The sequence below is a fragment of the Mogibacterium kristiansenii genome (genome assembly GCF_009695905.1).
GTDB lineage: Bacteria > Bacillota > Clostridia > Peptostreptococcales > Anaerovoracaceae > Mogibacterium_A > Mogibacterium_A kristiansenii.
This window is the reverse complement of the sequence record NZ_VUNA01000001.1, coordinates 1-57,671: the sequence shown is the minus strand read 5'-3', so window position 1 is coordinate 57,671 and position 57,671 is coordinate 1. Positions and strand designations below refer to the sequence as shown.

The window sequence follows — 57,671 nt, the reverse complement described above, 5'->3', positions numbered from 1 at the left end:
TTTTGTTTCCTTCATAATATTCAGCATTATAAACGTCTTTTGTTTTCCATAATTTAAACAATTCTTCTTCTGTCATACAAGCGTTGATTTCATCTGAACTGTACATAAAATCCCCTATTAAAACGGGAAGCAACAAACGTCACTTCCCTCATCTTGCTCACTCACGTACTAATGTATAAGTATTGTTACCACCTTGATCCACGCCGTTAAAATATGTCGTGTGATTCATATCATAATAAACAGCGTATGTTATTCCGCCACCGCCATCTCTAGTTCCAACAACTTGAACTTCTCCAACTGTAGGCACTGTGAATGTAACAGGCTTATTTTTTATCATGAATGGCTCTCCTAAAGATGTTCCATTTACAATTACTTCAACATAATCTCCATCTTCAGCTGCATAATCCCAAACATATAATGTTGTTTCATCGGCATTTGAATTATGGGTTATCGTCAAATCTCCACCCACATAATTATCATCTGATGACATAAGCTTGGTTCCTGCTGCCAATGAGGTTGACATATGAGATTCCAAGGCTACAGCGGCATCATCACTAGTATCTACTGATTTACTAGTACTCATAGTTCCATAAGCAATGATTCCTGCTATTGCAACCCCCAACAATATCCATGCACCTTTCTTTATTCGTTTGGTAAATGGAGATATGCCTGCTGTAGGATTATCATATGTTTCTTGTCCAATTTCAGGGATATATTCTCTAGTATCATCCAATGGCTTAAATTGATTTGAGTTGGCTCCCTGTGGAACACCATTAGCTTGCTGTTTTTTTTCTTCTTCACGAATTTCATTCATAATGATGTCCCTCCTACTCAACTCTGTCATATTTATGCAAAACCATCGGATTTTTCTTTAGATAAATACACATCAATACTCTACACACAATTACCTGTATAATCATAATAACAATTGCAACCACATGTCTTGGTGTACTTATAACCTCAAATCCTTTTGCCAATATAGTTTCTGCTATTGAGAGAATTCCCAAATGCATTGTAAGCATCATGCTCAACGGATACAGCCAAGGTAACTTATAATAGCATCTACGGAATGCTGGAACCCATCCTGTTATTGCAAACACAAAACCGGCGATAAATAAAAATGCAAACCCTATAGTAGATGTTGTGAATCCTGTCTTTAGCATACCTACAATATCCATAAAGAAAATCATTATATTACCAATAAACAAGAAAAGGACTGTCCATATCAATACACCAAAGAACCATAAGATTGCCAAAATGTTTGAAATTACATTTTTCATGTTCTTACGCCTCCTTTATGTCTTCTTCTGTAATGGTCACAAGAGCTTCTTTCGTATACTCTGTGAGATTACTTAATCGCAATGCCTGATTGTTCAGTGATCTTTCAAACACATTCCTTACATAACGTCCATTTCCAAACTGTTTATTGGTTTTAGCCACCTCTAACTTTTGTCTGAGCAATACTTTACCAGCTTCACTCAACACATATCCCTGTTCAGAATAGAATCCATCTGCAATCTGCATAAGCTCATCTGTACTATAATCTGGAAATTCGATGATATTGGCAAATCTTGAATGTAATCCTGCATTTTTATCAAGGAATTTATTCATGTCATCACTATAGCCAGCAAGGATAACAACTAATCGATCTCTGTTATCATCCATCATTTTTACAAGTGTATCGATTGCCTCTTGACCAAAATCATTATCTCCGCCCTGTGCTAAAGCATAGGCTTCATCGATAAATAAAACCCCGCCCAGAGCAGTTTCTATTACCTCTCTTGTCTTAATTGCTGTCTGACCAACATATCCTGCGACTAGACCAGATCTGTCTGTTTCCACCAACTTATTACTTTGAATAACATTCATGTTATACAGAACATTCGCAACCGTTCTAGCCATCATTGTCTTTCCAGTTCCTGGATTTCCAGCAAAAATCATATGCATTGTCTGCGTGCTATCGGTTTTAAGACCAGCCTTCTTTCTCTCTGCCTGTAACTTAAGCCTTGCATTAAGACTACGAATGTATTTTTTAACAGAATCAAGACCTATAACTTTTGCTAATTCAGCTTCTAAATCAAATCCTTCAACCACTGTTTCTGCTGCTCTAATATCAACTGGCAGAATCATTGTAAGTTCATTTCCGGAAATATCCTCTGTTGCAATTCTTGAACTTTGTCTTCGTATTATGCTTTCGACAAAATTTCTTACCATACGACCATTTCCAGATGATGCAGTCGCATGTCTTTTTAATTTTTGAATCTCTTCTTCTATTAGTTTATCCGAACCTTCAGCAAGACTAAAGCCTCGCCCTGTTATCATCTGCTTACAAATTTCATATAGTTCAGAAGCCGAATAATCAGGAAAATCTATTCTTAATGGAAATCTTGACTCTAAGCCAGAGTTAGCTTTCATAAAATCATTCATTTCTTTACTATATCCAGCAAGAATGACAATAAGCTCTCCCTTATGATCCTCAATCAACTTGACAAGTGTATCTATGCATTCCTGACCGAAACTACTTCCATCATTTGTGATGGAATATGCTTCATCAATGAATAGTACCCCTCCAATTGCAGACTTAAATACATCTTCCGTTTTCTTTGCCGTCTGTCCAACATATTCGGCAATCAAACCTGTCTTATCCGTTTCGATAAGCTGCCCCTTCTTCAGTATTCCCATAGACTTAAACATATCTGCTACGACTCTTGCTATGGTTGTTTTTCCTGTTCCAGGATTTCCAACAAAAATCATATTTAATGATTGTGTTGTATCTACCTTGAGATCTGCTTTTCTACGTTTTTCTGTTGCAAGGCACATCCTATATTGCGTCCTCACAAAATCTTTTACTGATGTAAGACCAATAATTCCAGAAAGCTCTTTTTCTAAATCAAAGTTCTTAAGCTTATCCTCTCCTCTGATGTCCTCTGGTTTAATCAGATTTGTTTCCTCATGTTCAACATTCTCTTCAATCACTCTTACAGATTGTTTACGAATAATTTCATCGATAAGGTTCCTTACCATACGACCATTTCCAGAATTTTCTGTTGCATACTGTTTCTGATCTGTGATTTCATTTTCAAATGCCTTTTGTCCATCCAAATCCATACGAAATCCTCTCGCATGAATCATTTTTAAACCGATCTGATAAAGCTCACCAGCGGAATAGTCTGGAAATTCTACAAACAGAGGAAATCTTGACTCTAAGCCTGAATTCGACTTCATAAATTCTTTCATTTCCTTGCTATATCCTGCAAGAATAACAACTATCTCACCACGATAATCCTCTATTAATTTCACAAGAGTATCAATACACTCTTGTCCAAAACTGCTTCCGTCATTCGTAATAGAATATGCTTCATCTATAAACAGCACTCCACCTAATGCAGACTTAAAAACTTCTTCCGTCTTTTTTGCAGTTTGTCCAACATACTGAGCCACAAGACCGCCTTTATCCACTTCAACAAGCTGACCTGACTTCAGTATATCCATAGAATGAAACATATCAGCCACAATGCGTGCCATTGTAGTTTTACCAGTTCCTGGATTACCAGCAAAAATCATATTAAGAGACTGTGTCGTATCAACATCTATATTTGCTTTTTTACGCTTTTTATTGGCCTGTAACATAGTGTACTGGGTACGGATGAATTTCTTCACCTCTTCCATTCCAATAACTTCCGCCAGGCTCTTTTCAAGATCAAATTCAACTACTTTATCAAAGCCAAAATCCGCCTTGCAAAGTAGCTCCATGTCTGCGCTTGAATCATTTACAATTCGCTGAGACTGATTCAAGACGGCTGCTTCAATAAGATTTCTAATTAATCTTCCGTTACCGCCATCGTTCTTTCCTTTTATCTGATGCTTTTCAATCTGATGTACCAGTCCCTCTTCACAATCAGCATCAATCTTGTATCCCTTCGATGCAGCTGTAACTTTTGCAATTGCAAGCATCTCATCTACGGTATAATCCTCAAAGTGGACAGTATTAGGGAATCTTGATTTTAATCCAGAATTCGCTTTAAGGAATTCTTGCATTTCATCTTCATATCCCGCAAGGATAACCACCAAATCATCCCTGTTATCTTCCATTCCCTTGACCAAAGCATCTATCGCCTCTAATCCAAAAGCATCATTCTTATCCCGACATAAAGAGTATGCTTCATCAATAAATAAGACCCCTCCTATAGCTCCATTAATAACCTCAGTAGTCTTTACAGCTGTATGTCCTGCATACTGTCCCACTAAATCAGCTCTTGTAACCTCACATAAATGTCCTGATGAAAGAACCCCAATTGCTTTCAAGTATTTCGCAACAATTCGTGCAATAGTTGTCTTTCCTGTACCAGGGTTTCCAACAAAAATCATATGCATGGAAATATCAGACTTTTTGAGTCCTTTTCCTTCACGCATTTTCTGGACTTTATAGTTTGTTTCAAGATTTAAGACATATTCCTTAACTTTTGCCAGACCAATGACCTGTTCAAGCTCTTTTCGTGCTTCTTCAAGTTCTAATGCGTTAAAATTTTTAAGATATGAAGATGTTTTAATAACTTCTCCACCCTTAAGCACAACACAGTATCCATCTTCATAAGTAAGCTTTGCGCTTTCATCATCCCAGAGAATTTCCTGAAGCTTCATTTCTGAAAGCGTTTCATACAAATGGTCATCTATATGGTCTTCAAGACCCTTTACACCTTGTGCCGGATTATATTTTCGGCTAAGAGCCTCGACAATCTGATCATCAAATTCTATATTTATATGTAAGTTCTTTTTACATTTAGCAACCAAATTTACGCAGAGAGTGTAAGCCAAATCCTTAACTTGACCTTCACCAATTGGATCTAATGTAATAATGTCTCCAAGTTCTTTGACAATTTTATTTCCTAGAACAGAAATAATTTTTGACTGAGGAAGAACTGATGTCATTGCAAAAAACTTACCATTAGTGGCAATTTCCGACACAAGTTCCGTATTTAGCACTCCTGTTGCTTCCACAAGACTGCCATTATTAACCATATATCTCTTTGAAAGTTTATATGTTCCTTCTGTGAGTAGCTGATATATAATATCCAATTGTCCCAAAGAAGATTTATCAACATTCTCAAATACTACTGTCTCTGTGTTAGTATTTAATGCCTTGAATAAATCACTTAGGAATAATGTATTTGATGAATCGGCTGTATAGTCAGACATGTCCACCGTTGCTACTGGTGCGTATCTGAATACTTTCTTTTCCTTCAAAAGTTCGGTAATACATCTGACTGCATATACTTTTCCACGACTTTCTGATCCCAAAACAAGTATTGCATTTTTGGGTTTTACATTATCAAATCCCCTAACATATGGTCTCTGGAAAGCTTTGCATAATGAATTTCTATCGTTATCAGAGCCAACCCAATATTTTTTCAATTCATTCGATAATCCATCAAATGCATCTATAGCCCTGCTTGCCGCCTTAGTTTCCTCCTTGGAAGGCGTATATGTTTTCACCGGAGTTTTTACCGACTGTACCGGCGTGGCAGTGGCAGTATTTGTTCCAGCTCCACGCTGTAACGGAGTCGAAGCTGGGGCATTTTGTTGTTGAATATTTCCCCTGTTAATTGTCTGTGTCGATTTTTGTGCATAGTTTGTACTCTGCTGATTTTTAGCTATAAATCCTCTCTCATCTACACAGGCCTTAATCTGGTACTCAGGAAAAAGCAATTGTATTAATTCCTTTGACTTTTTTGCCATGTTTGTCTCCTTTATCGTCGAACGGTTATCACTATAAGTAATTGATGATATATCTCAGCCAGTTGCTTGTTTTTTCTGCCAACTCTTCAACGGTTCCGTCCACTGTCTTTATTTTTCCACTATTCCCCATTGGATAGCTAATTGACAAATTACCATCTCTAAGACTTACAGCACCAACATTAGAACCCTTATAGTTCACCTCAATAGTCCCGTCTCCTATGCGTCTGCATTTGCAGACTGTTGGAAGCCCATTCTCAATAAGTCCATTCCAAAAAGCTTCTAATACAATTCTTTCAGACTCACTGACGTCGATTGGCATATAATCCATCATGTTGCTAGGATTCCCTGTGTTTTTAACCACATCCATATCAGAGGCTTCCGGCTTGACTTCCGAGTAACTATTGATTTCTTGGAAGTCTTCTGAATTGTCAAACTCATAGGATTCGCTTTCATGTTGTGTAAGCGCTGGCTCTTGTGCCGCAAGCAATCTTGCTTGCTGAGCTTCTTCAATCATAACTTTTACGATAGAAGAGAACTGCTGGGCATTTCCAATGTTAGAAATATATAAAATAATATCTAATCCTGTATCCGACGTAAATTCAATGCTTCCGTAATTACATTTAGGAAGCTGTCGATTATTTTTAAATCTCTTATCCGCAGTTCCATTCTTATTCACATACTGCCATGTATGTCCCACTATTTGTGCATCTTTAGGAACTGCACCGCTTTCAATGAATACTACATTACCTACACCCATATGCAATTCAGAATAGTCTACTGCTCCCCACCCCTTCTTACCTTTTATAATCAGTCTGTCAGGCAGTATAAATACATTATCTCTTAGCAACTTGATGTGATAACATGTAGCATCAGTTTTCAAAAAGAACGGTTTCTTTTTCTGGAATTTTACTATTTTACGTCCAACGCTTTGAGATGCACCTGCATTCGTTTTTCGTGAAGCATTTGCTTGAATAGTGTTGACCTGCCAAATGCTTCTATTATTTATGAGCATCCCCATAGCTTGATCCATCATTTGAATTCTTCGTTTGCCGTATTCATCAAATTCGTATTCCACAGATATCTTTTTTGTCGCAGACAGATAAATAACTCCTGCTATGCCAGCAAAGAATAGAACTATAAAAAATGGTGTTCCTGGTGTCAGCAAAAGAGAAATAATCGTTACCCATATTAGCAATGTTCTAATTCCAGAATATTTCTTTATCGCATCAAGAAAATCCTGTGTATTCTCTGTAACCAGTTGTTTGACATTGGCCTCTTCTGCTTGATATAAAAGATTGCCTGTATTCTGAACTACCGGTTGTGAAAAATTATTGTTTGCACTATTTCCAGTGGCTTTTTTCTTTCTTCCGCTACTATCATCAACCCATGACAGACCTGTCCCTGGAATAGAATAGGTTTTTCTTACTCCACCGCCAGCTTTTTTGGTAACTCTGTAACCTTTGCCACCCCAGCTGTAACCCACTCCAGATTTACTAAAATTCACTCTGAAGCCACCACCTAAATTAATGCTCTTCCTATACCTCAGGCCCATCTTTATCCACCTTCTCTTTCCTGATTTTATTTAATTCGTCCATATAACCAGCTGTAACAATACCAGCTGGTAGGGCAACTATTGCTATTCCAAATAATGTTGAGCACATTGTAATAATCTTTCCTGCCATTGATACAGGATAAATATCTCCATACCCCACGGTTGTTAATGATACTGTTGCCCAATAAACAGCATCGAAAAATGTCGGAAATGTTTCTGGCTCTACGCTTAAAACAATTAATGCTGAAATCAAGATATAACCGACAGCCAGTCCACATACAACCAATAAGGATTCTTTCTGCCTTTTGAATACATTAATAATTATCGAGATACTCTTTGAATATCTTATAACCTTGAACACCCTAAACACTTTCAATGTTCTTAGTAGCCTTAATACCTTAAGAATTCTCAAGGCTTCACTTACAGCAATTATCGACGGCAGTATTGAAAGCAAATCAATAATTGCCATTGGTGTTATCGGATATAAACAAAAGGATTTCGCTCCTTTTTTCAGTTTTAAGTCTGCCGTGACAAGTCTTAACAGGTAATCTATGATGAAAATAACTGCTGTCACATGATCTATAATTGGCGAAAAAAGTCCCACCCCTTTTGTAGCGATTGGAACTAAGCTACAGACAATCACAATCATCATAAAAACATCATAGAACTTGCTTAGATTATCCTTTTCATCAGCGACTTCTATAACTTCATAAAGCCGTTTCCTCATGTTTCTTCCTTCTCCAATTTTTATATTCACCGGATATCACTCTATTATCTGTGGGTTTTTTTGCATCAGAAGGGATAGCCCAAACACCACCAAATTTAGTAGCACCTTTGATTTTTCCCTCTGCGCACATTATTTGCACAGTACGTTCCGTTAATCTCCATTTTTCAGCAATGCTTTTTACTGTACTATATCCTTCTATCATGCGCACCTCTTTATCTAACAGCACAACATACTTCAAGGCGTAATAAGCCAATTTCTATCATACTCGTTTCTCCGAAAAATGTCAATATGAGACTTTATTGATTTAATGTGTAACTATAGTATTTCTAAAATTAAAAAGAGCCTGTAGATATCTGAAACATATCAGACAACCACAGGCTCAATAACTTTTCGTTATTCAATTAAACTCTTTCACAATACGACAAAGCAATCCACCCGGCACCGGATTTAAGTCTACCCCATCCGGCATCAGAGCCTTTACCTTCTCTGACTTCAACGATAGTGAATACACCTATTCCAGTGTACTGCCCTGTCTTAGCCGTATTAGTTCCAGCACCCTTCCTGATATTCAGATCAGAAATACTAACCTTCACCAAGAACGGGCAATCGGCATTGCTCATCCCACTTGTAGCACCTTCTGCCACCTCAGGATAAACCTGCCTTCCATTCCAATCATACACCTCATACCCCGGATGCTTATCAGCCATAGCCTTTGCATTGGCAAGCACCGTATAAGCACCAAGCTGAGATTTTGCATCCTCCCAACTCTTCCTTACACGATAATACTTCACCACATCCGAAGCCTCGCCGGCCATATCATACTGAGTCAGTTTCCATCTCTTAATAATGCTGCAGAGCTTGTCCACATAAGTAAGGCTCGTAGCATATCCACCGTCTTTGATAATCTGTACAGCCTTCTTATAATCTGTACATCCCTTCAAGCCATCATATCTAAGCTTGCTGCCATTCTTCGCTCCAAGCAGATAAGCACTGTGGTCTGCAATGGAATCCTCCACACAACCATATCTTCGGAAATCAGCAGTAATGGTCACATAGCTTCCATCCACATTCTGCTCCTGAGTCTTCTTTGTATAAACAGAGCTGCCATCCCAGGTAGAACCACCCCAGGTATTGCCTGAAAGTGATTTCTTCATTCCAAAGCAGTTATTCGCCCCCTGAGCAAGTTCACTCTTACCATAACCACTCTCCAAAATAAACTGAGCCATAGATACAGATGCCAGAATACCACTCTCCTTCTGATCAGCCGTAAACAAAGCACCAACCTTTGCAATCACCTGTTCCTCAGACAGTGAAACAAACTCTCTCGCCTGCATCCCTGAAGGAATCGCTTCTGCTTCTTCACCGCTAAGTCTCGCTGTAACCTTCGTAGCCAAATCACCCAGCCTTGCATAAAGCCAGTTCCCCGGACAGCTCTTATTGGAAAACCATCTGTGAACCGTGATGAGCATTTCATCCTCCTTCGGCTGATAGCTCAAAGACTTGTCCTTATCTCCAAACCAAAGCAGCTTCTTCTTGCCATTTCTCTGGCAGATATCCACACACAAGTCAATCAGCCTGTCATAGACCACCTCATTCATTGCATAAGGTTCCGCCTTGCCGGAAGCGCACTCAATGGTAACTGCTCTCTGATCATTCTCATTGCTGGAAGTACACCAGGAACGATTCTTTTCTTCCACATACATGCCAACCCTGCCATCCTTATCAATGCCATAATTGGAAGAGGCCTGGGTTGACGGCCTTTGAAACCAATCCCCCAAGCCTTCTGCGCTGCACTGTCCAACAACACAGTGCGGTGATATTCTGTCAATCCTCTTTGTGCGCTGTCCGGAATGATTCGGACTAAGCAGCGTAAACGCCACTAAAGGACTATTCGTAAATCCCATAATCACTCACCATCCTTATCCTCTTCACTGCGGTCATGCAGCTGCTCCAGCACTTTCTTAAGCTTCTCCGGAATCGGCAACCCCAAATGAGCCGCATTTTCCAGCAATGAAATCCCCTCATTACTGAGATAGAAAAAGATCACCGCCGTTCTTAAAATAGAACCATTTCCGATGACCTGCACATCCAACACATTTGCAATTCCTACCAGCATAAAGATAAGTACCTTTCTGCAGATTCCCTTGAATCCAACCTCCGAAGAGAGCTTCTTATCGGAAATCGCACACATAATTCCCGTGATGTAATCCGCCACCACAAATAAAAGCAATGCCAGAATCAAACCATCACACCCTCCCAGGAAGTAGCCAAGCCAGCCGCCGATTCCCGTAAACACCAACTGCACAATACTCCAAAACTCTTTCATATCCTCTCATCCTCCTTAAAATGTATATAGAAAAAGCAGCTGCCCCTCTTAGAGCAACTTCCTCATCCCAAAATTCCATCCCTATCAGCTGTCCTCTTCCGTCAGCTCATAGGTAATCTTCATCGTCTTATCCGTAGTCTTCACCACGGCAGTACTCAGATTGTTGATACTGGCCAGATACGGTGTCAACAGAAAGCACATTCTGTAATCCGAACCATAGTTACCGCCCCAGCCAAAGCAGAATTCCTTGTACTGGAAAAGCGGCGTACCCAGATTCAGAAGCCTTGTACTTCCAACCGTCTGCACTACCGTATCATCCGGCTTAATCTGATAATCCCATCCGATAATCAGGTCATTTACCATAAACAGATAATTCGCACAGGTTCCGGAACCGGTCTGAGACTTCCCGGCAGAAGTAAATCCAAAAGGAATCAATGTCACATCCGTGGAATTGTTGAGATTGATTTTATAGATTCCTGCATCATCATAAGCAGTCAGATACAGATAGCCATTCCGGATGACACCTCTCACACCACGCTGTGCATAAGTATCGACCTTGAAATACCCGATTGCCTTCAAATAACAGTTGGATAAGGTCCATACACCTTCTGTCATGGTGTAATCATCCTTCTTAATCTTCACCCAGTACATCTTGGCATCCCCTGAGGAATTTGCTTGATTAGCAAACCCATACCAGTATCCGTCATGCCCATCCAGAAAATCTCCATAAGGTGTATAGCTTCCAATAAACTTAAAAGTACTGCAGGGAATCACCTTCTCTTCCAGCAGGTCATTCGTGGTATCATTCAGTCTGTCATTCAGTCCCAGTGTAAACACCGGAAGCCTTCTCTTATGGATAATCACGGAACTATCCTGGAATCGAATATTAATCAGGATATTGTTCTCAAAATCCACCTCCACCGCACTGAACAGCTCTGCAAGCTCCTCCACGGTCTGCGTCTCAAGTCTTGTTTCCATGATCTGATAGAAGGCAGCTTTGGAATTCTCCATACTGCCATAAGCAGCCACACCGCCCTGTTTGGAAGTCAGTGCCACCGCTGCAATGGTTCCATTTCCCTGGCTTGGTGTAAACTCCCAGACAAAACGATACCCATTTTCAAGTGGCTTACTCTCCGTAAGATTCATACTTCCCCTTGCCACATCCGCAGTAGCATTGACATCATTGGAGGCATAGGCCACCGGGAGCTTTGCAGTGGATGGATAAATATTGTCCGCATCCTCTGTCAAAGCTTCCGAATAAAGCAGTATGCCCCCGATCATGTTAGGGCAGATGGGAATCAGATTATTATTCCAGAGCAGATGCGTATCATACTCCCCGGCCACAGAATAAAAAATACCCATAGGATTCAATCCCAGGATATGATTTACCGCATTCGTCACCATATTCTCTTCCTGTACTCTTTCCAACACTTCCCCAGTGGCGTCATCGATCATCTCGATGACCATATTTCCTTTCAGCTTCATCCTTACCTACCTTTCCACCGGCATCGCAAATGCGCCGATTCCAAATCTTCCAGGAACCACATCACTGTAAGTTCTCTTTACAAGCTCATCAATCTTCCAGGTGATATTCTCATCAACAGCGGTCATCTGAAGCACACCGCCGAGTTTCACCTTCTTAATTGTCTCCTCAATCCTGATCTCACCATCCCAGGCTTCCCCGGCACCCATTGACTGACCCATAATCGCGGCAAGACAATCTCCGGTATCCACCGTAACCGTTCCACCCGTTGCCCTTGCATACACATTGAAAATGTTTCTGTAATTCGCCACCAAATTCTCGATGGGATAATACAGCATGATGGAATGCATTCCGGAATGCCAGGTCTCTTCCGGCTGATGAATCTCAATGATGCTGTCATTGAATTCAAAGGTAAAATGTACCACCACCTGCCCGTCTTCCTTCCAGACCACAGGCAGTTCCACAGTTAATGTCTGTTCTTTTGTCTTGCCAATCACAACAGGCTCCTCTGCTGCAACAGCACTATCCGAACTTCCTCCGGTCTCATCTAAAACATCAGTCCCCGCAGCATCGCTATCAGTTGTTCCGCTATCTGTAGTTTCCTCATTACCTGCAGTACCCTCTGCCAAAACTTCTTCCACTTCCACCGAAGGAATCAGCACATCCCCTCTTGCAACCACAGACCTTTCCACCTGGTCTGCATTCACTCCCACAATCACAGATCCAAAGAACTGCGCCATAACCGCTTCATTCGGTGCAAACTCGATGGAAATGATCTTCACATCACTCTCACCTACCGTAAAAGAGCTGGCATTGGTAAATGTATGAATACCAATCCTGCCAGCTTCTTTGTTGTCTATAATCTGATTCAACAGACCACTAATGTTCTTATCATTTTTTGACTTGGCATGTGCCAGCCTTGGATTCTTACCAACACCCTTCAGCGTGTGCTTCCCGCCAATCTTACACTGCATGGAAGTAATGGCGGATATCCTGTTTTCATCTGCCTGTCCACCTTTGAACCGGATCACATCTCCTAAATCCAGCGCAGGATTTCCTGTTGTTTCAGAATCAAAAGGTACATAATCTACAACCGATAAATCATTCAGGATATTCATACACAACTGCTCTCTTGTTTCCTTCAGACCAAACTGCAACAGCGGATTCACACCCAGATTCATTGTCAGCCCATCATCCGGATCCAGATGATAATACTCTGCCGTTTCCGTTTTCATGTTGGTAGAAGAAACCGCTGTGTACCTTGTGATAAAATCGGAAAAGCTGCTTGTAAAGCGGTGCTTTGTTTCCAGTTCCATCACCGGCTCATTGCCATACTTCCTCAGCTCCAGCTTGCCCTCTCGGTTGATACAGAAAAACCCACCAAGAACCTGCCCCACATAGTAGAGCACATCCCGGTAGGTCTCAATATCATTCTCCGTAAAAATGGAAAGCAGTTCTGTTCCATTGGGCATCGCTTCATAATCAGCCTGACTCTGTGCCATTTCCACCTTACAGGCCTTGCAGCACAGGCTCACAAAATCATACACCGTGCCGATGGTTTCAAAGCCATTGAAGCTCTTATCAAACCGTAGCATGAAATCATAGGCTTTCAGCTCCAACGTCTTGATATTGCGGTTAGCCTCCGACACCTCAAAGATTCCCATTGGAATCTCTTCAAATGTGCCATCCGACAGTCTCAGATGATAGAACAATTCCACCAGAGCATCTTCCAAAGTATATCTGTCAATATTTGATAAAAGTGTGATCCCCATTTCCGCTGCATACACCGTACCAAGCTCGATCTCAGTAGAACCACAGCACTGACTGGAAATATAACCGCTTCCCTTTACGATATCATCAGCACCAAACTCATATGTGACACCCTCCGTTGTCGTAATTCTTCCCGTCCAATAATATCTTCTTGTGTTCTCCTGCACCGCCTGCAGGAATGCTTCGCTCACCGGATACACGAAAACACCCTCTTTCTTATAATTCCTTCAAAGTAAATGAAACAATCCACAACCCCTTATAACTTGTATCCTTCTTAAGCTTTGCCTTGAACCCTTCCACATACATTTCCGTCTGTCTCACACTTGCAGTCTCCGGGTCAAAGAATCCAACTCTTATCTTCTCCTGCTGTTTATACCCAGTAAGTAACCTTAGCCACTTCTGGGTAACAGAAAAGGAAACAGAAATAGTCACAACACCAGTTCTCACCACATCCCTCTGCACGGTTCCTGCCTCTGTCTCTCCACCACTGTCTGCTTCCTTATCTGCCATATCCACTTCATAACTATCCGGCAGAGGAAGATCCACGCCATCAAAATTCAGATATTGAAAAAATGCCACCACTTTATCTTCCTCCACTTCTTAGATTTGCCCTCTGCTGGGCATTTACAATCACTTCATCCAACATCGTACCGCCAAGGTACACAGGAATTACGACATCACCACCGCCGCCATTTATTCCGGATACGCCTTCACGAATCGCACTAACAAGGCTGCTTAAGTCTGCACTCGATACAGTTCCTCCGCCTGCCATTTCTATCTGACCTGAATTCACCTGAGGATTGACCACCATATCTGCCGCAAGACCACTTACCGCATCCTTGACCATTCCCTTGCTCTTCTCAATACCTTTAGCCAGTCCGGACATAAAGTCAGGCATCCAGCTCTCGTATTCCGTAAGAGGTCCTTCATCAGGAACAGAGAAATGTAGGAAAGACTTAATGGTATCAGCTACACTGCAAACCGCATCTTTCACCTTTCCTATGCAGGACTTGATACCATTCACGATTCCATTGATGATATCCGCTCCCCAGCTGAATGCCGAAGAAGCCAGATTCTTAATGAAATTCACCGCATTGGTAAATCCATTCTTGATGGTATTGTAGATTCCGGAAATGGTATTCTTAATCCCATTCCACATGCTACTAAAAGCAGTGGACACCGTCGTCTTGATGGCATTCACAACGGTAGCCACCGTATTCTTGATGCCATTCCATACCGTCGTGATGGTGTTCTTGATGCCATTTATCACTGTGGTAACCACATTTTTGATGGCATTCCAAACTGTAGAAAATACCGTCTTGATAGCATTCAGTACAGTAGTAATCGCCGTCTTGATTGTATTCCAGGATGTAGTCAGGAATGTGCTGATTGCCGTAACAACCGTAGTCACCACGGTCTTGATTCCATTCCAGATGGTCGTAAAGAAGGTGGAAATCGCATTCCAGATTGTCTCAGCCACAGACTTAATTGTATTCCACATCGTACTAAGGAAGTTACTGATTGCATTTACAACGGTAGTAAAGGTATTCTTGATTCCTTCCCAAAGCCCGGTAAAGAAAGAAGCCAAGCCATTCCAAACCGTTTCCGCTGTAGTCTTGATAAACTCCCAAGCAGCCACAAAAAATTCCTTCAAGGCTTCCCAAACTGCAACCGCAATCTCCTTGATACTTTCCCACAAATCTATCCAGAACTGCCGGAACTCATCACAGTTATTCCAAAGATAGATAAACGCTGCCACCAAGGCCGCAATGGCTGCAATAATCAGCACAATCGGATTGGCAAGCATAGTCGCATTCAGTGCCAAAAATGCTGTCTTTACTGCCTTAATCACACCCACAACCTTTGGCACAATGGTCATAATCGTACCCACTGCCGTAATGATTTTGCCAATGATAATCAGTACCGGGCCCAGCGCCGCCGCAATCAGTGCAACCGTCACAATGGTTTCCTTCACACCGTCCGGCAGACTGTTTAGTACATCAATAAATCCCTGCATCCAACCCACAATCTTCTTTACCGCCGGTAACAGAATTTCCCCAAAAGAAATGGCCAGCTCCTGCAACTGAGATTTCAGTATGGTGAGCTGACCTTCCAGGTTATTATTCATGGTGTCTGCCATACTCTGTGCAGCACCGTTACAGTTATCTATCGCTCCTGAGAGCTTCGCAATGTCCCCTTCTCCTGCATTCATAAGTGCAAGGAAACCTGACATGGCATTCTTTCCAACCAGTGATTCCGCAGCTGCTGCTTTCTCCGATTCTGACAAACCACTAAAGGCAGTTCTACAGTCAGCCAGAATATCCGACAAATCCCTCATGGAACCATCTGCATTGGTGGTGGCAACTGTCACCTCGCCAATATTTTCCCCACAAATCTTAACCTCACCGGAAAGATTTGTCATTATGGTGCGAAGGGAAGTACCTGCCTGAGTGGACTTGATACCGGCATTTGCCATAAGACCGATGGCTTCCGCTGTATCTTCCACCGAGAACCCCAAAGCACCTGCAATCGGCGCACAATACTTAAAGGTCTCACCCATCATTGATACATTGGTGTTCGCATTGCTAGATGCCGCCGCCAACACATCTGCAAAATGCCCCGAATCCTGCGCCGACAAACCAAAGGCAGTCAGTGCATCGGTTACGATATCAGAAGTCGTAGCCAGATCTTCTCCCGAAGCAGCCGCCAGGTTCATCACACCTTCAATACCGGAAAGCATGTCCTCTGTCTTCCAGCCGGCCATCGCCATGTAGTTCATAGCCTCAGCCGCTTCCGATGCAGAAAACTTCGTCTTGCTTCCCATCTCTCTGGCTTTCTTTGTAAGAGCCTCCAAATCACTTCCGGTTGCTCCCGATACTGCCGCCACCTTGCTCATGGCAGATTCAAAATCTGCTGCAGTCTTCACAGAAGCAGTGCCAAGCGCAGTCACAGTAGCCGTAACTGGAAGAAGCTTCTTTCCTGCCCCTTCAATGTTACTACCCACATCCTTTAACTTCTCACCAGTCGCAGAGATTTTCTGCAACGCCGTAGCTGACTGGTTCGCCTGCTCTTCCAGTCTCTTTAGCTCATTCTCAGTTTCAATAATCTCTCTTTGCAGAGCATCATACTGATCCTTGGAAATCGTTCCATCATTTAATGCCTTTTCTGCCTGCTCCGCAGCAGTCTTTAAGGTTTCCAGCTTTTCCTTAGTTTCCTTAACCGCATCCCCAAGCAGCTTATGCTTCTGCGCCAAAAGCTCTGTATTACCAGGATCCAGCTTAAGAAGCTTTTCCACATCTTTAAGCTGTGCCTGCGTATTCCTGATTTCGGTATTAACACCCTTTAATGCTGTTTGAAGTTTCGTGGTATCGCCGCCGATTTCAATGGTGATACCTTTAATTCTCGATGCAGCCATACCGAACCTCCCTTCTAAAACCGGTCAAAATCAGCCTGTGTAGCCAGCACACTGTAATTCTTGTCCGCATCCTGATCGTTTCCGCTCTCAACATACATATCATTCACCATTCCAATCGTAAGTAAGTCCAAATCACGAATACTAATCCCCAACTGGACGCACCTCAACAGGAACAGCGGTGTTGTCATCGGACGGTCTGTTGCACGAAGTTTTTTTTAGCCTCTGCATCTGATCTGACATTCAATCCCCAAAGCTCTATAATCTTTGGAAGCACCTGATAAATACTGAATGTATTAAAATCATCCAGCCACTCTTCCGGTGTATCGGGAATGCCCGGATCCGCATGCTTTGCCATCACATAGGCAATGTTTTCAAACATCTCCAGAGAGAACAAATCCAGATTGCTCACCTCTTCGCTGTTGCTGTCAATCGCCTTCTCCAAAGAAGCCAAATCTTTGTAGATATCCCTCTGGAATTTCATCCTGTATATTCTCGGAATCGCAGCACTGGCTCTAAAAGGCACCTGCTTTCCGTCAATTTCGATATTCTTAATCATGCTCATAAAATAATCCCTCTCTTTCCACATTAAGCAAAAGAGCCAGGACATTTCTGCCCCAGCTCACCAATTCTTACTCTTCGCTTGTATTCACGCCGGTAAGTGTAGGCATATAAACTGCCTTATACCAATCGGCATAAACCGTACTGTCTGTTTCATTACCGGTCTTAGCCTTAACCACACCGGAAGGAAGCGGTGTTGCCTTGATGGTAAGAGTTTCCGTCTGAACCTCCCTGCTCTCTTCGTTTGTCTTGCCCTCGATACCTGGTCTACTTGCAGAGCAGTTATAAAGGACATGACGGATATGCTTCACATCTCCATCAAACTCAAACAACAGAGCAAATCTGTTCAACTCCGAGTTCGCATCCTCAATCAGAACCTTGTTATCATCCAGAGTCTCATTCAAAGCAGATACCCTGAAATCCTCCGGAATCATCGCAAGCTCCAGATCACCGTCATAACCCATGTTGTTATTGATGACATAGTACGCAGTACCATCTGCATAGAAATTCTCCGGCTCACCATTGGCATCCAGAGAAATCGAAACCGCACCAGGTAATGCAACAGGAGTGCCGAAGGAAACTACACCTTCCTCACTTGTCTGAAGCATCGCATAATGCGCATTCTTAAGATTGTATTTGACCTTATTATTAGCCATTATTCAAACCCTCCATTTCAAAACTGTACATGACCTCATAAAGCTTCTCGCTCTGGATCCATGTTTCCGACTTGTTATAAAAAATCTCATGTCCATCCAGGACATCCTCTACTCTCGACTCCAAGGCAATATCCTTGAAATCGGTGTACATCTCAATCCTGACCTCATTCAATTTGAAATACACCCTGCCGTCAGCAGCAAAGTTATTACTGCCCGGAATCAGATAACAAATGAATGGCGGATCAGGACTTTCTCCCTCTGCAAAGTGATCATAGGCAAAGGGAATCTGCATTTCCTGAATAATCTGAACCAGTTCTTCCATTAACATCACCTCTGCGAATCACTTCAAAGCTTTCTCTACTTCCTTTTCCAAAAGTTCAGCTGCAGCCTCTTCTGCCGGAGCGATATGCGGAAAGGCTCTCGTTCTGCCACCACCACGCTTGGCATGTCCAAATTCAAGCAGATGTGCCAGCTGATAACGATTCTTGGAATGCACAGTGACTTCCATCGCATTTGCATTTTCCTTGGTCGTTTTTACAGCCCAACTCTTTTTATATTTCCCAGTCTTAACCGGAGCACCTGCCTGTACTTCCCTTTTGGCTTTATTACCTGCTTTCTTCACAGCGGCCTTCATATCCTCTGTCGCAATGTCAGCGTATTCCTGCAAACCTTCCATAATGACATGTGCCATCTGGTCAATCCTGCATCTGTCCGTTGCCATGCTTACCGCCTCACTTTCCTACAGCTTAATTTCAGACTTTTCTTCTTGAAATTCATATGATCCACATTCGTGATATCATAGATTTCATCCCTGAAAACAATCCTGTGAGTTGTGGAACCAATCTCCGATGCTTTTTTACAGTAACGAATCGTTACCGTCATCCCCACATCTTCCACAATTGTTCCGGCCTCTTCCTTTTCCTTGGAGCTTGCCATACCCTCACCGCCAATCGTTGCATGACAGGTATAGAAATCTTCCCAACCGTTCTTATGATTTCCGATAGAATCGGTAATCACAGTATTCTTCTGGAACGTAACCTTCTCATTTAATAATCCAATGTCCATCGGCTACCTCCCATCAAAATCCAGGCTCTCTGATTCCAAAAAGCAAAGCCCTTAGTCCAAGTGTCAAAGTCTTATGGTTTGCATCTTCACGGTGCTCATAAAGATAAGCCACCGCATACATGACCGCAATCTTACTCACAGACTGTTTTTCAAACTCTTCACGGTCTGTAAACCTTGCCACATCCATACAAATCTGCTGACTCTGAACAATGATGCCCTCAAGCAGTGCATCATCGTCATCGAAATCCACCCGCAGATAATTCTTCATTTCTTCCAATGAAACTACTGCCATCAAACATCACCTCACACAAAAGGGAGTCGCATTTCACGACTCCCCACAATCACCAGTTACTTATGATGAAGAACCACTCTTCTGCTGAAGAACCTTGATAGCCTCAGGAAGGATAAGCTTACCATCGACTCTCTGAGTTCCCATGAATCCGACCTGACCATTCGCAGCATAAAGCTCGGACAGCTTCTTGAAGGTTCTGCCCTGACGGTCTGCAATCCAGTAATACTTGAAATCACCGAAGGCGATAGTCTTTGCACCGGCTGCCGTAGTAGGCATAAATGCAGAAGTCTTCACAGGTCTGCCAAGGATCGTGTCCGGAGTACCTGCAACCAGAGAAGGCTGCCATAAATACTGACCGGTAGAATCCTTAAGCTTGCGGATCTGCTTCACAGTAGCATCATTCAGTACCCAAACCGCATTCTTACGGTAAGGCGCCTTCAGGCTGTAGAAGAGATCAATCACTTCATCTGCAGTAATGGCAGTTGCAGAAGCTGCAGTCACACCAACCTCAGCACCACCGGTTGCTGCAAGAATACCAAGCGGCTTGCCCTTGCCATCGCCATTGAAGAAGGACTCTTCCTCTCTTGCACCGATACGTCTTGCAAATTCCTTAGAGATATATGCCTCAAGGTCAAAGACACTGTCAGCAAGAAGCTCCTCGGAAACCTTAATCATGGTACCAAGCTTGTAAGCACCGATAGATACCTGGCTGAATGCATCATCAGATTCCTGATAAGCACCCTCTTCATCTACCCAGCTTGCAGAACCCTTGGATGCCACAACCGGAATCTTACGGTCACCGCTGGAAGTACGAATCACATGGGCAAGCGTACGGAATACGTTCTCTTCCTCAAGTGCTTCCACCAGAGTTCTCTCAAACTCATCAGGTACAAGATAGCCGCCCTCAGAGTCAGTACCTTCCTGAAGGGCATTGAGTACAGAAGGCATAGGAGCCTTTACTCTCATCGCATTCCAGAACGAACCCTTATACTCATCAGAAGCACGTCCTGTCTTTTCAGTTTCATCTTTACCCATCTTTGCACCCGGCTTTCCGGTAAGCGGAGTGCTGGTAGCCTTGGAAAGTTCTGCATCAATGGCAACCTGTCTCTCCAGTCTCTCAATCTCCTTACCAAGATTCATAACATCCTGCTCCATCTTGTCGTAGGTCGCAGTATCTTCCTCGGAGAGCATACCGTCTGCACCTCTCTTGGCATCAAGAAACTGCTTTGCAGCATCCCATGCCTTTGCTCTTTTCTCTCTTAATTCTAAAATCTTACTCATTTGAAAATCCTCCATTTTCTGTACTAAAAAAGCCTGCTATCAATGCGATAACAAGCTCAGTCTCTTCTCCAGCTGTTCTACCGGAGTACGCTTCTCTACTGGCTTCTTAGGTGGAATCAGTTTGGAAAGCATGGAATTCATAACCGCCTGTCTGGAAAACATCACAGGAGCACTCATCTCATCGCTAACCGCAATCCCCTCACCAGCGTCATTAGTTACATCCCCCTGTCCGTCAGCGAACAGGATTTTATCTGCAAAGCCAAGCTCCACTGCCTTTTTCGCATTGAACCAGCTCTCAGCATCCATAAGCTTTGAAATCTTGTCTCTTGCAAGACCAGTCTTGATCTCATAAGCATTCATAATGGATTCCTTCACTTCGTCCAGCATCTTTACCGCCTTCTTCATTTCCTCAGAATCTCCGATTGCGATCGTCGCAGGATTGTGAATCATCATCATTGCAACAGGACTCATTTCCACCGTAGTTCCAGCCATTGCAATCACGGATGCCGCAGAAGCTGCAAGTCCGTCAATCTTGACTGCCACATCGTATGGATAATCCATCAGCATGTTGTAAATCTGAGCTGCAGCAAACACATCCCCGCCGGGGCTGTTGATCCAGACTGAAATCGGACCCTTACCCATGTTCAGCTCATCTTTGAAAAGCTTTGGAGTAACCTCATCCCCGTACCAGGTTTCATCTGAAATTTCTCCATTCAAAAAGAGCGTCCTCGATTCGAGTTCGCCCTCATCCTGGTTCTGTATCCAGTTCCAAAATTTCCTCTTCATTAACTACCATCCTTTCCAAAGCCCTCAGCACTCAAGTGTTCAAGTACCTTCTCAGCTTTGCTTTTGTTTCTTGTTCTGCCAGGCTGCCCTCTACTCTTCTGATTCTCTTCCGGCTCAGTAGTAGATTCGGATGCACCTGTAGCAAATATTCCTGCATCCTCCAGCTTTGTCATATTTCCATTGATGAGATACAAATCACCGCCGGCCTCAGCTGGAATGCGATCAAGATTTTCAAGCTCACGGATATCATTCGCTGACATCCAGCCGTTCTGCCTTGCTGTTGCATAACCGTTCATTCGGCTCTGGTAATCACCTCTGAGTAAGCCGTCTACATTGAACTTAAAGAAATATGTCTTCTTCTCTTCCTGAGTAAGAAGAGCTCTGACCATAGCCTGCTCCCATCTTGCCACCCAGGGATCCAAAGTATATTTCACAAATTCAAGTGACTGCTGCTCAATATTAGAAAAGCTCGATTTCTCCAAGTCACCGACCATGTGAGGTGGTACCCTAAAAATTCGAGCTATCTCATCAATCTGAAATTTTCTTGTTTCCAAAAACTGTGCTTCATTCGGGCTAATGGAAATCGGTGTGTACTTCATACCTTCTTCCAATACCGCCACCTTGTTAGCATTAGCAGAACCACCAAAGGTTGCCTGCCATGATTCTCTCACACGACTTGGATCTTTAATCGTTCCCGGATGCTCTAATACACCAGATGGAGCTGCACCATTTGCAAAAAATTTTGCGCCATACTCTTCACAGGCTATCGCCATACCAATCGCATTCTTTGCCATTGCGATAGGACTGTAGCCTACAAGACCATCGAACCCTAATCCCGGAATGTGCAATACATCGTGAGGCTGTAATATCACCGTTGTACCCTTCATGGTATGAGCATCCTCTGTATTCATGTAATACTCATAATAAAGTTGTCCATCCCCATCCCGATTTACCGTCATCCTGTCCGGCATCAACGGATAAAGTGCAATAATCTCGCCCCTTGCATTTCGAATAATCTGACTGTACGCATTCCCCCACAAAAGCAAATGTGTCATCAAAGTCTCACGGAACACAAAGCTTGTCATTTCCGGATTTGGTTCATCATGGAGTAAAAAATAAAGCGGATGATCCACCGCCTTTTCCTTACCACCATCTGCTGTATATCTGTAAAACTGTAAAGGAAGTCCGGCCACCGCCTCCGACAATATCCTCACACAGGAGTACACCGCCGTCATCTGCATCGCTGTTCTTTCATTTACTCTTTTTCCAGAAGTACTTCCACCCATAAAGAATGAATACGCACTGCCGGAAGTTCTATCTGTGGGAGCATCTCTTCCACGAAATATGCTACTGAAAAATCCCATAAAGCCTCCTTATCTGAAAATATCGCTCCAGGCTCTTACTATCTGTATGAATCCTGTAACCGCTAGAGCAATTACACCAACAATCACTATAAGAACTCCTGCGATAATTCCCTTCATCTTAAAACACCAATAATCCTCTCTCATCGTAAACGCTACCACTCTGACCTTCCTGACGGATACATCTATCAAGAGCCATAATCGCAGCAACAATACCATCTATCTTCTCTTTTGACTTAGCCTTGGTAACTTTGATATTGCCAGCAGGATCTGTGTCAATCACTACATTACCTGCCATCCACCTAAGTACCGGATGTCCTCCGTGAATAATCTGTCCTTCCATCAAAAGTCTGTAGAACTCTTTCGTAGGAGCTGACATTGAAGAAAATCCCTGACCAAAAGGAACAATGGTAAATCCCTCGCCCTCTAAGTTCTGAATCATCTGTGTCGCATTCCATCTATCCACCGCTATTTCCAAGATGTGATATTTCTCAGCCAGGTCATAAATAAATTTCTCGATAAAATCATAGTGAATGACATTACCCTCAGTTGCTAAGATATACCCCTGCTTTTCCCACACATCATAAGGAACGGAATTGGCTTTAACTCTTCTTGGTATCGTATCTTCCGGCACCCAAAAGAATGGAAGCACAATGTACTTCTCTGTCATATCCCTTGGTGGAAACATCAGCACCAGAGCTGTAATATCACCTGTACTGGATAAGTCCAAACCTGCATAACAGTCTCTTCCTTCCAGAGCATCCATGTCAATCGACTCATTGCCTCTCATATAGATTGCATCAGGGATCCATGCTGTTGTGCTTGATACCCACATATTCATACGAAGCCACTTGAATGTGATTTCATCGGCTGGATTCTGCTTTGCTTCACGGTATGCGTCACGAAGTCTTTCGATATCAACCGTATATCCAAGGGAAGGATTGACCTTGTACCAATTTGCTTCATCCTCCCAATCTTCATCATCCTTTAGTCCATAAACCACAGGATAAAAAGTAGGATCCACTCGCCTGCCTTCCAAGATATCAACAGCCTTGGTATGCAACTCAAAAGCAATCGAATGTCTGTCATTACCTGCAGTCGTAATAATAAAATGAAGCGGATTCTGCCTTGCATCTGATGAGCCCTTGGTAAGGACATCATATAGCTGCCTATTTGGCTGGGTATGGATTTCATCAAACACCAAGCCACTTACTGAAAATCCGTGTTTACCACCAACCTCTGCTGACAGCACTTGGTAATAACCGGCGTTGCCATAATTGACAATTCTCTTGGTTGCCGCCATCAGCTTTGAACGTTTCATCAGAGCTGGTGACATCTCAACCATCTGCTTTGCTACGTCAAAAACAATGGAAGCCTGTTGCCTGTCTGCAGCTGCTCCATATACTTCAGCTGAAGGTTCATTATCCGCATACAATAAATAAAGAGCGACAGCTGCTGCTAATTCGCTCTTTCCTACTTTCTTACATATTTCCACAAATGCAGTACGGAACTGCCTGTTTCCATCAGGTTTTACAATTCCAAAAATATCTCTTATCAGTTGTTCCTGCCACGGTAATAGCCAGAATGGTGTTCCCGCCCATTTGCCTTTTGTGTGACAAAGGTTCTCAATAAAAGTAACCGCCCTGTCTGCTTTTTTCTTATCATAATGAGAAGTAGGAAGCATAAACTGAGAAGGTTTGTAATTCTTAAGCTTTGGATATCCCTTTGGTCTCGGTTCCTTTGCCATTAAGAATCACCCCCAAGTAAAGCCTCCATCTCATCAACATCATTTTTATTTGCAGATGATGCTGCCATGATTCTTGATCTTGCAGAAGGTGTAAGTCCAAACTCTGACGCAGCTGACATCATAAGTCTCTGTTCTGTATTGCAGATAGCCACATAAGGATTAGGTCGTTGCATACCGTTTTCTGTCTCATAGGTTGCACCCTCAGAATCGATATGCTCCTGAGCCTCTTTCCATCTTGCATATGACTGACAGTAAGCAGCAAATGCAGCTCTGTCTATATCCGTAAGAACACCCATCTGATTTAGTTTTTCACAGAGTCTGTTCCATTCTTCCTTTGCTTCAGGTAATAGCCACTTTGGACAGTCGGGCATTCCCTTACCTGGCATCGGCTCTTTCGTATTCAGTTTTCTTTTTCCCGGATTGCCTTCCAGCTTTTTTACTGCTGTTGGCTTAGGTTTTCTACCTGCCATCGGAATCCCTCCTTTCCCCAGATTTCATTTTTCATTTCGCGATTTTGCACAGAAGAGGGGGCGCCGGTCTTGGAGCCTATAGCTTCCAGAGATTTCGACCGCCCCTACCCCATCGTCAGAATTTGTATTCTTTGTACCGATCTTCCGTCATGGTCTTTACATTATGGCAATGCTCGCACAAAGGCTGCCAGTTACCACGATCCCAAAAGAGCTTTTGATCTCCACGATGTGGAATGATATGATCCACGACTGACGCCTTGGTAAGCTTACCTTCCTCATAGCACTTTACGCAAAATGGATGCGTGTCCAGGAACTTCTTTCGTTCCCGCTGCCATCTGGCACCGTATCCTCTCTCACAAGCAGAGGCACGATCATTCCGATGCAGGCTTTGATGTTCCTCACAATACATCTGTCCATGAGGAATCAGCTTGGCACAGCCCGGATGCTTGCATGGCACATTGCTTCTGTAAGGCATGTGCTTCACTTCCTTCCTACAACAAAAGCCCTGGGAGATTTCTCTCTCAAGGCCTTGTTCCATTTTGCTTTCCGCATTATAACAATAACACATTAGGTAACTCTCATTCTATCACATGAACTCTCATGTTTTAGAATCTCATCCACTTTCTGCAAGCCCTGATCGTGAATACGGAATGTGTGCTGGATGCTGTAACCCATATCCACGGAGATCTGCTCCCAGGTCTCGTAGCAAAGGTATCTTTTTTCCAGAACATTTCGTTCCTGTCTGCTATCTACCTTCTTAATCACATGGGTAATATCCACCTTCAAGGATGCCAGCTCATTGATATCCGCATTCAGCTCTGCTTCCAGATCCGTCAGCTTAACGATGGCATCTTCCATCTTGTGAATATTTCTGTTTGGACTGCCAGGCATATCGGAAATGGTGCTGGTTGCTTTGATGGCAAGCTCCCTTAAAGCAGCTACCTGCTCCAGCTTACTGTTGATATCATTATCGATTTTAAAAGCCTGGCTCAAATACTCTTTTGCGTTCATAATCTACCTCCGAAAATTTTTATTTCCCTCGGATTTCCTCCTGAAGCTTGCTGATCAAGAAATCCCCGTCCACAGATGTGAGACACTGATACCAGGAACCTCGAAAGAACTTCTCAATCTGCAAGGCTTCGTCGATTGCCAAATGATTGTCTGGACTTTTCTTAATTCTTCGAAGCGCTGCCCGGTAATCCGAAACAGCACTTAAGATAATGGCATTGGCCAGTCTCTCATAAGGATCCTCTGCCAGATTCTTAGTTGCCACAGGCATCACCTACCTCTGCCTTCACTGCATCAATCAGTGCGGCCTGTGTGCTGTCCTTTGCTTCCAAAGCTTTCAGGATTCTCTGATCCACAGTGCCTTCTGTCACGATGTGAATAATGGAAACAGTCTTTTCCGTCTGTCCCTGCCGCCAGAGTCTTGCAACCGTCTGTTGATATAGCTCAAGGCTCCAGGTAAGTCCAAACCACACTATCACGTTGCCACCGCTCATAAGATTTAATCCATGACCTGCAGAGGCTGGATGGATCAGACCTACCTGAAGCTCCCCTGCATTCCATGCTTTGATACTGGCATCCGAATCAATCTTCTGAAAGTTCACGCCCAGCTTGGTCAGTCGCTCAATGATTCTTGCCAGATCATGCTTAAACCAATAGGCCACCATGACAGGTTTTCCATTAGCTGCTTCGATCAGATCCTCCAATGCATCCAACTTCTTGTCATGAAAGACATTCACTGAACCGTCATCATCGTAAATGGCACCATTGGCAAGTTGGCATAACTTCCCGGATAATGAAGCGGCATTGGCAGCTGTAATCTCTCCACCAGGGAGTTGCAGCACCAGCTCATTTTTGAGTGCCTCATACTTTTCCTTTTCATCAGGATCCAGATGCACCATGTACTCGGTGCTGATCAGTTTAGGCATTTCCAGGTAATCCGTTCCCTTCATGGAAATGGTGATATCTGAGATCTTGTTGTAAATGCGTTCCTCAGCTCCTGGTAACAGCTTATAGGTATAAACAATCGGACCATTCATGCGATCTGGCTTAAAGAAATCTAGTCGATACTGACTGATAAACCTCCCCAGTCGCTCTCCCATATCCAAAAGCTTGAACTCAGCAAACAGATCCATCAGTCCATTGCTGGAAGGTGTACCGGTAAGCCCCACAACTCTCTTCACCTTAGGTCTCACCTTCATCAGTGACTTAAAGCGTTTTGCCTGCCAGTTCTTAAAGGATGAAAGCTCATCCACAACCAGCATGTCGTAGTCAAAGGGATACCCACTATCCTCAATAAGCCAGGGAACATTTTCCCGATTGATAATGAAAATATCCGCATCCGCTGCCAATGCCTTTTTTCTCTCAGCCGCCGTTCCCACTACGATGGAATAACGAAGGCCATGCAGGTGATCCCACTTTTCAATCTCATCTGACCATGTATTTCTGGCAACTCGTAATGGTGCGATAATTAGCACCTTAGAAATCTCAAAGCTGTCATACAGAAGGTCATTGATGGCCGTACACACAATACTTGTTTTTCCCATACCCATATCAAGTAATATGGCTGCAATGGGATGCTGCTTTATAAATTCGATTGCATATTTCTGATACTCATGTGGCTTGTATATCATCTAAAATTCCTCCGATTTGCTCGATTCCATCCAGAATGTAAGTATGGAATCCTAATTTTTCCAATAATCTGTGCCTTGATAACTGCAAAGCTCTCGGCTTCTCCCCAGGAGCCTTTACCTCCACCAGTCCGAAGTGCCGACCGGGCAAAAACACCACCCGGTCAGGCATTCCATCAAATCCTGGCGATACGAACTTGGGGCAGATCCCGCCTCTGTCTTTAACTGCCTGAACCAGTTTTTGCTCTATGACTTTCTCTCTCATATTGCTTCCAGGCCTCCATGCAGGCATCCATACAACCAAAACAGGCACCTTTGCTTTCCAGGTATTCGAGAATTTCATCAAGATTTCCATCATGCGGAAAATCCTTGTCGCCTTTCATATCCCGGGCAAGGTCTCCCACGGGTGCCTCTGTTCTTAAATGCTTGCTCATCATCCATCTATAAAAGTTCATTGCGATTCCTCCATCAAATTTGTGAGGGTGCAGGGGGTGCAGGCCATTGCTATACTTTCCTATAAGGAGTTTTTTCAAAAAATTCCCTATACGCGTAATATGTATTTGTCCTGCACACCCTGCACCTTTTGTCATTTCAGTTATGCAAAATCTTCTGATTTGAGCTGCACACCCTGCACCCACATGCCTGACTTCTTCTTTTTACGAAGAAATCCTCTCTTCTCCAGAGCGGCAGTGAAGTCAGCATTGTTGCGTGCATACTCCCCGGTACGAAGGCAATAGGCTCTGTACTCCTGATAGAGTTCACCTGACTTTTCCTCGTAACCGTCCTGCACATCACAGCAATCCTCCAGGAACTGGCTGAGCCAATCGTTCATGCCACGATATTCACTGATGGCGTCCGCTACCACCTTAGGCGGCTTAATCTTGTACTCATGGGCAATCACCTTCTGGGCGCCCTCAATGATCCAGCTCATGACGGCAGAACCGGCATGCTCATACAGGTAATCCGAATAGTTCTTAATATCTGATGAGCCTTCAATCTTTGCATGGAAAGGAATGACGATCAGACGTCTCCAGGTACCATCATCCGATGCACCAACCTTAGGAAGATGATTGGTATAAAGCACCACGGTATGGGAAGGTGTGAAATCAAAGGGATCCATAAATTTCTTCTCCCCGCGGATCTGATCGGTAGAGCAAAGCTGCTTGAGAATCGATGTAGAAAGTCTCATTCCCTCTTCCAGCTCTGCCGCAATCACCAGTCTCTTGCCCTTAAGCTCTGCAATCTCTGGCTTCACATTTCTACGGCATCCGGCTGTTAGCGCATCCGCCGACATGGCTCCCGAGTAGGTACCAAGCACTCTGGAAATGGTATTCCAGAAGGTTGACTTACCGTTTCGACCTTCGCCATAAGAAATGATGAAGGCTTCCACATACACCTTTCCGATTGCCGCCAGACCAACCGTCTCCTGCACATACTCAATCAGTTCCTGATCTCCACAGAAGAAAAGGTTCAGTGCTTCCTCCCAGAGGTCCTTGCCTTCCTCTCCCGGTGCACAGTTAGTGATCTTGGTCAGAAGATCTGTGGCTCTGTGCGGTCTTGCACCGGCCATGCCAAGCTTCAAGTCATAGGTCGCTGACGGAGTATTAAGGAAATTCTCCTGGGCATCAAACATGCTGATGTCAGCAGCCACCATCGGCTTTGCTGCGCTCTGGGTATTCACAATGTTCTTATAATTTCTGTATTTCATGACAAATGCGTAATAGGCCTTTGCCGCCTGATACTGCTTGAAGGCATCTTCCAGTTCCGGTGTGATCAGCTTTTCCAAAGCCTTGCCACCGGCTCTCACAACTCTTTCCGGGATTCCCGCATCGAGCAGTGCCTGAGAACAATCATTGAGCTGTCCCTTTGAATCCACCAACTGCATATCCAGAAATTCCTCCACAGCACCGACTGCCTTCTGTCTGTTCTCACGCCAACAGATACCGTCATAACTTAAGAACTCTGTTGCATCCGTATAAAGAAGCTCATCCTTATACTCATCCACCAGTGCCTTGGCCTCTCCCATGTCCGAATAATCCTCAGGCTGAATGGATCCAAACTCTGCATTGTATTCGTCCGGTGCCACATAGCCTTCCTGGGTAACGATAGTTTTCTTATAGAAACGAACCGCACTACTCCAGATGGTATTCAGCTCTTCCTCAGGAAGCGGCGGATCACATCTTCTGGCATGCAGGTCAAATGCTTCCTTTGCCTTATCCGTCACGCCGTACTTCTTAAGGACACGACTGGCAAAACGGCTCATGGTATTGTTGCGGTTGCCTTCCAGAATCGGACCTGTCTGCTTTTCCTGGGCTTCTGATTTTTCCTCTGTCGCTTCCACGGTCACTTCCTGATCGATGGTGATCCAGCCTTCATGCCATACGGTCTCACTGACATCAGAGCCAAAAATGAATCTGGCCGCATCCAGTGCATTGTCATCAAAGAAGGGATATGCCTTGTGGATGGCTCTCTTAATGGCTGCACAACGTTCCGCGCTGTCTGTCTCTTCAATAGGAAAATACACATGGAACTTTGGTCTTGCCGCCTTCCCGTCCTTCTCCACCATGTGATGTCTGCTCGGCGCCACTGCATAGTCGATATCTTCGAAACGCTCTTCCAGGCTCTCCATGGTGATCCAGTCGTCCGGGTTCTCCGAATGGTCATTGTCACAATCCATGACCACCACATTTGTTTTCTTAAAATTACTGATGCTACGGTAGTTCTTCTGAAACTCACCGCACACATGATCAAATTTCACTGCTTCCTTCAGCTCATCCGCTGACGTGACCTCCACCTTGTTGGGATACACGCAGTTCGTAGCTTCTGCAGTCACATTTGCCGTCTGTAAAATAAAACGCATTCTTCTGCCTCCTGCTATCTGCTTACTAAATAGGTAACTGCCTGCTTTAAGTCCGCTACACCCATAGGAACCACCTCTTTCGTTTGAAGTAGTAAAGCCATTTCTGGCTTTCCAAGGGTCTAGGTATCAGTTCCGCCTGTTCTCCGATTTTTCTCCAAACTTTTTCAAAAATATTGTTTTCGTCCTGCATCGTTTCCTTATAAAAAGAAAAATCCGGCCATCTCTGACCGGAAATTTTTTTGCTTATGAATCGGAAAATGCCTCTATCTGATACCTAGTCCTCTGTAAAGGTCAGAAGCCTGACGGAGCAAAAAATATTTTCCAAGAAAATCGGAAAACCGCCCCAGATGATACCTAGACCTGTGAAAAGGACGAAAACCGATGAATCTCAAAAATATTTTTCATGAAAAATCGGAAAAACACCTTTTCTGATACCTAGAACATTAGAAAGCAAAACGGAGGTAGACAATGAACGACAAAACGGTTTCTTAAGCCGCCCTGGTAAAACGGAGGCGGCTCCCCAGACAAAACAGAATATTCAGAATAAGGAGAATAAGGAGAATGACAAGATGAGCAAAATGAGCGAATTGTCACAGGTGTTAGATGACCTCATCTCCTGTGGCGAAAAGATGATCCAGACAGCCAATGCTATCAAGGGATGCTTCCAGGCAGACGAAGTTCCTGCAGCAACACCGGAAAAGAAGGCGGCACCTAAGAAAAAGGAAGAAGCTGCTCCAAAGGCAGAGATTCCTACCTATTCCAAGGAAGATGTCAGAGCCCTTCTTGCAGCCAAGGCAAATGAAGCCGGTGGCCAGTTCAAGGCTCAGGTGAAAGCCCTGGTAAAGAAGTATGGCAACGGTGGCAGTCTTACCGACATTCCGGCAGACAGCTATCCCGCCCTCGTAAAAGAAGTGGAGGGATTGACCGATGCCTAGACACGCATACCTCTCTGCCTCAGCCTCACATAGGTGGCTGTCATGTCCACCCAGTGCAAAGCTTTGTGCAGAGATCAGAGACGAAGCTTCTCCCTATGCGAAACAAGGCACCGATGCCCATGAGCTTTGTGAGTACAAAGTATTGAAGGCATTGGGACAGGATGTGAAGGACCCGACAGAGAACCTGGACTTCTATGATCAGGAAATGGAAACCTGCACCGACGAATACTGCAACTACTGCATGGAACAGTATGAGAAAGCCAAGCAGTACTGCAAGGATCCACAAGTGCTGGTGGAACAGAGATTAGATTTTTCCAAATGGGTTCCCGATGGTTTCGGCACCGGCGACTGCCTGATCGTGGCAGACAAAGTGCTCCAGATTATAGATTTCAAATACGGTCTGGGCATCCTCGTGGAGGCAGAAAACAATCCTCAGATGATGTGCTATGCGCTTGGTGCCTTGGATCTCTATGACGGGATCTATGATATCGAATCTGTGGAAATGACAATCTTCCAGCCAAGACGCGACAACGTCAGCACCTTCCAGATCAGCAAAGAAAATCTGCTTAACTGGGCAGACACCTTCTTAGCTCCTACGGCACAGCTGGCTTACAACGGAGAAGGCGAGTTTCATGCCGGTGACCACTGCCAGTTCTGCAAGGTGAAAGCCACCTGCAGAAAACGTGCGGAATACAACATGGAGCTTGCAGCTTACGACTTCGAGCTTCCTGCCAAACTGGAGGAATCCGAAATTGCAGAAATCCTGCCAAAGATTGATCAGCTGATTTCCTGGGCAAACGACATCAAGGACTACGCCTTACAACAGGCTCTAAGTGGTGTCAGCTATCAGGGATTCAAGGTGGTGGAAGGCAAATCCAACCGCAAGTACACCGATGAAAAGGCCGTGGCCTCTGTGGTGGAAAACAATGGATATGATCCCTATGAGAAGAAGCTTCTCGGAATTACAGCAATGACTTCCCTGCTTGGAAAGAAGAAATTTGAAGAGTTATTAGGTGGACTGGTAGCAAAGCCGCCAGGAAAACCTGCACTGGTGCCTGAGAGCGATAAACGCCCGGCACTCAATACAGCCAAAGATGATTTTGATGAAATTTAAGGAGGAAAATAATTATGGCTAATAAGATGGTAAATCCTACTAAGGTTATTACAGGTGTAAACACAAGACTTTCCTATGCAAATGTATGGGATCCTAAGAGTATCAACGGTGGTGCTCCCAAGTACAGCGTATCGCTCATCATTCCGAAGTCCGATACCAAGACAATCGAGAAGATCAATGCAGCAATCCAGGCAGCTTATGACGAAGGCCAGAGCAAGCTTAAGGGCAATGGCAAGTCCGTTCCCCCTCTCACCGCTATCAAGACTCCCCTTCGTGACGGAGACCTTGAAAGACCTGACGATGAGGCATACAAGAATGCTTACTTCATCAACGCCAACTCTGCTACTGCCCCTGGCATCGTAGATGCAGACAGACAGCCGATCTTAGAGCGTTCCGAAGTGTACAGCGGCGTATATGCAAGAGCATCCATCAATCTCTACGCATTTAACTCCAACGGCAATAAGGGTATCGCCTGCGGCCTCAACAATCTCCAGAAGATTCGTGACGGTGAGCCTCTCGGCGGCAAGTCCCGTGCTGAGGATGACTTTGCAACTGAGGATGATGACGACTTCCTCGACTAATCCATAACCAGTAACCATTAATCCCAAGGCGGTAGCAAAACCCTGCTGCCGCCTGACTTTTACCCATGAAAGGATGAATGCTATGACTTTATATGATGCGATGCACAACTTTACCGATAAGATTCCGCCAGAGGATATCGAACTGCTTGTTTGCGACAATCCGGAGAATCCTGAGAACCGAGAGTTTGAGAGAGCCTTCTTTTACAAGAAAGGATCCATGCTCCCTCATGAATACAGAGCTCAGGGTGAAAACGATGTGGAGAGATTCTTGGATCACATGGCCAACTATAAGACAGCCTGGGAGCCTGCTAAAGAGACCGGCTATTACATCCTGGTGAACTGCCCTGCAGAAAACAGGCTAAAGCTCAGGCTCTGCCATATCAACCCGCTGGATTCCAAGTACATCGTAATCGACCCACTGGAAGATAAAGAATAAAGGAGACTGCCATGAATAAAGAATATTTTTCTGAGAAATTATCTGATACCGACTGGGTACTTGCCCGTCTTTCCATCGCCCTGCAGCTTACCTCTGATGAAGCAATCATCAAAAAAGCTACCGAGTTTGAAGGCATCGAGCAATACCTGATTATCCGGGAAGAGGAAGATGGTGGATGCTACTCCATCAAAATGACAAAGGAACTGCTAGACCATGCTTCCATCAGTGAGGATGAGGCCTGGCACGAAGCCATGATCCATATCTGCCGTGATACCACACTGATCAGTCTGGATCAGATGATGGCAGATCTCATGGGCGCCGACTACGATGCTTCTTTTCCAAAATCCACCATCCATGTAATCACAACCACCACTAAAACCAAAGGTGCTAGTGCCATATTAAACCGGGAAGCACTGAGGAACTTTGCGAAACACTACCGGACAAGAGAACTGATTGTCCTGCCCTCTTCCAAGCATGAAATGCTAATCATTCCTTTTGATGGATCCATGAAGCTGGAAGAAATGTCTGCCATGGTAAAGGAAGTCAATGCGACTGAGGTGGATCCCAAGGACAGGCTGACAGACAGAGCCTACCTTCTCCGTCTATAAACACTTTATGAAAGGAGCCAATCTATGCCAATACATGAACTTTCGATTGACTTAGAGACTTACAGTGACATTGATATCTCCAAATGTGGAGCCTACAAGTACGCTGAGTCTGAGAATTTTGAGATACTGCTCTTCGGTGTTTCCGTGGATAATGCACCTGTCCAGGTCTATGACCTTACTGCCGGTGATGAGATCCCTGAAGAAATCCTTGCCGCATTATCTGATGAAAACGTAACCAAATGGGCCTTCAATGCTTCTTTCGAGCGCATCTGCTTATCCAACTGGCTTAAGAAGCATCGCCCGGAATACTTCAAGACCTACAATCAGCCTGGGGATCCCGTCCAGAATTATCTGGATCCTGCCTCCTGGAAATGTTCCATGATATGGTCGGCTTACATGGGCCTGCCCTTATCTCTGGAAGGCGTCGGTGCTGTCCTAAAGCTTCAGGATCAGAAAATGAAGGAAGGCAAAGACCTGATCAAGTACTTCTGTTGCCCCTGCAAGCCCACCAAGGCAAACGGCGGCAGAACCAGAAATCTCCCTGAGCATGCTCCCGACAAATGGAAAACCTTCAAGGCCTACAATAAAAGAGATGTGGAAGTCGAACTTGCCATCAAACAGCGCCTGTCAAAGTTCCCGATACCGGAATCTGTCTGGGCGGAATATCACCTGGATCAGGAAATCAATGACCGTGGCATTATGCTGGACATGGATGTGGTAAAAAATGCCATCGCCTTTGATGAGAAATCCAAAACAGCTCTGATGATCTCCATGCAGAATCTGACCAATCTGGAGAATCCAAACAGCGTAGTTCAAATGAAGCAATGGCTTTCAGAGAATGGTGTGGAAGCAGAATCTCTTGGTAAAAAGGATGTTGCCGCCCTCCTAAAGGATACTGACGGAGACATCGCCGAAGCATTAAAGCTACGCCTCCAACTAGCAAAATCCTCTGTAAAGAAATACCAAGCTATGCAAAATGCTGTCTGCAAGGACGGCCGTGCTCACGGCATGTTCCAGTTCTATGGTGCCAATCGTTCCGGTCGCTGGGCAGGCAGACTGATCCAATTGCAGAACCTCCCTCAGAACCACATGTCCGATCTGGCAGAGGCAAGAGAACTGGTTCGCACCGGTGATTATGACACGCTGGATCTTCTTTATGATGATATTCCAGATACCCTCAGCCAGCTGATCCGCACCGCCTTCATTGCAAAGCCTGGATATAAATTCATCGTCAGCGACTACTCTGCTATCGAGGCAAGAGTCCTGGCACACCTTGCCGGTGAAAAGTGGAGATCCAAAGTATTTGCAGAAGGAAAAGATATCTACTGTGCATCTGCCTCTCAGATGTTTGGTGTTCCGGTTGAAAAGCATGGTATCAATGGTCACCTCAGACAAAAAGGTAAGATTGCAGAGCTTGCCCTGGGATATGGTGGATCTGTCGGTGCCCTAAAATCCATGGGTGCCTTGGAAATGGGATTATCTGAGGAAGAACTGCAGCCTCTGGTAGATTCCTGGCGTGCCTCTAATCCCATGATCACTGCATTCTGGTGGGACGTAGACAATGCCGTAAAAACCACCATCAAGCAGCGTACCCAAACAGAGGTCCGTGGCATACAGTTCTTCTACAAAAGCGGCATGCTCTTCATCAAGCTCCCCTCTGGCAGGCTTCTCAGTTATGTGAAACCCCGTATTGGAGAAAACCGTTTTGGTGGCGAATCTGTCACCTATGAAGGCGTCGGCTCCACCAAGAAATGGGAGCGCATCGAATCTTACGGCCCGAAATTTGTAGAGAACATCGTCCAGGCAGTCTCTCGGGATCTTCTCTGCTACGCCATGCAAAACCTCTCCGATCAGCAGATCTGTGGACACGTCCATGATGAACTTATCATCGAATGCCCAGAGAATACCACCATCGAGAACATCTCGTCCCTCATGAGTAAAACACCTGACTGGATGCCGGACATCCTGATCCGCGGCGACGGGTACGAAACCAAATTTTATAAAAAAGACTAGATCTCACATTCGCTGCTTTTTGGCAGCGAATGATATTATTTTAATTGACAAAAGGCAGCGTTATTGATATACTAACATGAAGGGGTGATACTATGCTCGAATTAGGACAATTAATCAAAGAAAAACGAGAGAATTTAGGCTTATCACAAAAAGCCTTAGGCGATGCTATAGGAATCAGTGATTCTGAAATTCAAAGGATTGAGAATGGACTAAGAAAGACACCCAGCTGGGATAATCTCTGCAAAATAGCTCAAACTCTAAAATTCCATCCCTTTGAAATATTGCTGAATGCTGGATATATCACTGAGGACGATCTTGCACCGTATCAACCACCTATAAAAAATTTAGACGATTTAAGTGCAGAAGAACTTAAATTGGCACAAGCGTTTGTTGATTTCATCATCTTTCAAAGAAATGCGAAATTAAAGTAAGGAGGAAGCTGTTTATGCAATACAGATTAGGCGAATTGTTCTGCGGTCCTGGCGGGATTGCATGGGGAGCTACCAACGCAGATATTAACAATCCGGATTATTCGATTATTCATCAGTGGGCAAATGACTATGATGCAAACACTTGTGAAACATACCGGCATAATATCTGTCCTAATGCTCCACAAACTGTGTACCATGAAGATATAAGAAAATTCGATATGAACAAATTGGCACCAATAGATGCTCTTGCCTTTGGTTTTCCATGCAATGACTATAGTGTTGTTGGTGAGCAAAAAGGTATGGATGGCGTTTATGGTCCACTATATTCTTATGGAGTTAAAGCATTAAAGAAATTTAAGCCAATGTGGTTTTTAGCCGAAAATGTTGGAGGCTTAAGAAATGCCAATGAAGGGAAAGCCTTTACCAAGATTTTAGCTGAACTTCGAGGGGCTGGATATACACTGACGCCGCACCTTTATAAATTTGAAGAATATGGCATTCCACAGGCTAGGCATCGAATCATCATTGTCGGAATAAGAAATGACATTCCAGTCACTTATCATGTTCCATCACCGGCACCATATGCCAATATAGACAATACCTGCCGCACCGCTATCGAAATTCCACCGATTCCAGCTAACGCTTTTAATAATGAGCCAACAAAACAGTCGGATCAGGTCGTTGAAAGGTTACGGCATATTCTTCCAGGGCAAAATGCATTCACTGCCGACCTGCCTGATGAACTCAAGCTAAATATAAAGGGAGCTCGAATAAGTCAGATTTATAAGAGATTAGATCCTACAAAGCCTTCATATACAGTTACTGGAAGTGGCGGAGGCGGTACTCACATTTATCACTGGGATGAGCCTAGAGCCTTAACAAACAGAGAACGAGCAAGACTTCAAACATTCCCAGACTCTTATGAATTTATTGGTAATAAGGAAAGCGTGCGAAAGCAAATCGGAATGGCCGTTCCTTGCAGAGGTGCCAAGATAATTTTTGAAGCTATATTAAACTCCTTTGCCGGAGTCGAATATGAATACGTAGAACCAAATATTAACGAGTAACTTGAACAGCCGGAAGCATAAAAAGCTCCCGGCTGTTTTATTCTATCTCTTACTACCTTTTGATGGTGCTGAGAAGTCCATATAATACTGTTCTTCATCTATTTTATAAAACATTACATCCATTCGGCCATATGCCAATAAATGTCTTTTTTCGATGTATTCACCGTTCCCCAATCCGAGTCGATTTCTGAAATATTCTCCCAACAGAGCATTGCTTGCCGGTGTTGTGATTGCCTTGTCATTTTGCTGTTCTACCCGCAATTGCAACGTATGATGATCATCAGTAACAACTAAGAAATGTTGCTTCTCCAATGGAAAAAATCCTGACTGTGCTACTTTTCTCGGCAGTGGAATGTAAGCTTCATTTCTATTTCTATTACCTCGCTGCCCCCAGTTTAGCCCTGACTTTGTACCAGTTTCTCCACCTCTAGCCAGAAGAGAAAGTGTAATCATATTTTCATCATTTTCTGCAGTACTTGTAGGTATTTCAGCAGATTGCCTAACAATAATATAGTCTTCCACTTCTGAATGATTGCAATAAATCGACCTACTTACTGCATCCTCATATATTCTATATGCGTAAGCCGCTAATCTTTCCCCCATAGAGCCGCTTCTTCTACGAAGTATTGATTGCTGAGTAAACTCATGGGATCCAGCAAACGCCTTCACCGGTTCCTCATCATTCGTCCAAATATAGTAGCTCTGTTTTCCCGGAGTTGGTGGTTGAAAAAGATAGCTACACGAGAAATCAATACCAATATCTCCAAAATGCTTATGTAGTTCTTTGAAACCATCATGTGAAGCTTGATCTATTCCTTCATCAAGTACATTTCCCACAATTAGCTCAACCGAAATATCCGATATTCCATGCTCTTCATATGTCTTAATTAACCATGACGCCATACTCGGAGTTGCTTTTTCAGTTAATATACACAGTTTATCCGCGCCTTCTTTTATGGGCTCAAAAAGAATACTCTCAGCTAAGCTACTTGAATATTCATCGGGCATCAATCTCCCTCCTCTTGTAAATCATAGTATAGTATATTACTTGGCAACTTAATATTTGGCACCCATAGCTGTTTTCCACCCCATCCTTTGGTTCCAGTTACTTGATACATTGTAAGAACCACTCTGTCATGAAAAGATGCTCCTAGTTTCCAATCATTTGGAGAAAGCAGTGCTCCTGTACCTTGTGCAACGTTTCTCCCTCTTCTTACAATCAAGATACCTTGTCCAGTAGGTGCCTCTGCCAGAATCGTATCAATAGCGGACATACAAGCCTTTATCTTAAAATCTGGGCTCGCTATTATGTGTGTCAAAATCTCTTTCAATAATCTCAAGCTAACCTGATAATATGGTTCCTCATCAGTAAATGGATGTAACAATTCTGAAATTCCATCTATTGAATCATTATCAGGATTAAAAGGATAATAATTTGTTCCGCCAGAGATTATTTCAACATGGTCATTATCCAGCACATTCTTTCGTGTCGGATTTAATCCTTCAGGATAAAAGATTTTGACATCATCAATTCCCCGTTCTACCTGTGCTATGATGGAATTATTCGTAGCATTGATATCTGCAAACAGCTTATAAAGATTCTCATCAATATACACCTTCATCATGCCTGGATCTCTATCGTAGCCAAACATCCTACTATGCTGCCACATTGTGTCTGCCTGAGGCTTTTTGCTGGTTCTGGTGTAATAAATGGTTTGTAAGCCCGGGAATGTTACTCCACGCCCCAATGTATTTCCCCCAATAATATAATTGCAACCGCTTTCGTATTCAGAACTGTCTATGTCACTCTTACCATTCATTACAAGAACATCAATTTGGTCTTCTGATAGCAATTCTGAAATTTTATTATAAATACAATCGAAGGAAACCTTTTCCGATTTCTGGGGAGCAATCTCCTGATAGATTGTCACCATCATTGCTTTTGCACTTTCTTCAAGATTATCCCTGCACCACTCCAATTCTTTCTTGATTTTATCTTCAAATTTTTTATGTGTAGCAACTCTAACACTTGGGTGGAAAAGACAATTGGATACTTTCCCACCAGATACAAGTATTTGAGCCGAAACAACAAGATGCCTTACTACAACTTCTCTTGTAGGATTCTCAATCATTTCAAGGAATGAAATACATTCCGGAATTTTATTATTGGGGAAGAAATAATCGCCGCCCAAATATGCGCTTCCCGGTTGAAAATAATATGTAAACAGTGGATGCCACCCTGAAGCCACTGTCTGTAGGAAAATAGCCTGAGGCGTTCCCGTCACTTGCAAATATAAACTGCTTGATGATCCACTCTTTATAATATCCAAATACTTGTTGATTGACGACTGTCGATCACGATTCACTAATGTATTAAGAGATGCCGCATCCGCCTCATCATCAATAATAAACAGTGGATTTCCCTTCATGAATCCTGTTGAATTCAAAATGTTAGCCCACAGTTTCAATACCCTTACATTCTTTTTCAAAACAATTATAGTTGGCTGAATCAAGCTATTTTCTGCAAATAATCCGGCATCTGTTTCTCCACAAATGCAAAATCCGTCTAAATCTGCCCGTACTCTATCTAATGTCTGTTGCTGAAGAACGACATTATCTGTTGTCAGAATTAAAAATACAGGAAAACCAAGATCCGCCGCCTTACATATAATTCCAAACATCTGGCCAGTTTTACCTGATTGAACATTTCCAAACAGCAATCCAATCTCATGACTTGAGAAGGAAAACGTCTTTATGTGCCTATTTCCTACATCTTCAGCCGTTTTCTCAATAGACTCTGCCAGCTTTGTATTTCCTCTATCAATTATCTTTTCCAGATAAGTTTTCAAATACTGCATAGTCACACTCCTAATCTTCTCCGGCTGTAAATGATAACAGCCATACATCCAACTCGTTTCCTTCCTCGTCTAATGCTGTTTGACCGGTTTTCTTAAATTCCAAGCGATCACAACCATATTCTTTCAGCATTTCCTCTGTTATCATTCCTTCACGGTCTGTATCATTTGCAGTATTATTGACAGGTTTTACAATTCCTGCAGCCGCAAGTCTACCTTTTAGCCATCTTCCCATAATAAGTTCATCGCCGACAGCACTAAATTGCTTATTATTATCGCTAGTTGTATGGGCCTTAAACCAATATCCATCATCTGTAACAACAAAGAAAGGACAGTTCTTCTGCGGATATCCCTCCATATGATAGACATCCGCTCCAACCGTCAATTGGGTTTCATACCAGTCTCTTGCTTTTCGCTTGCTTCTGGGTGCCGCATAACAAACATTGATATTAGATTTAGTATAGTGTTTCCCATCATCTATATGTCGTTCTTCAGCTTTGGGAACCTTTAACTTCAAAAAGAACGAAACATATGCTTTACATCTTTCATAAAATGCAACATTTGATTGAGGAACCGATGTTACAAGTTCAATACCATTTAATGCAGTATTTACTTCTCGTACCAAAGGCATTCCTTGAATTCCGCTGATGTTTTCAGACACATTTTCCTGATTCAGCTGTTCAATATGATTGTGGATTTCCTCAATCTCATTCTCTTCTGTTGTTAATGCCGAGATCTCATATTGCCTTCTATTTGATGCCTCAAGCTTAATCGCTCCTAGGTTCGCAGATCCAATGATTGCGGATAATGGTTTCCCATCTTTATAAAAACAGAATAATTTCCCGTGATACTTAAATGCTTTAACAATCCGTATTTCACCAATACCAAGATCTTGCCATTTCTGATTAATCTTAAGTGCCGTATGATATGCTCCTTCTGGCATACCCTCTATATAGTACATTCCAATTGTCAGGCAGATTTTTCGAATGCCACATGACTCGACCAGATCCGCCAGTTCAGTTAAAGACGCATTGGATGTATAACCCACCGCTATTTCAACGGTATCTGCTAATCTCATTTGTTCATTGAAACAGTCAATAATTGTTTTCTGAGTATCATCGGCTGCCAGTGGCAAAATATTTGAATACAATAGCTTCATAGCCGCCTCCTTAATCTTTTATTGTTTCCATGATATCTTCAAGCGTGCAATCTAAGGCATCGCATATTTTCAGAAGAACATCTGTAGTTATGTTGTCCCCTTTTCCAAGCTTAGCAATAGATGCAGAACTGATGTTAGCTTTCTCTTGCAAGTCCTTTCGTTTCATATTTTTATCAATCAGTAATTTCCATAACTTGTTATAGCTTATTCTCATCACATCCACCTCTACTGGAACAAATCAAACAGATCATCTCCTACTGTTTCTTTTTTACTCCGTAATTCTTCCAGATAATCTCTTACCTGATCATATTCTTGCTTAAGCGGAAATTCTCGATTTTCTAATATATCGATCAACCCTTCGTACATACTAGGATGCGAAAAAATATGATCAACTTCAATTTCATAATTCCATCCCACAACTGCAGGCTCTCCATACTCGCATTTGTATTCATAAGGGATTTCACCGACTTCAATCAATCCATCCGTATCAATATCAGGATCATTATATTCCTCATCCAGATATACCCATTCCTTTGTAAGGAACTCTTCATCATCCGGTAACCCATCGCCCGTATAATATGCGCATATGTGTTCTTTTTTTATGATGAAATCGTACAAAAACGATTCTGGCACATTTTCTGACTCATCGCCAGCTTCCCCGGTATCATAATACAATACTGGATACATTTTTCTTAAAAAGGTCCTATATCCTTCTTCTTTTTCGCATTCATCAAAAAGGTTTTCCAAGAATGGTTCAAAAATATATTCATCTACCTTATCTGGTATCATGTCATAAAGCATGCTAAAGGTCTTATCGGTAACCTGGCGGTATCTTTTATTTTCAAAGAATTTGCCTATCGCTTCTAAGTTTTTATCCTTTTGCTTCGAAAAATACCATGCGCAAAAATACTCCTGGAATGATCTATGAGTAAAATGATATTTGCCACTCTCATAATACATGAGACACATATTCTCAACTAAATCATCCCGAAAGTCTTGTGCTGTAACCCCTGATGTTCCTTTTTTTGTTAGGTGCATATCATTGAAATATTTATCAAAGAGAATATCCGTAAACTCAAATTTTTCATCCCGATAAGTCCGTGCACAGAATTCTGCCAAGTAATCTGCAAATTGATCCGCCGTTAATCCTGTCTTTAATGCCCTCTTAAAAGCACCTTTACTCGCATCATGTTTTTGTGACATGGCCACGTAAGCTTCCCGGTAAAATACATGCATCTTTGATGGAATATCCGCAAATTGCTCATATGTCATAAGCATGATTGTTAATAAAAGCGGATTCTCTGTAAACTCTCTATGCGTTATAAATAATTTGGATTGCAATTCTTCCAAAAACTGCTTCTTTATATTCGGCTCATCAGGTCGAAAATCCAGTTTTTCAATCAGTTCCGTTGCCTGATCCTTTGTGAATGGGCAAAGATCAAGCACCGTGAATCTGTGAAAAGAAATAAAAGATCCCGTTGGTCTGGAAGAAATCACAAACATGTTTTCCGAATATTTGTCTGCAAAGATTTCCAAATCATGTTCAAATTTTTTGCGATAGTCCGACTTGATTTCATCCAGTCCATCAAACAATAGCAAAAATCTTCCTGTTCTCAATAAATCTTCATACTTAGCCGCATCCCCATCCCCACAGAGACTCTCAAATTTTTCATACACATAATCTGACAAATTCTCATATGTATCAGCATAATCTTTCAGTGGAATGAAAACCGGTAATTGTGACCCTTCTTCATACGTGCTTATAGAATCAAGTAACAAATGGCGCATCATCATAGATTTCCCCAAGCCACCAGTACCTGAAATCAGGATGAAATTTGAACATTCCTTTAGTGTTTCAGCTGTCGCATTTGAGATAATCTTTGTACGGTATGTGTATTTCTTAAGATATATTTTTTGAGAAATATTGTTACATACATAAAAGTCATAAAATTTTCTTGGTGCATCACTATACAACAAGGTTTTTATTTTGTCATATTTCTCTTTTGCATTTTTCAGATATTCTGTGAATTCTTCCTTTTCAACAAACATCTTCTTAGGCAGTGCAATCCAAAGGTCATTCGGATCACCTGTAATCTCTGGAATAACTCCATCGACTGAGGCCAGCATAGCCATCTCTTCCTGATTTCCCTCTGTATCCTCATCAGTTTCTTGCTCATAATGCATAATTGACACGTTTATTTGTTTTGATTTGTTTCTGCCAATATCACTAATGAAATTTCGTTTAGCTCTCGGTGAATCCGGTTTATTATGCCATTCCTCATATGTCTTAGCGCCGATCTTGTTATCTGTTCTTTGAGTAACAATATAATGCCATATTCCTAACAGAAAGGAAGCAAGATCAACCTCAGACACCTGAAGTAGATGTTTCTTATCATAAGGCTGACTACCTTCTATATAGAAAAGTCCGCCATCTGTTCCTGCATCGCATTCAATCAGTTCTAATAATGCATTTACCAGCCAATTGGCATAATCTTCTGCCGCAATATAATCCTCTATGAAACTACTCATTCTTTGCAATGCAGGTTCATACGGTCCAACAACAATATCATTGAAATTTGCTATCAGCTCGGAATTGCCAAACTGAAGATATTCATTCGATGACAATTTACACGCCTTGTAATTGGATGTGTAGGTTTTAAACGAATTTCCAGTAGGCGCAACAAAATTTGGAAATGCCACCTTTATAAGACCTTCAAATACATCCTGATCACTTAAACCATCCCTATCACCATCTGCATTTCTACGAGCTGCAAATCTTTGCTTTCTGGCTCTCAGCAATAACGTAAAGAAGGTACCGCCACATAATACATATTCTTTATTATTGCTCACATTCTCACCTCGATTTTCATGTTTTAACGCTATTAACACAATTAACAGAATTTGCCCTGTTTTAACTCTTTACACCAACGCTATCAACTATAGGTTAATAACCAGATAGAAGATGCTTGGACATCACATAATGTCCACCACTCTATATTGTACCTTGAAAACAAAATTTTTCCAAGAAGAAAAATAGAGCGGATAGAAAGAATATCACGCTCTACAGAAATTTTTCTTTTTATTTAGTTGATTTGAATGTTTTTGTTTTAGTCAGACTTACGGTTTTTGAATCCAGGTTCCATTCGTTCTCTGTTTGGATCTTCCTTGTCTCTCAATCGTTGTCTACGTTTGGCAACAATGCTTCCACAGGCATGAGAACAATAAATCTTATCGTATCTACCTGGATTCGGTGTAAAAAACTTTCCGCATGTAGGATTTGCACATTTTTTTAACCTGGTTTCACTACTTGTCATCACTAATGTTTCAAGAAGAATTCCTTCGTTAAGATATTTCAGATCCCACTGAGATGAAATATTTCCGTCTTCTCCCACTGTCATTTTGGGATGAACCTTTTGAAGGAGCTCACTTATATTATCTGACAAAATTCTACTGGCTAAAACATCCATGTGCTTTTTGGTTTCATCTGAGATGTAAAAGTCCGTTGGAAGTTGAAATTCAGCAAACTCATCAACTTCGACCTGCATCATTTGATCAATGTCATAGCGTGCTATATCAAACAGAAACCTGTACAAATCATTTGGGTATCTTCGCTGAAACAGGTCTCTTAATTCGTCAGTTATATATACCTTGTTCTTTTTTCGCTCTATTGACTGTACTTCAATGATAAAAGACCAGAGATCCTTTCCAAATGAACTTGGTTTACCACCCGTCCTCTTATTGAGGACACTCAAATAATAGTACTGAAACTCCATCGTATCAGTAATGCGCTCAGGATCATCCGAATCAAAATCATAAAAGTTCCTTCGTTCATACAGAAGCATTGGCAGAAGATACTTGAACAGATTGATATAGTTTTTATCCGGTGACTGAATTTCATTTTTTACATTCAGAATTCTTCTAGCACTAAACACATGACGTTTAAACTCGTACACTTGCATGCTGTCCTGCCTATATAAAGGATACCATCCCGCATATGTGTGCTCATCAACATCTAATCCCATGATGTAGTAGCCTGGCTGTTCATCACTTATTTTAGCTGAAGAATACGGTAAGCCATATTCGTTGCAAAATGCAAGTATCGATGCTTCATCGTCAATATCAACATTTGCAAGTTTAACCAAAATATATTCGTTATTTTTGAACAAATCCATAAAGAGACGTTTTTGTTTTAGTTCCTTCTCTTCGCCTCTTGCCGGATGAAACTCCTTAGACACTATGTATTGCGTACCCTTGCATTCCTCTATTTGGTAAGTTCCAACATAATTGTCAACCCAAAAACCAATATCTGATAATACCATTTATACCTCCAATGTCATACAGTGCGGTATATATCCAGTATGACATATAGGTCTTAAAATGTAAACATAAAAAACATTCTGCGCCAAGAGCCGAGGCGCATTACAAATGGAAGCTCTTCATTCAACTGAGCGCATCACCTTGGCCAGGGTGACGGTTCTCTCGTCAGAAGAATGAAGTAACTCGTAAACGTCAGCCTTAAGAGAACAGCTGACCGTTAAATAGGAGGAATACCTATGATCGGTCGACTGATAAGACAAATGAATATTTCCCGTGAGGATTCCTCCATCGCAAATCGCAGGAGGAAATCCAAATGGGAAAAACAGCAAATTACAGTAACACACACAAGTATAGCAACAGAAAGAGCTTTGACGGAAAGCCTGTAGAAGCAGGAAAAGTCTTAGTGCCTTTCAGAAAAGACACTTTCAACCTGAAGAAGTCCGACTACATCCAGGACAACTTCACCACCATGGGACTGGGAGAGTTCGATTATGAGATTGGCTTCATGGCCATCCCCGAAGAACACTTCGAATCCTACATGAAGGACTTCTGGCACGACATCAATGAGGATCTTAAGATGCGCCGTGAGGGCCGTTGCGTCCTCACCAATCCTGATGGCACTGAGAGACTTTGCCCGAACACTAAACGTTGCAAGAACTGCCCGCATAAAGGCCTTCTGGAGCGCCGTAATCCGAATCGTGTCGATATCCTGTCTCTGGATTTCGAGTACGAAGGTGAAGCCTTCGATATCGAAGATACCACCACTCCGTCCGTAGAGGATCAGGTCCTTAATGCACTAGAGCCTGAGCCTACTGAGGAAGAGATCAAGATCCAGATGCTGGCACACTTTGAAAAGGTCAACCAGCGTTACGCTCAGATCATCCGCCTCAGTGCTGATGGAATGTCCATTGATGAAATCTGCATCACCATCGGTCTCAAGTCCAGCCGTGGTCGTCAGGTCATCAATGATTGCCACGATGCAGTATGCGACTATCTGAAGCTTTATCATCACAAGAAAAACCGTAAGTAACGCCGCAAGGGCGATAACACAGCATTCGTGTTACCGCCCTTTTTTTAACGCCTCCTATAGACTGGCTTTCGCCCATTCAGCTGAAATGCATCATGTGACTTGATATCCCGTATGGCTTTCTTCAAGCTACCACACCTGGCATGATTGTGATACGGATCACTGGCGTGATGCTTATGAAATAAGATCACCAGATCCCGGTCAGGGAGATCCGCCGAGTGCATGTACCAGACATGCCCCGTGTTCTTACTCATAAGCGTCACATCATATTCATTGGCCACGATCACTGAAAAATATTTGGTATCAATGGCACTTAGTTCCTCTTCTGTAAACATCCTAAGCCCCCTTCCCTGCAAAATACATATCCAAAGCCGCTTCCAAAATTCCTTGCACATCCTTCTTGGCTACATCCGAGAAATATCTACTATAAACTTTTGCTGGAATTTTAACCGAAATAGGCTTGATTATCTCTGCCGCTTCCACTGGTTTATCCACTCCCATCAGTACTTGAACTGATTCCTCTGTAATGGATCCTGCTGCCGCCCTCAGCTTCTTAGCCATGTCATTTTTGATGGAAATACAGTTCTGATCTACAACCGCTTTCACCAGCTTCTGTTCTCCCTCTGACAGATAGGATAGTTCCACACCGACTACCAATGCCAGACTCCCATCATCGAGCATATCCTTAAAGCCCTGGATCAGCTGACCGCATCTGACATACCGAGCAATGTTCCTGCCCGTCATGCCATATTCCTGGCCAATCAGTTCTCTGCTCTTAGCCGCCTGGTGGACATCATGTCCACCGACATCACCATTCAGTGCATGCAATTCCTCTAAGATTTCCTCTCTCTTCTTGGTACCGCAAACCTTATCATACCTGGCAGACAATACCGTGATCCGCTCTGAGATTGACAGATCATTAAAGGACCTCTGGATTACATTAGTTTCCACCACATAAATCCACGCTTCTTCATCTGACAGATTTTCTTTTACAATGGCAGGAATCTCCGATAATCCTGCCATCCTTGCTGCATTCTGTCTGTTATGACCTGCAAGCATTTCGTATTCCGTACCAAGTTTTCTTACTATGACCGGCGTGAGAATGCCATGCTCTCTGATACTTTCCACCATGTCATTTAATCTGTCGCCCCGGTAAAGCTTAAATGGATGTTCATGAAAAGGCTTGATGGCATCCACCGGGAGCATCTGTACTCCACCCTCTGGAGCCTCCGGTGCCAGAAGATCCACCGCATCGCAAAAGACTTTTCTCTTATCCTTCATACGCAATCAGCTCCTTTCCAAAATCCAAATATGCCTTGCAGGCTTTCGTTCCCGGTGCATACTCCAGAAGAGGCTCACTGTAATAAACACTCTCTCCAACCTTCACCGTATTGGGAATCTTACTGTCGAAGATTCGGATCTGTCCTTCAAATGTTTCCGTCACCTGCTCTGAGATTACCTTGCAAAGATTCGTCCTTGCTTCACACATGGTAAGCAGAATTCCTTCCACTTCCAGCTTTGGATTGATGCGGCTCTTAATCTTCTTGATAGTTTTCAAAAAATCCTGCAAACCCATCATGGCCAATAGCTGAGGATTCACCGTGATCACTACTCCGTCAGCTGCCGCCAATGCATTGATGGTCAGTGCACCCAAGGCCGGGCAAGTATCGATAATGATGAAGTCATACCGTTCTCTCAATGGATCCAGAATCCCTGCCAGCATTCTCTCAGCACCCATTTCCAGTCTCAACTTTGCTTCCACCGCTGACAAAACCATGGATGATGGAATAAAATCCACACCATTCCGACTCATGATATATTCCCCTGGATCCGGCAACTTTTCATCTTCCATCTGAGCCATCATCAGATGCCCTATGGTCACCGGCATCACCGCCGTATTCTCCACTCCAAAACATGTAGTAAGATTCGCCTGGCTATCAAAATCTACCGCCAACACCTTCTTTCCAAGACTTGCCAATGAATATGCCAGATTATATGAAGTTACACTTTTTCCAACGCCACCCTTTGTGGCTCCTACCAAAATGATTTTTCCCATGCTTGCCTCCTATCTGAGCAACTGCTCAATAAACACATCTACCTGCTCTGCCATAAATCTTGTCAACACCGCCTGAATATCATCAAAGCAAATAAAGAAAGCCATAATCAGCGCCATCACCAAGATTACTTCTATTATCATCAGATTGTCTCTTCTCATTCTCCGTACCTCAATTCTCTTTCTGCCACATACTGAGCATGAATCCGTGTTTTCTCTTCCTGGAACTTCTTCTTCAAGGATTCCGTCTCCCGTTCCATGAAAGCCTTCTCTGCTTCAGTAATCTCTGCCTTCTCTTGGTCCAGCGTGATGATCATCTTGCCATCCTCACAGCTGACAGAAACATAATCGCCAATCTCGAATCCAAGTTCCTTCAGCCACTTGCCCTTCAGCGTAATGCAAGGTGTCTCCCGGTACTGATATCCACTCTGTCCTACAACCTTCAAGCTTCTACTCTTCTTTGCCATAATCGAAATCTCCTTTTCATAATTTGTCATTGATTGCCGGTTCCTCTTTCATCACATCCCGTCCAATGGCATCACCTCCCTTAACGCGAAAAAAATAGCTGTCAATGCTTTCGCATCAACAGCTATCGCTTAAGTTCAGTATATTATGAAGTTATTTCTGTTCAGCCTTTTCCTTGTCCATGATGTCGTAATACTCTTCCATATCTAAGGAAAGTCTGATATGAGAATCTGCTTTTCGGTTGCTCAAGAGGCAAACCGTCTCCACATGCTTTGTCATCGGGAAGTTGTCGTAGGTTTTCATGTATACGGGTTCGTAGCCGTTCATTTTGAAAAGTTCCAGATTCATGCACATGGTTTTCGGGTTGCAGGAGATGTACAGGATTTCCGGGATGTCGTACCGGCACAGCATGTGCACCACTTTGTCGTGCATGCCGGCTCTCGGTGGGTCGACCACAATCATGTCCGGTTTTTCCGTCAGCTCGTCCAGCTTTTTCCGAACATCGCCGCACAGGAATTCGCAGTTGGTAATTCCGTTCAGCTCCGCATTGTGCCGAGCGGCTTCCACGGAATCCTCCACGATTTCCACGCCGTAGACTTTCTTCGCCTTCAGCGCCATCAGCTGCGTGATTGTGCCGGTGCCGCAGTACAGATCGTATACTGTTTTTTCATGAATGTCCGGCAGCAGGTTCAGCGCATCGGAATACAGACGCTCCACCGCATTGATGTTGGTCTGGAAGAAGGCGAAAGCTTTCACCTGGAATTTCAAGCCCAGAATTTCTTCGTAATAGAAATCCCGGCCGTAAAGGATTTTCGTGCCCTCGTCGATTACCGCATCCGCCAGGCTGTCGTTGAACGTACGAACGATACCCACCAGCGTATTGTCCAGCTCCAGCCCCTGAAGCAGCTCCACGTATCCGGCTTCGTCAAAGCCCTCCTCGCTGCTGGTGATGATGTTCACCAACACCTCGTTAGAGCGAACACCATGGCGCACCACCAGATTCCGCAGCAAGCCCGTATGAGTTTTTTTATGGTAAAAAGAATATTCTCTCTCCCGGCAGAAGTTCAGGGTGGCCGACAGAATCCGATTGAAATCTTCCGGTACCAGCTGACATTCATCGCAGGTAACAATGGACATGAAGCGTCCCTTCTGATGCATGCCCAACTCCAGAGGTCCGCCGATTTCCACATCTCCGAAGGTATATTCCATCTTGTTGCGGTACCGGTACGGGGTCTCCGCCGGAACCATTCCCTGATACACGGAGGCATCCACGTGGAATCGGTCGAAAAGGTCCAGCACCTGCTGATTCTTCAGTCGATACTGCTCTTCATAGGGAACGCCCTGGTGCAGGCAGCCGCCGCAAAGGCCGTTCAGCTTACATTCTTTAAAATTCTCCATATTTGTCATAGAACTCCTTCTTGTATTCGACGAAACGGTCTTCCTCAATGGATTTTCGAATATTCTTCATCATGTTCACCAGGAAGTGAATGTTGTGCTCCGAGAGCAGCATGGAGCTGAGAATCTCGTTGGATTTGAAAAGATGTCTCAGGTACGCTCTGGAATAATTGCGGCATACGTAGCAGTCGCATTCCGGATCCAGTGTGCTGAAATCTCTCTGATGCACGGCGTTTTTGATGTTCACATTTCCGTGGGAGGTCATGGCTACGCCGTGTCTCGCCAGACGGGTCGGCAGTACGCAGTCGAACATATCCACGCCGCGCTCGACGCCTTCGAATAAGTAATCCACTGTGCCAACCCCCATGAGGTAGCGCGGTTTTTCTTTTGGCAGATAGTCCACACAATCGTCCAGCACATCCAGCATGATGTCCTTCGGCTCTCCGACAGACAACCCGCCGATGGCATAGCCCGGCAGGTCCAGATCCACGATCTGCTCCGCACTGATTCTCCGAAGGTCCTTGAACATTCCGCCCTGCATGATTCCGAAGAGAGACTGCTGCTCCGTGTTTTGGTGGTGGTCCTTGCATCGCTTGAGCCAGCGGGTGGTCCGCTCCAGAGAACGCACCACGTACGGCTTCTCCGCTTCGTATTCCACGCATTCGTCGAAGGCCATGATGATATCCGCCCCCAGCGCATTCTGGATGTCGATGGACGTCTCCGGTCTCATCATGTGCTTGGATCCGTCAATGTAGGATTTGAAGGTAACTCCTTCCTCTGTGATTTTACGGAATTTACCCAGGGAAAAAACCTGGAAGCCGCCGCTGTCCGTGAGAATCGGGCGGTTCCAATTCATGAACTTGTGAAGTCCGCCGGCCTCTCGAACGATATCCTCGCCGGGTCTCAAATAGAGATGGTAGGTGTTTCCCAGAATGATTTCGGCACCGGTGGCCTCCACATCCTCCGGTTTCATGGCTTTCACCGTAGCCTGAGTGCCCACCGGCATAAATACCGGGGTTTCAATGGTGCCGTGGGGAGTGGTAATCCGTCCCCGGCGGGCACGAGTTCTGGTATCCTGATGAATTAATTCATATGTTACTGCGTTGCTCATAGTACCTCTTTGTTTCTTGATTAATATTGCAATCTCTCGGGGATTATTCAATCAGCATTGCATCTCCGTAGCTGAAGAAGCGATATTTTTCCCGAACCGCTTCTTCGTACGCTTCCAGAATATGTTCCCGATTGTATAATGCGGAAATCAACATCAGAAGTGTGGACTTCGGAAGATGGAAATTGGTGATCAATGCTTTTACAATCTTAAATTCGTATCCCGGATAGATGAAAATTCCGGTGCTGTTGTGGCCGGCCTGAATCCGGAATCCCTCCGGCGTCTCCACAGCCGCACTCTCCAAAGTTCGGGTGGACGTGGTGCCCACGGAGATGATCCGCTGACCCGCGTCGATGGCGTCGTTGATGATCTTAGCATTCTCCTCCGTCACCGAATACTCCTCGAAATGCATGTGGTGCTCCTCGATATTCTCGCATTTTACCGGACGGAAGGTGCCGATGCCCACGTGCAAGGTGACATAGGCGATTTTCACGCCCTTCTCTTCGATTTCCTTCAGCAGCTCTTTGGTAAAATGAAGTCCGGCTGTCGGTGCGGCTACCGATCCGTCAATACGGCTGTATACCGTCTGATAGGTTTCTTTGTCCGCGTCGTCCGCCGGCCGCTCGATGTAGGGCGGAAGTGGCATGCTGCCCAGCTCTTCCAGCCGCTCCATGAAAATGCCTTCGTACTCAAAACGAACCTTCCGGGTTCCCTGATCCGGATCCTGGAAACCCAGAATATGGGCCTGGAACAGGTGCTCGGGATCGAACACTACCGTGTCTCCTTCCTTCAATCTCTTTCCCGGGCGAACCATGGTTTCCCACACATCCCCTTCCAGCCGCTTAATCAGCAGGAATTCAATGTGGGCTCCCGTCACCGCCTTTCGCCCGAACAGTCTGGCGGGAATTACCCTGGAATCGTTCAGAACCATGCAGTCTCCCGGTTTCAGATAGTCCAAAATATCGTGAAAATGGCGGTGCTCAATGCTGTTCTTCTCCCGGTTCAGAACCATCAGCCGGCAGGAATCTCTTTGTTGTGCCGGGGTCTGAGCAATCAGCTCCTCCGGCAGGTGATAATCAAAATCTTCTAATTTCATTTGTTTCCTTCTTTTTTATATAATATGATTTTTCGTTTCGTTCGGCTTTCCCGAATCTTGTTTTTACTTTTCCGAATAGAGCGCCATCAGCCCCAGATGCTCGTAGGCCTTCCGGGATGCCATCCGTCCCTTCTGCGTCCGATACATCAGCTCGGACTGAATCAGGTACGGTTCGTTCACATCCTCCAGCGTCACTCGCTCTTCGCCGATTGCGGAAGCGATGGTCTCGATTCCCACCGGGCCGCCGTTGAAGCCCTTGATAATCGTGGTGAGAATCTCTCGGTCCAGCTTCTCCAGTCCCAGGTCATCGACCCCCAAAGCATCCAGCGCTTTCCGGGTGATATCGATATCCACGTTTCCGTCCTGAATGACCTCCGAAAAATCCCGCACCCGCTTCAGCATGCGGTTGGCGATTCGCGGCGTCCCTCGGGAACGTTTCGCCAGCTCCGTCAGGGACTCTTCATCGATGCGCACGTTCATCACCCGCGCCGACCGGCGAAGGATTTCCTTCAGTTCCTCCACGGTATAGAAATCGAATTTGCAAATGATTCCGAACCGATCCCGAAGCGGTGCCGAAAGGCTTCCCGCCCGCGTGGTGGCGCCAATCAGTGTAAAATGAGACAGGTCAATCCGAAGGGACCGAGCCGATGGGCCTTTTCCGATGACGATATCCAGCGCATAGTCTTCCATGGCGGAATACAGCACCTCTTCCACCGACCGATTCAGCCGGTGAATCTCGTCGATGAAAAGCACATCGTTTTCATTCAAATTGGTCAGAATGGCGGCCAGATCTCCGGCTCTTCCGATGGCCGGGCCGGATGTGATTTTGATATCCACGCCCAGCTCGTTGGAAATGATTCCCGCCAATGTTGTTTTTCCCAGTCCCGGCGGTCCGTAGAAAAGCACGTGATCCAGGGACTCACCCCGCATCTTTGCCGCCTCGATGTATATGGATAAATTCTCTTTATTTCCCGACTGCCCACAGTACTCGCTGAGATGTTGAGGACGAAGGGTATGTTCCCCCTCCAAATCCGAGGGCTGCATCTGTCTTGATGTAATCTGTTCTTCCATAAATATGGTAATTTCCTTTCCTACATCAGGAATTTCAGGGACTTCTTGATGTATTCTTCGATGGTCAGATCATCCTCCGGCACGTGACCGATGGCTTCCTCCGCCTCTGCTTTACTGTATCCCAAAGTGGTCAGGGCCACCACCGCGTTGTTCCGTTCGTCGGAGAACAGTACCGCCGATTCCGTCGCGATTTCCGCATCCTGAATCGGAACGGCACTCACCTTGTCCGCCAGTTCCAAAATCACCCGTTCCGCCGTTTTCTTTCCAACGCCCTGCGCCTTCGCAATGGATTTGGCATCCTTATGCATGATAAACGCTTTAATCTGGTTCACCGTGCCGATGGACATGATGGCCAGACCGGCTTTCGGTCCCACGCCGTTCACTGTCAGCAGCTGCTCGAAAAGAGTCAGCGCATCCCGGTCATTAAAACCGAACAGGGACATGCCGTCGTCCTTCACCTGCATATACGTATACAGTTGAACCACATCTCCCTCCCGAGCATTCAGCACCGGCGAGGTATCCGCCACGTGAATCCGGAAACCGATTCCGCCCTGCGTCTCCACCACGATGGATCCTTTCTCATAAAAAAGATATTTTCCCGTAATATGTCTAATCATCCTATCACCCTGTTATTTCTGGAATGCGCATGGCAAATGGCCGCCGCCACCGCATCCGCCGTATCATCCGGCTTCGGTACTTCCTTCAAATTCAGAATTACCTTGACCATATTCTGCACCTGTTTTTTCTCCGCCCGGCCGTAGCCCACCAGCGCCTGCTTAATCTGCAGCGGCGTGTACTCCGAAACACGAAGTCCGTTCCGCTCACACGCCAAAAGGGCAACGCCTCTTGCCTCGCCCACTTTAATCGCCGTAGTTGTATTGCTGTTAAAAAAAAGTTCCTCAATGGACGCCTCTTCCGGCTGGTATTTCTGAATCACTTCATTCAGCCCGTCAAACAGCTGATTCAGCCGCTGCGGCATCGGTGTATGCGCCTCCGTTTCAATGGATCCGTAATCTACGGTTCGAAAACGATTTCCGTTATAATCCAGGATTCCGTATCCCATGATGGCATACCCCGGATCGATTCCAAGTATTCTCATTCTTCTAAAACTCCTCGGGCTATTTTACCAAAAAACGCTTCCTTTGTCTAATGGCCCGGCCGACGGCCGGGGGCGTGGTGCCTCACTGCCCTCCAGCCCTTATTTCTTCGTCGAGAAGCACCACGTCCGGCTCCCCATTTTCCCGACCGGGTCCGGGGGCGTGGTGCTTCATCCCTCGCTAACCCTTGTTCCTTCGTCGGCAAGCACCACGTCCGGCTCCCCATTTTCCCGACCGGCCCCGGGGACGTGGTACCCCACTGCCCTCCAGCCCTTGTTTCTTCGTCGAGGAGCACCACGTCCTCCGCCTCAAAATGCCGACCGGCCCCGGGGGCGTGGTGCCTCACTGCCCTCCAGCCCTTATTTCTTCGTCGAGAAGCACCACGTCCGGCTCCCCATTTTCCCGACCGGGTCCGGGGGCGTGGTGCCTCACTGCCCTCCAGCCCTTATTCCTTCGTCCGCAGGCACCACGTCAGGCGGCTCAAGCACTCGGCCGGCTTCGAATGCGGCCGGATATTGCAAAATCTCGATTATTCTCGATAAATGTGTACTGAAGGGGAATTTTTTTTATGGCATAATCAGCATAAGGAGGTACTCAATATGACAACTGTATTTTTAAAAGTAATTTCCGGCATTCTGCAGCAGCACGAGGAACTGCTTCGGAAGTACAAGAAGAAGGCGCTGACGTTAAAGGATTACGACGGAATCTTTCTCAAGGCTCACACCACCAATGGGCGTACCTATTTCACCGGCCACCGGCCCGGCAAGAAGCCGAAATATATCGGAAACGAGAAGCACACTACAGTACAACGAATTCAGAACCTTCGCGCAACAAAAGTTCTGATTTCGATGCTGGAAAGCAACATCGCTGCGCTCAAGCATTTTCAGGATAATTACATTGATATCACCACGGAAGAAATCCGCAAAAGGCTTCCGAAATGTTACGTTCCGGCGAATCTTCGCGAAGCGGAATTGTCATTAGATACAGCTCAGAAATGGTATCAGAAGCTCTTGGAATTAAAGGAATCTATACCGGTGAAATATCCCGAAAAATGCACTGTTTCCACCATTGACGGAACGCTGGTGCGCAGCCGGATTGAAGCGATTATCTACGACCACCTGGTCAGTGCCGGATTGCTTGTGATTTATGAATTTCCGATTATCATCGAAGGCCGCATCGTCTATCCGGATTTTCTGATTTTGCATCCGCTGACCGGGAAGCTATATATTCTGGAACATCTCGGTTACTGGTATCACGATGCAAAGGGTGCCGGGTACCGCAACAATTTCTGCATCAAAACCGTCGAGCTCGCCTCTCTCGGCTTTGTTTTGGGCAAAAATATTCTCACAACCTTCGAAGACGGCGGCGGTACCATCGATACAGAAAAAATAGATAAAATGATCCAACGAGAATTCTTTACGAGTCCGACTGTCCAGGAAAAAACAACGGGCGTCAATCCCGAGGAATTTCTGAAACAGCAAATGCAGGCACAGGCAGCAGCGCGGATGGCCGGATAGGAACAACTTTTATCGAATTATATAATATTCATGATAATAAATTTTTATCCGTTTTTGTGAATGCCTGTGATATAATCAAACTAATCATAAGATGGGCGCAGACCCATGCGGCATTTCAGGAGGACCCCATGCGTTATTCGAGACAGAACAAGATACTTGAGATTATCGCCAACAATGTAGTAGAGACCCAGGATCAGCTTCAGGATTTGCTGAACCAGGCCGGTTTCAAAGTGACCCAGGCGACAATTTCCAGAGACATCAAGGAGCTTCAGCTGGTCAAAGCATTGGCCGGAAACGGAAAGTATAAATATACAGCCGGGAAATACGATGAACAACCGATTTCCGACCGGTTCATTAAGATTTTCCGCGAAACCATCATTTCCACCGCACATGCCGGAAATCTGATTGTCATCAAAACCTGTTATGAAGTGACCGTTGTCAAGAGGCGATTACAAGAAAGTTTCATCTCCCGGCATGTCACATTTGTATTTTCTTGACAGCATCTGGAAAGAGCTTTGATTTAACAGTTCCCGGCATGTGGCCACTCTGTTATTCGTGGATTGGTTACCTACAGGCTAATGGTCCGCCGTGAGCCCTGCGATCTT

Annotated in this window: 60 protein-coding genes (1 of these 60 running past the window's edge); 11 read left to right on the top strand and 49 right to left on the bottom strand. The window is 44.2% G+C overall.

What is annotated here, in order from left to right:
- From FYJ65_RS00295 to FYJ65_RS00145, 32 genes are all read right to left on the bottom strand, one after another.
- Positions 1 to 106, bottom strand: partial view of a hypothetical protein gene (locus FYJ65_RS00295; protein ID WP_206157226.1) — the 5' portion only. 650 nt of this gene lie to the left of the window's left edge; the window shows 106 of its 756 coding nt (coding positions 1–106); it begins with the start codon at positions 104 to 106; its stop codon lies beyond the left edge, outside the window.
- 51 nt (positions 107 to 157) lie between these two features.
- A complete protein-coding gene (locus FYJ65_RS00290) occupies positions 158 to 814 on the bottom strand; it encodes a hypothetical protein (RefSeq protein WP_154553348.1) in 657 nt (218 codons plus the stop codon).
- A gap of 13 nt (positions 815 to 827) precedes the next feature.
- Positions 828 to 1,280 (bottom strand): hypothetical protein, encoded by a 453-nt coding sequence (locus FYJ65_RS00285; RefSeq protein WP_154553347.1) that lies wholly within the window; start codon positions 1,278 to 1,280, stop codon positions 828 to 830.
- A 4-nt stretch (positions 1,281 to 1,284) separates the two neighbouring features.
- Positions 1,285 to 5,736, bottom strand: a complete 4,452-nt coding sequence (locus FYJ65_RS00280) for an AAA family ATPase (protein ID WP_206157225.1) — start codon at positions 5,734 to 5,736, stop codon at positions 1,285 to 1,287.
- Positions 5,737 to 5,767: 31 nt separating this feature from the next.
- Complete coding sequence (locus FYJ65_RS00275) at positions 5,768 to 7,240, bottom strand: DUF4236 domain-containing protein (protein WP_328603023.1); 1,473 nt, start codon at positions 7,238 to 7,240, stop codon at positions 5,768 to 5,770.
- Between the two features lie 31 nt (positions 7,241 to 7,271).
- Positions 7,272 to 8,045: an ion transporter gene (locus FYJ65_RS00270; RefSeq protein ID WP_328603022.1), complete on the bottom strand. Its 774-nt coding sequence runs from the start codon at positions 8,043 to 8,045 to the stop codon at positions 7,272 to 7,274.
- Complete coding sequence (locus FYJ65_RS00265; RefSeq protein ID WP_154553345.1) at positions 7,996 to 8,217, bottom strand: DNA-binding protein; 222 nt, start codon at positions 8,215 to 8,217, stop codon at positions 7,996 to 7,998. Before FYJ65_RS00265 ends, FYJ65_RS00270 begins: the two co-directional genes overlap by 50 nt.
- A 199-nt stretch (positions 8,218 to 8,416) precedes the next feature.
- On the bottom strand, positions 8,417 to 9,919 hold the full coding sequence (locus tag FYJ65_RS00260) for a glucosaminidase domain-containing protein (RefSeq protein ID WP_154553344.1): 1,503 nt from the start codon (positions 9,917 to 9,919) through the stop codon (positions 8,417 to 8,419).
- Between the two features lie 2 nt (positions 9,920 to 9,921).
- On the bottom strand, positions 9,922 to 10,341 hold the full coding sequence (locus FYJ65_RS00255) for a phage holin family protein (protein WP_154553343.1): 420 nt from the start codon (positions 10,339 to 10,341) through the stop codon (positions 9,922 to 9,924).
- An 84-nt stretch (positions 10,342 to 10,425) separates the two neighbouring features.
- Positions 10,426 to 11,826: a hypothetical protein gene (locus FYJ65_RS00250; RefSeq protein ID WP_154553342.1), complete on the bottom strand. Its 1,401-nt coding sequence runs from the start codon at positions 11,824 to 11,826 to the stop codon at positions 10,426 to 10,428.
- Between the two features lie 6 nt (positions 11,827 to 11,832).
- A complete protein-coding gene (locus FYJ65_RS00245; RefSeq protein ID WP_331469422.1) occupies positions 11,833 to 13,785 on the bottom strand; it encodes a hypothetical protein in 1,953 nt (650 codons plus the stop codon).
- A 25-nt stretch (positions 13,786 to 13,810) separates the two neighbouring features.
- Entirely contained in the window at positions 13,811 to 14,191 is a 381-nt protein-coding gene (locus FYJ65_RS00240; RefSeq protein ID WP_331469421.1) for a hypothetical protein, read from the bottom strand.
- Complete coding sequence (locus FYJ65_RS00235; RefSeq protein ID WP_154553341.1) at positions 14,178 to 17,009, bottom strand: phage tail tape measure protein; 2,832 nt, start codon at positions 17,007 to 17,009, stop codon at positions 14,178 to 14,180. The genes FYJ65_RS00240 and FYJ65_RS00235 overlap by 14 nt, the downstream gene beginning before the upstream one ends.
- 14 nt (positions 17,010 to 17,023) lie before the next feature.
- Positions 17,024 to 17,161 (bottom strand): hypothetical protein, encoded by a 138-nt coding sequence (locus FYJ65_RS09480; RefSeq protein ID WP_178857384.1) that lies wholly within the window; start codon positions 17,159 to 17,161, stop codon positions 17,024 to 17,026.
- Positions 17,162 to 17,193: 32 nt separating this feature from the next.
- Entirely contained in the window at positions 17,194 to 17,595 is a 402-nt protein-coding gene (locus tag FYJ65_RS00230; RefSeq protein ID WP_331469420.1) for a hypothetical protein, read from the bottom strand.
- Positions 17,596 to 17,638: 43 nt separating this feature from the next.
- Positions 17,639 to 18,223 (bottom strand): major tail protein, encoded by a 585-nt coding sequence (locus FYJ65_RS00225; RefSeq protein ID WP_154553340.1) that lies wholly within the window; start codon positions 18,221 to 18,223, stop codon positions 17,639 to 17,641.
- Positions 18,216 to 18,545, bottom strand: a complete 330-nt coding sequence (locus FYJ65_RS00220) for a hypothetical protein (protein WP_154553339.1) — start codon at positions 18,543 to 18,545, stop codon at positions 18,216 to 18,218. The genes FYJ65_RS00225 and FYJ65_RS00220 overlap by 8 nt, the downstream gene beginning before the upstream one ends.
- Before the next feature lie 18 nt (positions 18,546 to 18,563).
- Complete coding sequence (locus tag FYJ65_RS00215) at positions 18,564 to 18,944, bottom strand: HK97 gp10 family phage protein (RefSeq protein WP_154553338.1); 381 nt, start codon at positions 18,942 to 18,944, stop codon at positions 18,564 to 18,566.
- A 2-nt stretch (positions 18,945 to 18,946) separates the two neighbouring features.
- A complete protein-coding gene (locus tag FYJ65_RS00210; protein ID WP_154553337.1) occupies positions 18,947 to 19,288 on the bottom strand; it encodes a phage head closure protein in 342 nt (113 codons plus the stop codon).
- A 13-nt stretch (positions 19,289 to 19,301) separates the two neighbouring features.
- On the bottom strand, positions 19,302 to 19,580 hold the full coding sequence (locus FYJ65_RS00205; protein ID WP_154553336.1) for a head-tail connector protein: 279 nt from the start codon (positions 19,578 to 19,580) through the stop codon (positions 19,302 to 19,304).
- Positions 19,581 to 19,640: 60 nt separating this feature from the next.
- Positions 19,641 to 20,861 (bottom strand): phage major capsid protein, encoded by a 1,221-nt coding sequence (locus FYJ65_RS00200; protein WP_154553335.1) that lies wholly within the window; start codon positions 20,859 to 20,861, stop codon positions 19,641 to 19,643.
- A gap of 39 nt (positions 20,862 to 20,900) precedes the next feature.
- Entirely contained in the window at positions 20,901 to 21,647 is a 747-nt protein-coding gene (locus FYJ65_RS00195; RefSeq protein ID WP_154553334.1) for a head maturation protease, ClpP-related, read from the bottom strand.
- Complete coding sequence (locus FYJ65_RS00190) at positions 21,647 to 23,011, bottom strand: phage portal protein (RefSeq protein WP_154553333.1); 1,365 nt, start codon at positions 23,009 to 23,011, stop codon at positions 21,647 to 21,649. The genes FYJ65_RS00195 and FYJ65_RS00190 overlap by 1 nt, the downstream gene beginning before the upstream one ends.
- 118 nt (positions 23,012 to 23,129) lie before the next feature.
- Positions 23,130 to 24,755 (bottom strand): terminase large subunit, encoded by a 1,626-nt coding sequence (locus FYJ65_RS00185; RefSeq protein WP_206157224.1) that lies wholly within the window; start codon positions 24,753 to 24,755, stop codon positions 23,130 to 23,132.
- Positions 24,755 to 25,225 (bottom strand): phage terminase small subunit P27 family, encoded by a 471-nt coding sequence (locus FYJ65_RS00180; RefSeq protein WP_154553332.1) that lies wholly within the window; start codon positions 25,223 to 25,225, stop codon positions 24,755 to 24,757. Before FYJ65_RS00180 ends, FYJ65_RS00185 begins: the two co-directional genes overlap by 1 nt.
- Before the next feature lie 115 nt (positions 25,226 to 25,340).
- Positions 25,341 to 25,700, bottom strand: a complete 360-nt coding sequence (locus tag FYJ65_RS00175; RefSeq protein ID WP_154553331.1) for an HNH endonuclease signature motif containing protein — start codon at positions 25,698 to 25,700, stop codon at positions 25,341 to 25,343.
- Positions 25,701 to 25,792: 92 nt separating this feature from the next.
- Positions 25,793 to 26,236, bottom strand: a complete 444-nt coding sequence (locus FYJ65_RS00170) for a hypothetical protein (RefSeq protein WP_154553330.1) — start codon at positions 26,234 to 26,236, stop codon at positions 25,793 to 25,795.
- Between the two features lie 19 nt (positions 26,237 to 26,255).
- Entirely contained in the window at positions 26,256 to 26,498 is a 243-nt protein-coding gene (locus FYJ65_RS00165) for a hypothetical protein (protein ID WP_328603020.1), read from the bottom strand.
- A complete protein-coding gene (locus tag FYJ65_RS00160; RefSeq protein WP_154553328.1) occupies positions 26,488 to 27,864 on the bottom strand; it encodes a DEAD/DEAH box helicase in 1,377 nt (458 codons plus the stop codon). The genes FYJ65_RS00165 and FYJ65_RS00160 overlap by 11 nt, the downstream gene beginning before the upstream one ends.
- Positions 27,845 to 28,126 carry a VRR-NUC domain-containing protein gene (locus tag FYJ65_RS00155; RefSeq protein ID WP_154553327.1) on the bottom strand — a complete coding sequence of 94 codons (282 nt, stop codon included), beginning with the start codon at positions 28,124 to 28,126 and terminating at the stop codon, positions 27,845 to 27,847. Before FYJ65_RS00155 ends, FYJ65_RS00160 begins: the two co-directional genes overlap by 20 nt.
- A complete protein-coding gene (locus FYJ65_RS09475; RefSeq protein WP_206157223.1) occupies positions 28,083 to 28,451 on the bottom strand; it encodes a sterile alpha motif-like domain-containing protein in 369 nt (122 codons plus the stop codon). The genes FYJ65_RS00155 and FYJ65_RS09475 overlap by 44 nt, the downstream gene beginning before the upstream one ends.
- Positions 28,452 to 28,456: 5 nt before the next feature.
- The gene (locus tag FYJ65_RS00145) at positions 28,457 to 30,721 is read right to left on the bottom strand and encodes a phage/plasmid primase, P4 family (protein WP_154553326.1); all 2,265 of its coding nucleotides are present in this window, start codon (positions 30,719 to 30,721) and stop codon (positions 28,457 to 28,459) included.
- Positions 30,722 to 31,290: 569 nt separating this feature from the next.
- Here FYJ65_RS00145 and FYJ65_RS00140 point away from each other — a divergent pair.
- The 8 genes from FYJ65_RS00140 to FYJ65_RS00105 all read left to right on the top strand — a co-directional run bounded on the left by FYJ65_RS00140 (position 31,291) and on the right by FYJ65_RS00105 (position 37,906).
- A complete protein-coding gene (locus FYJ65_RS00140) occupies positions 31,291 to 31,656 on the top strand; it encodes a hypothetical protein (RefSeq protein ID WP_154553325.1) in 366 nt (121 codons plus the stop codon).
- Complete coding sequence (locus tag FYJ65_RS00135) at positions 31,649 to 32,770, top strand: DUF2800 domain-containing protein (protein WP_154553324.1); 1,122 nt, start codon at positions 31,649 to 31,651, stop codon at positions 32,768 to 32,770. Before FYJ65_RS00140 ends, FYJ65_RS00135 begins: the two co-directional genes overlap by 8 nt.
- Before the next feature lie 14 nt (positions 32,771 to 32,784).
- The gene (locus FYJ65_RS00130) at positions 32,785 to 33,351 is read left to right on the top strand and encodes a DUF2815 family protein (protein ID WP_154553323.1); all 567 of its coding nucleotides are present in this window, start codon (positions 32,785 to 32,787) and stop codon (positions 33,349 to 33,351) included.
- Positions 33,352 to 33,433: 82 nt separating this feature from the next.
- Positions 33,434 to 33,787: a hypothetical protein gene (locus tag FYJ65_RS00125; protein WP_154553322.1), complete on the top strand. Its 354-nt coding sequence runs from the start codon at positions 33,434 to 33,436 to the stop codon at positions 33,785 to 33,787.
- 11 nt (positions 33,788 to 33,798) lie between these two features.
- Positions 33,799 to 34,395 carry a DUF5688 family protein gene (locus FYJ65_RS00120; RefSeq protein ID WP_154553321.1) on the top strand — a complete coding sequence of 199 codons (597 nt, stop codon included), beginning with the start codon at positions 33,799 to 33,801 and terminating at the stop codon, positions 34,393 to 34,395.
- 24 nt (positions 34,396 to 34,419) lie between these two features.
- Positions 34,420 to 36,408, top strand: coding sequence for a DNA polymerase (locus FYJ65_RS00115; protein WP_154553320.1), 1,989 nt, complete (start codon positions 34,420 to 34,422; stop codon positions 36,406 to 36,408).
- 92 nt (positions 36,409 to 36,500) lie between these two features.
- On the top strand, positions 36,501 to 36,839 hold the full coding sequence (locus FYJ65_RS00110; protein WP_154553319.1) for a helix-turn-helix domain-containing protein: 339 nt from the start codon (positions 36,501 to 36,503) through the stop codon (positions 36,837 to 36,839).
- A 14-nt stretch (positions 36,840 to 36,853) separates the two neighbouring features.
- Positions 36,854 to 37,906, top strand: a complete 1,053-nt coding sequence (locus FYJ65_RS00105) for a DNA cytosine methyltransferase (protein WP_154553318.1) — start codon at positions 36,854 to 36,856, stop codon at positions 37,904 to 37,906.
- A 42-nt stretch (positions 37,907 to 37,948) separates the two neighbouring features.
- Here the strand turns inward: FYJ65_RS00105 and FYJ65_RS00100 are convergent, their stop codons facing one another.
- The 6 genes from FYJ65_RS00100 to FYJ65_RS00075 all read right to left on the bottom strand — a co-directional run bounded on the left by FYJ65_RS00100 (position 37,949) and on the right by FYJ65_RS00075 (position 46,239).
- Positions 37,949 to 38,914, bottom strand: coding sequence for a restriction endonuclease PLD domain-containing protein (locus tag FYJ65_RS00100; protein WP_154553317.1), 966 nt, complete (start codon positions 38,912 to 38,914; stop codon positions 37,949 to 37,951).
- Complete coding sequence (locus tag FYJ65_RS00095; RefSeq protein WP_154553316.1) at positions 38,914 to 40,764, bottom strand: Z1 domain-containing protein; 1,851 nt, start codon at positions 40,762 to 40,764, stop codon at positions 38,914 to 38,916. Before FYJ65_RS00095 ends, FYJ65_RS00100 begins: the two co-directional genes overlap by 1 nt.
- A gap of 10 nt (positions 40,765 to 40,774) precedes the next feature.
- Entirely contained in the window at positions 40,775 to 41,920 is a 1,146-nt protein-coding gene (locus tag FYJ65_RS00090; protein ID WP_154553315.1) for a restriction endonuclease PLD domain-containing protein, read from the bottom strand.
- A gap of 10 nt (positions 41,921 to 41,930) precedes the next feature.
- Positions 41,931 to 42,134, bottom strand: a complete 204-nt coding sequence (locus FYJ65_RS00085; protein ID WP_154553314.1) for a helix-turn-helix domain-containing protein — start codon at positions 42,132 to 42,134, stop codon at positions 41,931 to 41,933.
- Between the two features lie 11 nt (positions 42,135 to 42,145).
- On the bottom strand, positions 42,146 to 44,770 hold the full coding sequence (locus tag FYJ65_RS09560; RefSeq protein WP_206157222.1) for an NACHT domain-containing protein: 2,625 nt from the start codon (positions 44,768 to 44,770) through the stop codon (positions 42,146 to 42,148).
- Between the two features lie 257 nt (positions 44,771 to 45,027).
- A complete protein-coding gene (locus FYJ65_RS00075; RefSeq protein ID WP_154553312.1) occupies positions 45,028 to 46,239 on the bottom strand; it encodes a CGNR zinc finger domain-containing protein in 1,212 nt (403 codons plus the stop codon).
- Between the two features lie 401 nt (positions 46,240 to 46,640).
- On the opposite strand from FYJ65_RS00075, the gene FYJ65_RS00070 reads away from it, so the two are divergent.
- Entirely contained in the window at positions 46,641 to 47,267 is a 627-nt protein-coding gene (locus tag FYJ65_RS00070; RefSeq protein WP_154553311.1) for a hypothetical protein, read from the top strand.
- Between the two features lie 44 nt (positions 47,268 to 47,311).
- On the opposite strand, the gene FYJ65_RS00065 is transcribed toward FYJ65_RS00070, so the two are convergent.
- The 11 genes from FYJ65_RS00065 to ruvC all read right to left on the bottom strand — a co-directional run bounded on the left by FYJ65_RS00065 (position 47,312) and on the right by ruvC (position 55,551).
- The gene (locus tag FYJ65_RS00065) at positions 47,312 to 47,599 is read right to left on the bottom strand and encodes a hypothetical protein (protein WP_154553310.1); all 288 of its coding nucleotides are present in this window, start codon (positions 47,597 to 47,599) and stop codon (positions 47,312 to 47,314) included.
- A gap of 1 nt (position 47,600) precedes the next feature.
- On the bottom strand, positions 47,601 to 48,545 hold the full coding sequence (locus FYJ65_RS00060) for a ParB N-terminal domain-containing protein (protein WP_154553309.1): 945 nt from the start codon (positions 48,543 to 48,545) through the stop codon (positions 47,601 to 47,603).
- Positions 48,535 to 49,320 (bottom strand): ParA family protein, encoded by a 786-nt coding sequence (locus tag FYJ65_RS00055; protein WP_154553308.1) that lies wholly within the window; start codon positions 49,318 to 49,320, stop codon positions 48,535 to 48,537. The genes FYJ65_RS00060 and FYJ65_RS00055 overlap by 11 nt, the downstream gene beginning before the upstream one ends.
- A gap of 9 nt (positions 49,321 to 49,329) precedes the next feature.
- Positions 49,330 to 49,479, bottom strand: a complete 150-nt coding sequence (locus FYJ65_RS00050; protein WP_154553307.1) for a hypothetical protein — start codon at positions 49,477 to 49,479, stop codon at positions 49,330 to 49,332.
- The gene (locus tag FYJ65_RS00045; RefSeq protein ID WP_154553306.1) at positions 49,476 to 49,784 is read right to left on the bottom strand and encodes a SymE family type I addiction module toxin; all 309 of its coding nucleotides are present in this window, start codon (positions 49,782 to 49,784) and stop codon (positions 49,476 to 49,478) included. Before FYJ65_RS00045 ends, FYJ65_RS00050 begins: the two co-directional genes overlap by 4 nt.
- 151 nt (positions 49,785 to 49,935) lie before the next feature.
- Positions 49,936 to 51,180, bottom strand: coding sequence for a 23S rRNA (uracil(1939)-C(5))-methyltransferase RlmD (gene rlmD / locus FYJ65_RS00040; RefSeq protein WP_154553305.1), 1,245 nt, complete (start codon positions 51,178 to 51,180; stop codon positions 49,936 to 49,938).
- Positions 51,167 to 52,288 carry a tRNA guanosine(34) transglycosylase Tgt gene (gene tgt, locus FYJ65_RS00035; RefSeq protein WP_154553304.1) on the bottom strand — a complete coding sequence of 374 codons (1,122 nt, stop codon included), beginning with the start codon at positions 52,286 to 52,288 and terminating at the stop codon, positions 51,167 to 51,169. The genes rlmD and tgt overlap by 14 nt, the downstream gene beginning before the upstream one ends.
- A 43-nt stretch (positions 52,289 to 52,331) precedes the next feature.
- Positions 52,332 to 53,381, bottom strand: a complete 1,050-nt coding sequence (queA, locus tag FYJ65_RS00030; RefSeq protein ID WP_154553303.1) for a tRNA preQ1(34) S-adenosylmethionine ribosyltransferase-isomerase QueA — start codon at positions 53,379 to 53,381, stop codon at positions 52,332 to 52,334.
- A 63-nt stretch (positions 53,382 to 53,444) separates the two neighbouring features.
- On the bottom strand, positions 53,445 to 54,452 hold the full coding sequence (gene ruvB / locus FYJ65_RS00025) for a Holliday junction branch migration DNA helicase RuvB (protein WP_154553302.1): 1,008 nt from the start codon (positions 54,450 to 54,452) through the stop codon (positions 53,445 to 53,447).
- A 20-nt stretch (positions 54,453 to 54,472) separates the two neighbouring features.
- Positions 54,473 to 55,069, bottom strand: coding sequence for a Holliday junction branch migration protein RuvA (ruvA, locus tag FYJ65_RS00020; protein ID WP_154553301.1), 597 nt, complete (start codon positions 55,067 to 55,069; stop codon positions 54,473 to 54,475).
- A complete protein-coding gene (ruvC, locus tag FYJ65_RS00015) occupies positions 55,066 to 55,551 on the bottom strand; it encodes a crossover junction endodeoxyribonuclease RuvC (protein ID WP_154553300.1) in 486 nt (161 codons plus the stop codon). Before ruvC ends, ruvA begins: the two co-directional genes overlap by 4 nt.
- Positions 55,552 to 56,148: 597 nt before the next feature.
- Between ruvC and FYJ65_RS00010 the strand changes: the two genes are divergently transcribed.
- Both FYJ65_RS00010 and FYJ65_RS09725 read left to right on the top strand, forming a co-directional pair.
- Positions 56,149 to 57,066: a hypothetical protein gene (locus tag FYJ65_RS00010; RefSeq protein ID WP_154553299.1), complete on the top strand. Its 918-nt coding sequence runs from the start codon at positions 56,149 to 56,151 to the stop codon at positions 57,064 to 57,066.
- Between the two features lie 128 nt (positions 57,067 to 57,194).
- On the top strand, positions 57,195 to 57,563 hold the full coding sequence (locus FYJ65_RS09725; protein WP_154553298.1) for an arginine repressor: 369 nt from the start codon (positions 57,195 to 57,197) through the stop codon (positions 57,561 to 57,563).
- The last annotated feature ends 108 nt before the right edge of the window (positions 57,564 to 57,671 follow it).

Excerpts from the sequence above, each read along its gene's own strand:
- FYJ65_RS00290 (WP_154553348.1), bottom strand. The coding sequence starts at position 814 with ATGAATGAAATTCGTGAAGAAGAAAAAAAACAGCAAGCTAATGGTGTT.
- FYJ65_RS00285 (WP_154553347.1), bottom strand. The coding sequence starts at position 1,280 with ATGAAAAATGTAATTTCAAACATTTTGGCAATCTTATGGTTCTTTGGT.
- FYJ65_RS00280 (WP_206157225.1), bottom strand. The coding sequence starts at position 5,736 with ATGGCAAAAAAGTCAAAGGAATTAATACAATTGCTTTTTCCTGAGTAC.
- FYJ65_RS00265 (WP_154553345.1), bottom strand. The coding sequence starts at position 8,217 with ATGATAGAAGGATATAGTACAGTAAAAAGCATTGCTGAAAAATGGAGA.
- FYJ65_RS00260 (WP_154553344.1), bottom strand. The coding sequence starts at position 9,919 with ATGGGATTTACGAATAGTCCTTTAGTGGCGTTTACGCTGCTTAGTCCG.
- FYJ65_RS00255 (WP_154553343.1), bottom strand. The coding sequence starts at position 10,341 with ATGAAAGAGTTTTGGAGTATTGTGCAGTTGGTGTTTACGGGAATCGGC.
- FYJ65_RS00250 (WP_154553342.1), bottom strand. The coding sequence starts at position 11,826 with ATGAAGCTGAAAGGAAATATGGTCATCGAGATGATCGATGACGCCACT.
- FYJ65_RS00235 (WP_154553341.1), bottom strand. The coding sequence starts at position 17,009 with ATGGCTGCATCGAGAATTAAAGGTATCACCATTGAAATCGGCGGCGAT.
- FYJ65_RS00230 (WP_331469420.1), bottom strand. The coding sequence starts at position 17,595 with ATGTGGAAAGAGAGGGATTATTTTATGAGCATGATTAAGAATATCGAA.
- FYJ65_RS00225 (WP_154553340.1), bottom strand. The coding sequence starts at position 18,223 with ATGGCTAATAATAAGGTCAAATACAATCTTAAGAATGCGCATTATGCG.
- FYJ65_RS00220 (WP_154553339.1), bottom strand. The coding sequence starts at position 18,545 with ATGGAAGAACTGGTTCAGATTATTCAGGAAATGCAGATTCCCTTTGCC.
- FYJ65_RS00215 (WP_154553338.1), bottom strand. The coding sequence starts at position 18,944 with ATGGCAACGGACAGATGCAGGATTGACCAGATGGCACATGTCATTATG.
- FYJ65_RS00210 (WP_154553337.1), bottom strand. The coding sequence starts at position 19,288 with ATGGACATTGGATTATTAAATGAGAAGGTTACGTTCCAGAAGAATACT.
- FYJ65_RS00205 (WP_154553336.1), bottom strand. The coding sequence starts at position 19,580 with ATGGCAGTAGTTTCATTGGAAGAAATGAAGAATTATCTGCGGGTGGAT.
- FYJ65_RS00200 (WP_154553335.1), bottom strand. The coding sequence starts at position 20,861 with ATGAGTAAGATTTTAGAATTAAGAGAGAAAAGAGCAAAGGCATGGGAT.
- FYJ65_RS00195 (WP_154553334.1), bottom strand. The coding sequence starts at position 21,647 with ATGAAGAGGAAATTTTGGAACTGGATACAGAACCAGGATGAGGGCGAA.
- FYJ65_RS00190 (WP_154553333.1), bottom strand. The coding sequence starts at position 23,011 with ATGGGATTTTTCAGTAGCATATTTCGTGGAAGAGATGCTCCCACAGAT.
- FYJ65_RS00185 (WP_206157224.1), bottom strand. The coding sequence starts at position 24,755 with ATGGCAAAGGAACCGAGACCAAAGGGATATCCAAAGCTTAAGAATTAC.
- FYJ65_RS00180 (WP_154553332.1), bottom strand. The coding sequence starts at position 25,225 with ATGGCAGGTAGAAAACCTAAGCCAACAGCAGTAAAAAAGCTGGAAGGC.
- FYJ65_RS00175 (WP_154553331.1), bottom strand. The coding sequence starts at position 25,700 with ATGCCTTACAGAAGCAATGTGCCATGCAAGCATCCGGGCTGTGCCAAG.
- FYJ65_RS00170 (WP_154553330.1), bottom strand. The coding sequence starts at position 26,236 with ATGAACGCAAAAGAGTATTTGAGCCAGGCTTTTAAAATCGATAATGAT.
- FYJ65_RS00160 (WP_154553328.1), bottom strand. The coding sequence starts at position 27,864 with ATGATATACAAGCCACATGAGTATCAGAAATATGCAATCGAATTTATA.
- FYJ65_RS00155 (WP_154553327.1), bottom strand. The coding sequence starts at position 28,126 with ATGAGAGAGAAAGTCATAGAGCAAAAACTGGTTCAGGCAGTTAAAGAC.
- FYJ65_RS09475 (WP_206157223.1), bottom strand. The coding sequence starts at position 28,451 with ATGACAAAAGGTGCAGGGTGTGCAGGACAAATACATATTACGCGTATA.
- FYJ65_RS00145 (WP_154553326.1), bottom strand. The coding sequence starts at position 30,721 with ATGCGTTTTATTTTACAGACGGCAAATGTGACTGCAGAAGCTACGAAC.
- FYJ65_RS00140 (WP_154553325.1), top strand. The coding sequence starts at position 31,291 with ATGAGCAAAATGAGCGAATTGTCACAGGTGTTAGATGACCTCATCTCC.
- FYJ65_RS00135 (WP_154553324.1), top strand. The coding sequence starts at position 31,649 with ATGCCTAGACACGCATACCTCTCTGCCTCAGCCTCACATAGGTGGCTG.
- FYJ65_RS00130 (WP_154553323.1), top strand. The coding sequence starts at position 32,785 with ATGGCTAATAAGATGGTAAATCCTACTAAGGTTATTACAGGTGTAAAC.
- FYJ65_RS00125 (WP_154553322.1), top strand. The coding sequence starts at position 33,434 with ATGACTTTATATGATGCGATGCACAACTTTACCGATAAGATTCCGCCA.
- FYJ65_RS00120 (WP_154553321.1), top strand. The coding sequence starts at position 33,799 with ATGAATAAAGAATATTTTTCTGAGAAATTATCTGATACCGACTGGGTA.
- FYJ65_RS00115 (WP_154553320.1), top strand. The coding sequence starts at position 34,420 with ATGCCAATACATGAACTTTCGATTGACTTAGAGACTTACAGTGACATT.
- FYJ65_RS00110 (WP_154553319.1), top strand. The coding sequence starts at position 36,501 with ATGCTCGAATTAGGACAATTAATCAAAGAAAAACGAGAGAATTTAGGC.
- FYJ65_RS00105 (WP_154553318.1), top strand. The coding sequence starts at position 36,854 with ATGCAATACAGATTAGGCGAATTGTTCTGCGGTCCTGGCGGGATTGCA.
- FYJ65_RS00100 (WP_154553317.1), bottom strand. The coding sequence starts at position 38,914 with ATGCCCGATGAATATTCAAGTAGCTTAGCTGAGAGTATTCTTTTTGAG.
- FYJ65_RS00095 (WP_154553316.1), bottom strand. The coding sequence starts at position 40,764 with ATGCAGTATTTGAAAACTTATCTGGAAAAGATAATTGATAGAGGAAAT.
- FYJ65_RS00090 (WP_154553315.1), bottom strand. The coding sequence starts at position 41,920 with ATGAAGCTATTGTATTCAAATATTTTGCCACTGGCAGCCGATGATACT.
- FYJ65_RS00085 (WP_154553314.1), bottom strand. The coding sequence starts at position 42,134 with ATGAGAATAAGCTATAACAAGTTATGGAAATTACTGATTGATAAAAAT.
- FYJ65_RS00075 (WP_154553312.1), bottom strand. The coding sequence starts at position 46,239 with ATGGTATTATCAGATATTGGTTTTTGGGTTGACAATTATGTTGGAACT.
- FYJ65_RS00065 (WP_154553310.1), bottom strand. The coding sequence starts at position 47,599 with ATGTTTACAGAAGAGGAACTAAGTGCCATTGATACCAAATATTTTTCA.
- FYJ65_RS00060 (WP_154553309.1), bottom strand. The coding sequence starts at position 48,545 with ATGAAGGATAAGAGAAAAGTCTTTTGCGATGCGGTGGATCTTCTGGCA.
- FYJ65_RS00055 (WP_154553308.1), bottom strand. The coding sequence starts at position 49,320 with ATGGGAAAAATCATTTTGGTAGGAGCCACAAAGGGTGGCGTTGGAAAA.
- FYJ65_RS00050 (WP_154553307.1), bottom strand. The coding sequence starts at position 49,479 with ATGAGAAGAGACAATCTGATGATAATAGAAGTAATCTTGGTGATGGCG.
- FYJ65_RS00045 (WP_154553306.1), bottom strand. The coding sequence starts at position 49,784 with ATGGCAAAGAAGAGTAGAAGCTTGAAGGTTGTAGGACAGAGTGGATAT.
- rlmD (WP_154553305.1), bottom strand. The coding sequence starts at position 51,180 with ATGGAGAATTTTAAAGAATGTAAGCTGAACGGCCTTTGCGGCGGCTGC.
- tgt (WP_154553304.1), bottom strand. The coding sequence starts at position 52,288 with ATGAGCAACGCAGTAACATATGAATTAATTCATCAGGATACCAGAACT.
- queA (WP_154553303.1), bottom strand. The coding sequence starts at position 53,381 with ATGAAATTAGAAGATTTTGATTATCACCTGCCGGAGGAGCTGATTGCT.
- ruvB (WP_154553302.1), bottom strand. The coding sequence starts at position 54,452 with ATGGAAGAACAGATTACATCAAGACAGATGCAGCCCTCGGATTTGGAG.
- ruvA (WP_154553301.1), bottom strand. The coding sequence starts at position 55,069 with ATGATTAGACATATTACGGGAAAATATCTTTTTTATGAGAAAGGATCC.
- ruvC (WP_154553300.1), bottom strand. The coding sequence starts at position 55,551 with ATGAGAATACTTGGAATCGATCCGGGGTATGCCATCATGGGATACGGA.
- FYJ65_RS00010 (WP_154553299.1), top strand. The coding sequence starts at position 56,149 with ATGACAACTGTATTTTTAAAAGTAATTTCCGGCATTCTGCAGCAGCAC.
- FYJ65_RS09725 (WP_154553298.1), top strand. The coding sequence starts at position 57,195 with ATGCGTTATTCGAGACAGAACAAGATACTTGAGATTATCGCCAACAAT.